Here is a 57,671-nt window from a genome sequence, read left to right on the forward strand (position 1 = left end):
GCCAATACAGCTACACCGACTGTTAGTTCGGCCGGTACCTATACCTTGACGATTACCGATGCGGACAATGGATGTACAGCGACCGATACCGTTGTTATTGATGAAGATGCTACTTTACCTACAATTGATTCGGTAACTCCTACTAATCCAACAACCGCAAATTGCCCCACGCCAAATGATGGTATATTAGTAATTAGTGCAACAGGTGTTAATTTAGAGTATAGTATTAATAATGGATCATCATATCAGGATTCTAATACATTTAATAATTTGATGGCTGGAACCTTTGATATTCTAGTAAGAAGTAAAACAACAGGTTGTGTATCAGCACCAGCTCAAGAAACTTTGATAGAGCCAGGTTGTAACCCAAGTTTAGTGGTTTCAAAAATGCAAACAGGAGGCCCAGCAACAGTTACGGCAATTGGAGAAATTTTAAATTATACAATTACCTTAGAAAATGATGGAGATTTAGATTTAACAAATATCGTTATCACTGATGTATTACCAGATGGTTCAAACGGAGTATTGACTGGGCCAACAGGAGATAATGGAGTGGCAGGTGTAATAGAGAAAAATGAAACTTGGACGTATACCATCAGTTATACAACAACATTGGCTGATTTCCAAAGAAGAGCAAATACAGGAACTAATGTCATTAACGAAGTTTCGGTAACTACTGATGAAATTACAACGGCAGAAACCGATACGGCAGAAACGCCAATTGAATATGCCGATTTAAGTATTACTAAAGCGGTAAATAACACAACTCCTAATGTGGGTGACCTCGTTACTTTTACGTTAACCGTGGCAAGTAGCGGAAACAATGCAACTGGAGTAACAGTAGAAGACGTCGTTCCTAACGGATATGGTTCAGTTACAGCTATAACAGCTGGGGCAACTGTAACTGGCAATACAATTAGCTGGTCAGGTTTAACCGTTTCAACGGGTGCACCAACCGTATTGGAATTTACAGCTCAGGTATTAGCAACAGGTGATTATGGAAACAGAGCTGAAATTACGGCATCTGGAAATGTAGATCCTGATTCTGATCCAACAACTAGTTATGGAATAGACGATTTAACAGATGGAATTGCAGATGATGATGAGAGTGATACGGTAACTATTAATCCTAGTGCAGTTTCTGACTTGTCTATGACAAAAACAGTGAATAATGCAACACCAAATGTTGGTTCAAATGTTATATTTACTTTAACCGTAAATAACGCTGGGCCAAGTACTGCAACCGGAATTCAAGTAACAGATGTATTACCTACCGGTTATACGTATGTTTCTGATAATGGAGCAGGTGCTTATATAAATGGAACAGGTGTTTGGACAGTACCAAACATCCCATTAAACGGATCGGAAAGCATTGAAATTACCGCAACGGTTAATCCGACAGGAAATTATACTAACGAAGCTGAAGTAACAGCTTCTGACAATACTGATCCTGATTCAACTCCAGGCGATGGAAGTGATGATGATTATGCATCAGTAAGCACAACACCAAATCCAGTATCTGATTTAAGTATTACAAAAGCGGTTGATAATGCAACTCCTGCAGTAGGAAATAATGTAACCTTTACATTAACCGTTACCAATGACGGTCCAAGTGCTGCAACAGGAGTTTCAATTGAAGATGTTGTGCCTAATGGTTATGATACTGTAACAGCAATTACAGCAGGAAGCTCAATTACTGGAAATACTATAAGTTGGTCAGGATTGAACATTGCCTCAGGTGCAACAGCAACCTTTGAATTTACAGCCAGAGTATTAGCAGGAGGAGATTATGGTAACAGAGCAGAAATTAAAGCGTCTGATAATCTAGACCTTGATAGTGACCCTTCAAGTAGTTATGGTATAGATGATTTAACTGACGGTATTGCCGATGATGATGAAAGTGATATAGTTAGTGTGAGTCCAACCGCAGTTTCTGACTTGTCAATGACTAAAACAGTTAATAACGCAACTCCATATGTAGGTTCTGATGTAATATTTACATTGACCGTAAATAATGATGGGTTAAGTGATGCGACTGGCGTTGAAGTTACAGATGTATTGCCTAATGGTTATACTTATGTAAGCGATAACGGTGCAGGAGCGTATGATGACGCAACTGGTGTTTGGACAGTTGGTAATATTGCGAATGCTGGATCAGCTTCATTGCAGATTACAGCTACGGTCAACGCAACAGGTAATTATACCAATAATGCGGAAGTAACGGCTTCTGACAATGCTGATCCTGATTCAACTCCTGGTGATGGAAGTGGTGATGATTTCGCCACAGTTGGAACAACTCCTGTAGCAGTATCTGATTTGTCAATGACCAAAGCGGTTGATGACACGGCTCCTTTAGTAGGTTCTGATGTAGTATTTACATTGACTGTAAATAACGATGGATTAAGCGATGCAACAGGAGTTCAAGTAACGGATTTGTTACCAACCGGATATGCTTATGTAAGTGATGATGGTGCGGGTGCATATGTTTCTGGTACAGGGGTTTGGACGGTTCCAACAATTACTAATGGTAATACAGCTACCCTTAACATAACTGCTACTGTATTAGCAACGGGTAGTTATAACAATTCGGCTGAAGTAACAGCTTCTGATAATTTTGATCCAGATTCTACTCCAAATAATGGAGATACGAACGAAGATGATTATGCCATTGTAAATGTTGTACCGCAACCAGTTTCTGATGTGAGCTTGGTTAAATCAGTTAGCGATTTAAACCCAACTACGGGAGATATAATCACCTTTACATTAACATTAAGTAACGCGGGTCCAAGTGCTGCTACAGGTATAAATGTCGAAGATGTTATTCCTGACGGATTTGGAAATATAACGGCCATTTCAAATGGAGGAGTATTAACAGGAAATACAATAAACTGGAATGGATTAACCATTGCAAATGGAGCTAATTTAGCATTAACGTTTAATGCAGAAGTTTTAACTAACGGTACAAATACTACCACAAGTTATTACAATCAAGCAGAAATTACGGGTGCTGATAACATTGATCCAGATAGTGATCCTAATACAAGTTTTGATGCTGATGATTTAGCTGACGGTAATGCAGATGATGACGAGAGCATTGTAGATAATATCGTTATCAATTTCTTGCCAACGGCACAAGACGATGCAGTGGTGGTAGTTGAAAATTCAACAAATAACGATATTACCGTATTGTTAGATAATGGTAATGGAGCGGACGATTTTGGTCGGGACGGTCCAAGTACTACACCAATTGTGATTGCAACTGGACCAAATAATGGCACGGCCACTGTTAATGATAATGGTACGCCAAATGATCCAACAGACGATTATGTAGTATATACACCTACTGCAAATTTTGTAGGAATTGATACCTTTACTTATACTATTGAAGATAGTAATGGGGATACTTCAACGGCAACAGTTACAATAGAAGTATTAGTTGATACAGATGGAGACGGCGTAGCAGACTTGTACGATATTGACGATGACAATGATGGTATTTTAGATACCGCTGAAGGAACTGGTAGTTCAGATGGTGATATCTATCCTGATAGTTTAGATATAGATGCAGACAATGATGGAATTCCAGATAATATCGAAGCTCAAACAACTGCTGGTTATATAGCACCTTCAGGAGTAGATTCTGATGGAAATGGTTTGGATGATGCCTATGAAACAACACCTGGATCAGGAGAAGGCCTAACGCCAGTAAATACGGATGGTATTGATAATCCTGATTATCTTGATACAGATAGTGATAACGATAATGTTGTAGATAGTATCGAAGGTAACGATGCGAATCATGATGGTATACCTGATGTAACTTATATAGGTATTGATACTGATGAAGATGGTCTGGACGATGCTTTTGAAGGTATCGACAATAATGACGGATTTGATGTTAACGACGAAATCGACAATCCACAAACTGATTTACCAGATACTGACGGTGATTTACTGTTAGATTATAGAGATACTGATGATGACGGTGACGGCGTTGCAACGTTAGATGAAGATATTAATGGTAATGGTGATCCTTTTGATGATGACTTTGATAATGATTTCCAACCAAACTATTTGGATATTGATGATGATGGTGATGGTATTTTAACATCACTTGAAGGAACAGATAATTTAGATAGCGATACCAATCCTAATTATTTAGATATTGATGCTGATGGAGATGGTATCCCTGATAACGTAGAAGCTCAACCAACCGTTGGTTATATAGAGCCTTCTGGTATTGATACTGATGGAAATGGTTTGGATGATGCTTATGAAATCACGCCAGGTTCAGGTGATGGTCTTACTCCTGTAAATACTGAAGGAACTGACGATCCTGATTATTTAGATGAAGACTCTGATAATGACGGTGTACACGATTATATTGAAGGGCATGATTTAGATCACGACGGTCATCCTGATGTAGATCCAACGGATACTGATACTGACGGTGATGGATTGGATGATGGTTATGAAGGTAGTAACCTAAATGATATTGATCCAAATGATGAAATTGATGATCCTGCAAATAATCTACCTAATTTCGATTTTGATCCAACGCCAGGAGCAACAAATGATGATGTTGATTACAGAGATACTGATGATGATAATGATGGTGTACCAACGTTCGAAGAAGATGATAACGAAAATGGTATTTGGTATGATGACGATTGCGATTTTGATGGGCATCCAAATTATTTAGATGTTACATCTTGTACCATAATACCTGATGCATTCTCGCCCAACGGAGATGGAGACAATGATTACTTTATTGTACCGTTATTAAGTAAATATCCCAATTTTAGAATTGAGATATATGACAGATGGGGTGCTAAAGTATATGATTACAGTAATGAAAGCAGAACACCTGTTGAATGGTGGGATGGATTCTCTGATGGAAAAATAACCATTCAGAAAGATCAGAAAGTACCTGTAGGAACATACTATTATATCATTTACTTTAATGGTAATGATGATAGGAAACCGGTAGCGGGTTGGGTATATGTAAATTATTAGAAAAATTTTAACCTACAAGGTCGTTTTTTAATCTTTAGAGCCTAGTGAAAGAGATAAGACCTTGTAGGTTTTACAAAAAAGAGCAAAATAAAAAATAGTTCTCACAAATTTGAGATAAGATTTAAAGTAAAATTATGCGAAAACTATCATCATTTTTACTATTAATATTAGGTTTAAGCACAATTGAGGGCCATGCACAGCAAGACCCTCAGTACACGCAATATATGTACAACATGAACATAGTGAACCCGGCCTATGCTGGTTCTCGCGGTACGTTGAGCATAGGTGTATTGGGCAGGTTGCAATGGGTAGGTATAGAAGGTGCCCCTAAAACGGCCACGATGGCCATCCATGCCCCTTTGGGCAAGAACCTTGGTGGCGGTTTTTCGGCCATTCTGGACAGGCACGGCCCAGTAAAGGAGACCAATGTATATGCGGATGTAAGCTATACTATAAGTACCTCAGAAGAAGGTAGGTTGGCCTTTGGATTAAAAGGCGGTGTAACGTTCTTTGATGTAGGTTTGCTGTCATTGATATTACCACAAACGGCACCGGGAGTAGACCCTTTGTTCGACGACAATGTAAACGAGACCTTGCCGAACTTTGGGGCGGGCGTTTATTATTACACGGATAAGTTTTATATAGGTCTATCGGCACCGAATTTATTGGAGACCAAACATTTGGAGAAAGACAACGGTACTATAAGCAAAGCTTCCGAGAAGATGCACTATTTTGGTACGTTGGGCTATGTTTTCGACCTTTCGGAGACTTTAAAAATGAAGCCATCGGTAATGGCAAAAGTGGTATCTGGTTCTCCGTTGTCATTGGACGGCAACCTGAACTTTTTGTTCAACGACCGTTTGGAGCTTGGTGTGGGCTATCGTTTTGGCGATGCCGTAACGGGACTGGTCAACTTTGGTGTGACCAGGGATCTGAGGATAGGATATGCCTATGATTACACGACGACCAATTTGGGGAACTACAACAGCGGTACGCACGAAGTATTTTTGCAATGGGACATAGATTTCTCGAAGAAAAACCTGAAATCGCCTAGATTCTTCTAGAAAACACCTATTATATTAATAAGATTTCATTACTTTTTGAGTAAAATTATAAGATTTTTCGAATTGTTAAAATAAAATAATAACTTTATAAAAGACCTTTAACAAAAGGCTAAACCTTGTGTAAATAAGGCTTAGCCTTTTGTTTTTTATTTTAAATAGAAATACATTTTAATTTGTTTTCAAAATAAAGAAGTGTAAAACGCTTTTTTAACATTTTTTTATATATTTGTATTCATTGTAGAAATACAATTGAAGATAATATTATTGGGGAGAATCCTTGTATTTCTGTAAATAACTCTATAGACTACAATTTATACAACACTAAGTAAATAACATTATGAAAAAAGGTTACTTAACTACAATTTACGCAGTTTACGGTAAACATTTAAAACAAATAATATTTGCAATATTATTTGTTTTTAGTTTTGCAAATATCAATTCCGTTTATGCACAAGGTTTTGATTGTCCTAGACTTTTTTATCAAGTAATAAGTGGGGAGCTTAAAAGCTTAAATCCTATAACTGGTTTATATTCTGCCCCAATCAATAGTAATGGATCGGGATATAATAGTGGTGGCTATAATGAGATAGATGGATTAATGTATGCTTTAGTAAATGATTTGGGTGGTACAGTGGCACAAAACCATATTATTAGAATATTAGCAGATGGTACAATTGTAGATTTAGGAGATTTAGGGGTAAGTTCCTTTTCTGGTGATATTGATGATAATGATGCCCTTTGGTATATTTCAGGGAATAATTTCAATAAAATAGACAATGTTTCTACACTACCTGCAAATGGAACGCCTTCTGTTACAGTAGTAGGTGGTTGGACTGGTGTCGCAGATAACGTAGCGGATGTTGCTTTTATCAATGATGGTACAAATAGGAGATTGTGGGGAGCGTCAAATGGCAGGCTGTCTTATTGGGATTTAGACACTCAGGTTAAAGGAAGGGTGACAGTTGCAGGTTTGCCCAATGGTACTTATGGAGCCGCCTATTCAGACAATTCAAAAAGATTATATGTTTCTAATAATGCTGGCGGTATTTATGTTATTAATGATTACCTAACACCAACACCAACAGCTCAATTTTTGATTGCCTCAGAAGTAACAGCTAGTAATGATGGTTTTGCTTGTCCATCTGCTGAATCTGCTTTTGACAAAGACAACGACAATATATTGGATCCATTTGATCCAGATGCTGATGGAGATGGAATTTTAAATACAGAAGAATCTAATGGGAATAATCCTTATGATGATGTTGATGGGGATGGTATTTATGCCTATTTAGATGATAATGATAATGCTGGTGGAATTGGCAATGATGATAGTTTGGTTAATGCTGCTTTTGATATGGATGGAGATGGCTTTCCAAATTTTTTAGATTTAGATTCAGATAACGATGGTATTTTAGATAGTGTTGAAGGCAATGTAGATTCAGATTTAGACGGCACACCTGATTTTTTAGATAATGATTCAGACAATGATGGTTGCCCAGACGCATTAGAAGGAGCTGGCACTTTCACTTTTGCAGATGTTGATGCTAACGGCAGATTAACAGCAGCAGTAGACGCTGACGGTGTTCCGGGAGGTGCTGCTCAAGCAACAACAGCTAATGTTACGGATAATACAGTTGTTAATGTCGAATGTGATAATGATGGAGATGGTATTCCATCATCTGCAGATTTAGATGATGACAACGACGGTATTTTAGATATTGATGAACAAAATTGTGGAACCGTTAATGTAATTGACGATTTCAACGCACCCTTTTGGAATTATGGTACTGGTAACGGTGGGGATGCCTCAGGTGCAGGTACAATAAATGGAATTAATTTCACAATGGACTTCAATGTTAATGGAGGATCTAAATTGTTTTCATCAACAGGACAGTATACAAGCAATTCAACATTAGGTCATGGAGGCAATCCAGGGTCACTTCTTTTAAGTGGTCCTGATGAGAGTATTACTTTCACTTTTGCTTCTCCAATTACTGTAGTTATAGGTTTTGATCACCTTAATGCAGATGGAGATGGGTGGCAGTTTGGCACACCAGCAGATGAAATGATTGCATTAGGAGCTGGTCATCAAGTTGATGGAGGGGTTTCAATAGATGGTGTGAGCTATATAATAGGTTCTACACCAGACATTAATGCGATTTCTTATTTTAAATGGGTAAATATAACTACCCTCACTATAATTACCACAGGCCCTAATACAACTACCATTGGTTTAAATTCAATTACCTCACATTGTGATTCAGATAATGATGGTGTATTTGATTATTTAGATACAGACTCGGATAATGATGGTTGTCCTGATGCTCTAGAAGGTTCAGGGACATTCACACCTACCGATATTGATGTAAATAATATGCTAACAGGTGGTGTGGATGGTAATGGTGTGCCTACAGTTGCAGGCATATCAGGTCAAGGAACAAATGCTGACGTAGTTACACTGGGATCAGATTTAGATGGTGATGGCATTGCTGATGCATGTGATGATACAGATGATAGACTTGATAGCGACGGGGACGGTACAATTGATATATCAGATTTAGACAATGATAACGATGGTATTTTAGATGCTGATGAGCAAAATTGTGGAACCATCAATGTTATTGATGATTTTAATGCCCCTTTATGGAATTATGGCACTGGTAATGGGGGAGACGCTTCTGGATCGGGCACCTTAAAAGGAGTTCCTTTTACTATGGCATTTAATGTTAATAATGGAATAAAATTATTTTCATCAACAGGGCAATATACAAGTAACTCATCATTAGGTCATGGAGGCAATCCAGGGTCACTTCTTTTAAGTGGTCCTGATGAGAGTATTACTTTCACTTTTGCTTCTCCAATTACTGTAGTTATAGGTTTTGATCATCTTAATGCGAATGATGATGGTTGGTTATTTAGTACTCAAGCAGATGAAGTCGTTTCATTAATTGGGAGTCATGAACTGGTTGGAAGTCCGGCGAATATTAATGGGGTTAGGTTTATTGATGACTTTCCAATACCTAATATAACGGGGATTTCTTACTTTAAATGGATAAATATAACTACACTAACAATTACTACTACAGGTCCTAATACAACTACGCTAGGTTTAAACTCCTTGATTTCACATTGTGATAATGATGGCGATGGAGTTTTCGATTATTTGGATCTAGATTCAGATAACGATGGTATAACCGATGTAACGGAAGCGGGAGGAACTGATGCGGATGGCGATGGAATCATAGATGGATTTACTGACGCCGATGGTAACGGACTTGATGACGCTACTGAAACAACACCTCTTCCGTTAACCGATACGGATAATGATGGTATTCCAAATCATTTAGATTTAGATTCAGATAATGATGGTATTACCGATGTAACAGAGGCTGGAGGTACAGATGCTGACGGCGATGGAATCATAGATGGATTTACCGATGCCGATGGTAACGGACTTGATGACGCTACTGAAACAACACCTCTTCCGTTAACCGATACGGATAATGATGGTATTCCAAATCATTTAGATTTAGATTCAGATAACGATGGTATAACTGATGTAACTGAAGCGGGAGGAACTGATGCTGACGGAGATGGGGTCATAGACGGCTTTACAGATGCTAATAATGATGGTTTAGATGATGCTACTGCTTTATCACCGCTACCATTACCAGATACTGACGGAGATACAGTACCGAATTATTTAGACTTAGATTCCGATAATGATGGTATAACCGATGTAACGGAAGCTGGAGGTACAGATGCTGATGGCGATGGAATAATAGATGGTTTTACAGATGCTAATAATGATGGTTTAGATGATGCTACTGCTTTATCACCGCTACCATTACCAGATACTGACGGAGATACAGTACCGAATTATTTAGACTTAGATTCCGATAATGATGGTATAACCGATGTAACGGAAGCTGGAGGTACAGATGCTGATGGCGATGGAATAATAGATGGTTTTACAGATGCTAATGATAATGGACTTGATGACGCTACCGAAACAACACCTTTGCCCGTTCCTGATTCAGATGGGGATACCGTGCCAAACTACTTAGACTTAGATTCCGATAATGATGGTATAACCGATGTAACGGAAGCTGGAGGTACAGATGCTGATAGCGATGGTATTATTGATGGTTTCACAGATGCTGATAATAATGGTTTAGATGACGCAACTGAAGCAACACCACTTCCAATTGAAGATAAAGATAAAGATGGTATTGCCAATTATGTAGATTTAGATTCTGATAATGATGGAATTACAGATACAACTGAAGCAGGTGGAATTGACACTGATAGTAATGGAATTATTGACGGATTTACCGATGGTGATGGAGATGGTTTAGACGATGCCACTACAACAACGCCATTGCCAATTGACGATTTTGATAATGACGGTTTGCCAAATTACTTAGACTTAGATTCAGATGCTGATGGAATTTCTGATGTTATTGAAGCTGGAGGAATAGATGCTGATGGCGATGCCCATGTTGATTATGCAACAGCTGGCGATCCTTCTACTTTGGCAGATGCTAACGATAATGGCTTACATGATACTTTGGAAGGAACACCTTTGCCAATTCCAAATACTGATGGCACTTTTGGTCCTGATTATCTTGATATTGATGCCGACGACGATGGCATTGTTGATAACATTGAGGCTCAAACAACTACTGGCTATAATCCACCAGCTACAACAGATGTTGATAACGATGGTCTAAACGACGAGTATGATGGTGATGATGACAATGTTGTTGGTATTGGTGGGGCAACAGGCATTGCAATTGTACCTACAAATACTGACGGAACGGATAATCCCGACTATTTAGATGATGATTCTGATAATGACGGTGATTTAGATTTACTTGAAGGTTGGGATACGGATAATGATGGAACCGCAAATACTGTTCCTTTAAACGCTGATGCTGACGGAGATGGACTTGACAACGCTTTTGACGATGACAATGCAAGCCCTGACCCAACAAATGGCGGAACATTACCAACAGATTTCCCTGATTTAGATACTCCGGGAGGTGATCGTGATTGGAGAGAGGCTTTAGATATTGACTGGGATAACGACGGAGTTAACGATGCAGCAGACTTAGATTCGGACAATGATGGTATTCCAGATACCGTTGAATCTGGAGGAATAGACCCTTATGCAGATAACGATGGCGATGGCGTACCTGTATATTTAGACGATAATGACAATGATGGTGCTATTGGAGATACTGACGGTGCGGAACCAGCATTTGATACTGATGGTGACGGCGTACCAAATCACTTAGATCTAGATTCAGATAACGATGGTATTTACGATATTGTTGAATCTGGTCAAATAGATGCAGCCAATAATGTAGTAGATATAAATAATGACGGTATTATTGATGCTGCCAATGCAGGAACGGTTGGTACAAACGGATTGTTCGATCCTTTAGAAGATGCTCCAGATAGTGGTAATTTAGCTACTCCAACTGCAGATTCTGATGGTGATGGAACACCTGACTCTAATGAAATTGATGCTGATAATGATGGTTGTAACGATGTGTTGGAAGCTGGGTTTACCGATGGAGATAATAATGGCCTATTGGGCAATGGCACATTCGGAGCAGGCCTAACGGTAGACATTAATGGAGTTGTTACAAGCGGTGTTGATGGTTATAGAGAACCAGACGATTTGGATGGTAACGGAGTTTATGATTTCCAACAAGCTAGTTTGGGTGTTCCTGCGGTAAATACCGATCCAGTAAGCCAAACTATAATAATCAATTCAAATGTTACTTTTAGTACTGATATATTGGCTACTATTTCATATCAATGGGAAGAAAGTACAGATGGAGGTACAACATGGAATCCAATAACAAATGGTGGTGCTGTACCTACATATAGTGGAGCAACCACAGATGCTTTAACCTTAACAGGTGTACCAGTAACTTATGATGGTTACCAATACCGAGTAATTCTTTCATCACCTGCATTTGTCTGTGATAGTAACTGGACATCTGCTCCAGCTACATTGAACTTATTCCCAGATAACGATGGAGATGGTATTCCAGATATTACCGATTTGGATGATGATAATGACGGTATTCCTGATACTATAGAAGGGGTGTTGGATACTGACGGTGATGGTGTATTAGATCAATTTGATTTAGATTCTGACAACGATGGTATTTATGATGTAGTAGAATCAGGTCAATTAAATGGAACTACAGTTGTTGATTTGAATAATGATGGTATATTAGATGGTAATCCAGCCGATTTTGGTGCAAACGGATTGTTAGACTTGATTGAGACTGATGATACTCCTGCGGCAACGGTAACAACTCCAACAGCTGATTCTGATGTAGATACTATACCAGATTCACAAGAATTGGACGCGGATAATGATGGATGTAACGATGTTATAGAAGCGGGTCTAGCTGATGTTGATAGTAGTGGAAGACTAGGTAGTGATACAGGTTTAACTGTAGATGCTAATGGTTTAGTTAATACACCTGGTACGACTGGCTACACGGAACCTAATGATTTAGATAACAATGATTTATATGACTTTCAAGAAGCTGGCTTAGCGGTTCAACCAATTGCAACTCAACCTCAAGATCAAGTAATTGTTGTAAATGCCAATGCCAACTTTAACGTTGATATACAAAATACAATCAGTTATCAATGGCAAGTTAGTGTTGATGGTGGTGTTAATTGGTCAGATTTCTCAAATGGAGGTACACAACCAGTAGTTACTGGAGCAACTTCTGAAGAATTGACATTAACTATGGTGCCTTTAGAGTACAATGGTTATATGTACAGAGTGGTATTGTCTTCACCTGCATTTGCTTGTGATACGGACGTTATTTCTGAACCTGCCTTGTTAACGGTCTATCCTGATTTTGATGGAGACGGTGTTGGCGATCCTGTTGATTTAGACGATGATAATGATGGTATTCCAGATACAATAGAGTATGACGGCAAAGATCCGCTGGCCGATAATGATAACGATGGTGTACCTGCCTATTTAGATGATAACGATAACAATATTTCTGTTGGTGATGCTAACAATGATGTTGAATCAGAATACGATTTTGATGGTGATGGTATCGCAAATCATTTTGATCTTGATGCAGATGGCGACGGTATTTTAGATGTTGTTGAAGCAGGATTGGAAGATTTAGATGCTGATAATGATGGCGTAATTGATGGTGTTCCTACGGACTTCGGCACAAACGGATTGTTTGATGATATTGAAACTGATGATACACTATTAGCAGATATTAATTATGTTCCTTGGAATTCTGATGGAGACACACAGCCTAACTTCCTTGATATTGACGATGATGGAGACGGAATCTTAACTTCAGTTGAAACGGATACTGATAGTGATGGTGATGGGCATCCAGACTATTTAGACTTGGATGCGGATGATGATGGTATTCCTGATAATGTGGAAGCCCAAACAACTGCAGATTATGATAATCCTACTGGAAATGACACCAATGGTGATGGTCTAGATGATGCTTATGGAACTGGTCTTACCCCAGTTAACACTGATGGTGCTGATGAACCAGATTATCTGGATGATGACTCTGATAATGACAATGTGCCTGATAGTATAGAGGGTCATGATTATGATGCAGATGGAGTTGCAGATATATTGCCAAGCGGAACAGATTCTGACGATGACGGTTTAGATGACGCTTATGATGGTTCTGTAGGAGATTTTGCAGACCCTAATGGATTGGCAATTGGCACTGATCCTGCCACTGATTTACCAAATAGGGATAATGATTTAGCTTCTGTATCAAATAACTCTACGCTGGTAACTGGTGATAGCGAAGTTGACTACAGAGATACAGACGACGATGGGGATGGAATACCTACTGCTGACGAAGATGGTAATCAAGATGGTGACCCAACAAATGATAATTGTGATGAGGATTCTTATCCAGATTATTTAGATCCAACATCTTGTGATATTATTCCTGATGGTTTCTCACCTAATGGTGATGGATTAAATGATACCTTAATTATACCAGCATTAGCCCAGTATGATAATTTCGAAATGGAAGTGTATGACAGGTGGGGTAACTTGGTTTATGAATATAGCCGTAACGGAGCTACCCAACCCAATTGGTGGGATGGATACTCAAGTGGCACCATGACTATTGGTAAAGGCAATAAGGTTCCTGTAGGAACGTACTACTTCGTAATTAAATTCAACGAAGCAGGTATGAAACCAATTGCAGAGTGGGTTTATATTAATTATTAAGAATAATCTATAATCAGCAAGGTCTTCTTTTAATCTTTGGAGCCTAGCGAAAGAGATAAGACCTTGCGGGTTTATAGGAAAAAAATAAAATATTGTTTCAGCAAGAGCGAAAACTAAATTAAGAACACAATGAGAATAGCATCAGTAGTTTTACTATTAATATTAGGTTTAAGCACAATTGAGGGCCATGCACAGCAAGACCCTCAGTACACGCAATATATGTACAACATGAACATAGTGAACCCGGCCTATGCTGGTTCTCGCGGTACGTTGAGCATAGGTGTATTGGGCAGGTTGCAATGGGTAGGTATAGAAGGTGCCCCTAAAACGGCCACGATGGCCATCCATGCCCCTTTGGGCAAGAACCTTGGTGGCGGTTTTTCGGCCATTCTGGACAGGCACGGCCCAGTAAAGGAGACCAATGTATATGCGGATGTAAGCTATACTATAAGTACCTCAGAAGAAGGTAGGTTGGCCTTTGGATTAAAAGGCGGTGTAACGTTCTTTGATGTAGGTTTGCTGTCATTGATATTACCACAAACGGCACCGGGAGTAGACCCTTTGTTCGACGACAATGTAAACGAGACCTTGCCGAACTTTGGAGCAGGTGTTTATTATTACACGGATAAGTTTTATATAGGTTTATCGGCACCGAATTTATTGGAGACCAAACATTTGGAGAAAGATAATGGTACGATAAGCAAAGCTTCCGAGAAGATGCACTATTTTGGTACGTTGGGCTATGTTTTTGACCTTTCGGAGACTTTAAAAATGAAGCCATCGGTAATGGCAAAAGTGGTATCTGGTTCTCCGTTGTCATTGGACGGCAACCTGAACTTTTTGTTCAACGACCGTTTGGAGCTTGGTGTGGGCTATCGTTTTGGCGATGCCGTAACGGGACTGGTCAACTTTGGTGTGACCAGGGATCTGAGGATAGGATATGCCTATGATTACACGACGACCAATTTGGGGAACTACAACAGCGGTACGCACGAAGTATTTTTGCAATGGGACATAGATTTCTCGAAGAAAAACCTGAAATCGCCTAGATTCTTCTAGTAAGGTATAAAATTAGTAAAAATATAAATCTAGTATTTGTTAGAATTTTTAATGAATTATTAGTTTTAAGGGAAAAGTAAATTAAAATAACTCTATAACAACCATAATTTATTTACAGTATTCTCCATTATTTTTAGGTTAAATAGTTTTTTAGGATTGATTAATGCTAAATTATTTTACCTAAACAATACTATAATTATATATGATGACGTTATTAGAGGTAATAATTAGAATTTTATAACGTTCTAATTGTGCATAATTGGCTTCAATTATGTAAAAAGCTAGGGAAAAGGGAGAGGAATTAAATGTAAATAAATAACCTAATAATGAAAAAATATCTTGTAATAGTATTATTGCTAAGTGTAGTAAGTCTTTATGCTCAAGACGGAGGAGGAAAATATGTCATTAAAAATTTAGAAGTAAATACTGAACAATCTGAATTTGGTACTGCTTATCACGGATCGGATAAATTGGTTTTTGCAGCTCCCAGACGTGGTTTCAGAGTAATTCGCGATGTTTGGGAACCTAATGGTCAACGTTTTCTGGACCTATACGAAGGCGATATCAGCGAAGACGGATCGGTAGCTAATAAAAGAAGACTTAAAGGAGAGGTAAATTCTAGATATCACGAAGCAAGTGTAACTTTTTCTAAGGATGGTAAAACAGTTTATTTTACCAGAGACAATTACTACAATAAAAAATTAGGAATAGATAATCAAGGTTATACCAATTTGGCTATGTTTAAAGCCACGGTAAATAACAAGGGCGAGTGGATAAATATTATACCAATGCCTTTTAACAATGTGGAATACTCTGTGGGACATCCCACGTTAAGTGATGATGAGAAAACACTATATTTTACTTCTGATATGCCCGGAACTTTAGGAGAAACGGACATTTATAAAGTGGAAGTGAACGAGAGTGGATTCGGGAATCCAGTGAATTTAGGAGATAAAATCAATTCAACGGCCAAGGATTGGTTTCCTTTTGTTGATGGTGACATATTGTACTTTTCCTCTACCAGAGCTGGTGGAAAGGGAGGTATAGATATTTATGCTAGTAAGCTGAAAGGATACATGGCCAACCCCGTAAATTTAAGTTTAAATACTGCTAGTGACGACTTCGCATTTATTATTAACAGTGAAACTAGAAAAGGGTATTTTTCTTCCAATAGAGAAGGTGGCAAAGGTGATGATGACATTTATTCTTTCATTGAAGAAGAACCGGTTGATTTTAGATGCCTTCAATTGGTAACTGGAGATGTCAGGGACAAAATTTCAACGAGTTTATTGCCCGGTTCAGAAGTAATATTAAGTGACAAAGATGGAAACACAATAACATCTACAATTGTTAAAGACGATGCTACATTTTCATTCGAAATATCATGTGAAACCGAATACAAATTAGAAGGTAAAAAAATAGGTTTTGCACCTCAGTCAATTTCTTTTACAACTTCTGACGAAGCTGATAAAGAAGTAAAAATGCCCCTTTTATTAGGTGCTGGCAATATGATTGCAGGCAACAATAACAATGGTACACAAGGCGAAGGTGTAGATAAAAAACCCGAAGGCCTGCCAGATGTTTTACCAGATGAAATAGTGAAATTACCATCAGGGAATTATGGTGTAAATATTGAGCCTATTTATTTTGATTTGAATTCTTCATATTTGAACAAACAAGCAAAAACGGAGTTGCAGAAAGTAGTCGATTTGATGAACAAATATCCTAAGATGATTATAGAAGCTGCTTCACATACAGATTCTAGGGCTCCGGCTGGTTATAATATTTGGCTATCGAACAATAGAGCCAAAAGAACTGTTGAATATATTATCGGAAGAGGTATTGATCCTTCAAGAATAACAGGTAAAGGTTACGGCGAAACACAATTGATTAACGATTGTGATGATAACACCAGCTGTACCGAAGCCCAGCATCAGCAGAATAGACGGTCTGAGTTTGTAATAATCAGAATGTAATAAAAGCAAAGAAAACAAAAGACCTTCATAAAATTTGAAGGTCTTTTTGCATAACTTAGATATGCTTTGGCACAACCTTTGAATTATAAGAGCAAAGAATAACCCAATGAGAAGCTTAATAATCTTAATTTTTGTTTTAAGTACCGTATTTTCAAACGCTCAAATAGAAAGAGCAGATTCTATAAAAGCAGCTGAATACAGTATTAAAAACCTAGAGGTAAATACAAAATATCAAGATTTTGGTTCTACTTTTATGGGTAAAGATAAAATTGTCTTTTCTTCAAGCAGAAAAACAGCTGGATTATCCAACCGCAAATGGAAAAAGAATGATCAACCTTTCTTAAACTTATATATTGGTGATTTAAAAAGTAATGGCGAAATCGTAAATGTAAAACCTTTTTCTAGCGATGTTAACTCGAAATATCACGATGCTTTTGTAGCATTTACACCTGATTTGAAAGAAGTTTATTTTACTTCTAATAATTATATGGGCGGTAAATTAAAATCAGAAGGTCTAAAAATATTTAAAGCTACAGTCGATAAAAAAGGACATTGGAAAGATTTTTCTTCGTTACCTTTTAATGATGATGATTACGATACGGGTCACCCAATGATTAGTGCGGACGGCTCAAAATTATATTTTGTGTCCAACATGCCCGGAACTTTAGGCGATACCGATATTTTTGTGGTAGATTTAAATCAAGGTCATTACGGTAAAATCATTAATTTAGGTGAAACTATCAATTCAAAATACAAAGAATATTCGCCTTATGTTGATGGAGATGTTATTTATTTTTCTTCAAATCGTCCAGGGGGTAAAGGTGGTTTTGACATTTATATGACCAAATTAGACGGTTCAATACCCGAGCCTATTAACCTTGGGGAACCTATGAACAGTAAGGGTGATGATATTTCTTTTATTATAGATAGCGATAAATTGCAAGGTTATTTTTCATCCAATAGAAATGGTGGTATGGGTGATGACGATATTTATTCTTTCAAACAAAAAACTACTATTGCAATTTGTGATCAGATTGCCACTGGTATCATAAAAGATAAAGTTACGGGAAATAGGGTCGGCAATGCTTTTGTAGCTCTTATAGATGAAAATGGAAACCGTATCCGCAGAATTGAAACTGCTTTTGATGGTGAATATTATTTTGGGGTTGACTGTGCATCAAATTATACGCTAGAAGTCACAAAAAATGGATATTTCAGCACATCTGTAGATCTTGAGACTTCCAATAAAAATGGTTTTGACAACAATGAAGTCATTTTCATTGAAGAAAAAGAATTTATGGACAGAAAAGATTATGAAATCTTAAATGTACCCAATATCACATTTACGATAAACACTGCGGAAATAACAGAATCCTCAGAAAGAGCCTTGGATAAAGTAATGCGATTGATGAAAAAGTATCCTAACATGGTAATTGAATTTGGGGCTCATACAGACTCAAGAGGTCCTGATGCCTATAATTTAAGCTTAACTAAGAGTAGAGCTACGGCAGTAGTTAATAATCTTCTGGAAAGAGGATTAGATCATAGAAGAATTACTGGAAAAGGATACGGTGAAACGCAGCCGCTCAACAAATGTGTAAACAATGTGCCTTGCACCGATTTAGAATATTTAGAAAATAAGCGTACAGAATTTGTGGTGATTAAAAAGTAACCGTAAATCAATCAAACGATTATAAAAAAGCATCTTAATTTTAAGATGCTTTTTTCTTGTGATAAAATTAATATTTTCAATAAAATACGTAATTTCGCGACTCGAAAGAATCAAGACAGAAAATGAGTACGCCATTTAGAGAATATAAAGGTTTAGACCTGACGAAAGTAGCCGATGAAACCCAACAATTTTGGGAAGAAAATGATATATTCCAAAAAAGTATTACTTCTCGTGATGCCAACAAGCCATTTGTGTTTTATGAAGGTCCACCGTCCGCTAACGGATTACCGGGAATTCATCATGTTATGGCCCGTACTATTAAAGACATTTTTTGCAGGTACAAAACTTTACAAGGTTACCAAGTAAAACGTAAAGCAGGTTGGGATACCCACGGTTTGCCCATTGAATTAGGTGTTGAAAAAGAATTGGGCATTACCAAAGAAGATATTGGCACAAAAATATCGGTTGAAGAATATAATGAGGCTTGTAAAAAAGCTGTAATGCGTTATACCGATGTTTGGGAAGAACTCACCCGTAAAATGGGACACTGGGTGGACATGAACGACCCGTATGTTACCTATAAACCCAAATATATGGAATCTGTTTGGTGGTTGCTAAAGCAGATTTATGACAAAGGTTTAATGTATAAAGGCTATACCATTCAGCCCTATTCACCAAAAGCAGGGACAGGATTAAGCTCTCATGAATTAAATCAGCCAGGTACGTATCAAGATGTAACTGATACAACCGTGGTGGCACAATTTAAGAGCCTCCCCCCAGCCCCCTCCGAAGGAGGGGGAGTTAGCAACTCCATAGAAAAAGCGTTCAGTTTGAATTCTTCCTCAGAGGGGAAGATAGATGGGGCTTTTTATTTTTTAGCATGGACTACTACTCCTTGGACATTACCTTCTAACACAGCATTGACGGTTGGGAATAAAATCGATTATGTGTTGGTTTCAACTTATAACCAATATACTTTTGAACCTATTAATGTAATTCTAGCTAAGAATTTGGTTGGAGAGCAGTTTGCAGGGAAATTTATAAAAGTCGATTCAGATGATGAATTGAAAAATTATAAAGAGGGTGACAACCTGTCTGCCGGCAAGGCAGGGAAAATTCCATATAAAATCATTGCGGAATGCAAAGGTGCTGACCTTGTCGGAATCAAATACGAACAACTATTACCGTACGCTTTACCATATCAAAACCCAGAAAATGCATTTAGGGTTATTGCTGGCGATTTTGTTACAACAGAAGACGGTACAGGTATTGTACATACGGCACCTACTTTTGGTGCAGATGATGCGTTGGCAGCAAAACAGGCTGAACCAGAAATTCCACCAATGTTAGTGATGGATGAAAATGGGAATCCCGTTCCTTTAGTTAACTTACAAGGTAAATTCAGACCAGAAATGGGCGAATTTGCTGGTAAATATGTAAAGAACGAATATTACGAAGATGGCGAAGCACCAGAACGTTCTGTTGACGTGGAACTTGCTATTAAATTAAAAGAAGAAAACAAAGCTTTTAAGGTAGAAAAATATAAGCACAGTTACCCCAATTGTTGGCGTACAGATAAACCGATTTTATATTATCCTTTAGATTCTTGGTTTATAAAAGTATCCGATAAGAAGGATAGAATGTACGAACTGAACCAAAGCATCAACTGGAAACCAAACTCAACGGGTGAAGGTCGTTTTGGTAATTGGCTTAAAAATGCTAACGATTGGAATTTATCGCGTTCGCGTTTTTGGGGTATTCCTTTACCAATATGGAGAACAGAAGATGGTAAGGAAGAAATCATAATCGGTTCTGTTGAAGAGCTTAAAGTTGAAATGAAAAAGGCCGTTAAGGCAGGTTTCATGGACGCAGATATTTTTGCTGATTTTGAGGTCGGAAATATGAGCGAAGAAAATTACGATCTCATAGATTTACACAAAAACATAGTCGATAAAATCACGTTAGTTTCACCATCGGGTAAACCAATGCAACGAGAATCTGACTTAATCGATGTCTGGTTCGATTCTGGTTCTATGCCTTATGCACAATGGCATTATCCGTTTGAAAAAGCCCCATCTAGCTTCCCCTCAGGGGAAGAACCCAAACTTGACAAAAAGTATAATACTGCTCGAAAATCAATTTATCCTCTGTTAAAGGAGCTAAAAGAAAATAGAAGAAAAACGCCTACCGAAGCCGAGAAAATTCTTTGGGATTCTTTAAGAGGTAAAAAATTAGACGGCTTAAAATTTAGAAGAGAACATATAGTTGACCAATTTATTGTTGATTTTGTTTGCCTATCCAATCAATTAGTCGTTGAAGTTGATGGTGGTTATCACTCAAAACCTGAAATTCAAGAAGCTGATAAATTGAGAACAGAAATACTTGAACAACTTGGTTTTAAGGTAATCCGTTTCTCCAATGAAGAAGTTATCGGAGACATTGACAATGTTTTAGAAAAAATTTCTAAAGCATCTGAGTGTCTTCCCCCTAAGGGGGAAATAAAGGGGGCTATTCCTTTCCCTGCCGATTTTATTGCCGAAGGGGTTGACCAAACCAGAGGTTGGTTTTACACACTGCACGCAATTGGTACGTTGATTTTTGATACCAATGCGTATAAAAATGTGGTTTCTAATGGATTGGTGTTGGACAAAGACGGTAAAAAAATGTCCAAACGTTTGGGCAACGCCGTTGATCCGTTTGAAACGATGAAGAAATATGGTGCAGATGCAACCCGTTGGTATATGATTTCCAATGCAAATCCATGGGATAATCTAAAATTTGATATTGAAGGTATTGAGGAAGTCAGACGTAAATTCTTCGGAACGCTCTACAACACCTATTCGTTTTTTACATTATATGCCAATATTGATAATTTTACATATTCAGAAGCCGATATTGACAATGATAAAAGACCTGAAATTGACCGTTGGATAATTTCCGAACTGAATACATTGATAAAAAATGTAGAAGATTACTATAACGATTATGAACCTACAAAGGCAACCAGGGCCATTCAAAATTTTGTAACCGAAAACTTAAGCAATTGGTTTGTACGTTTAAGCAGAAGACGTTTTTGGAAAGGAGATTACCAGCAAGATAAAATTTCTGCGTATCAAACGCTTTATACCTGTTTGTTGACGGTAGCAAAATTGGGTTCGCCTGTGGCACCTTTTTATATGGATCAATTGTACAGGGATTTAACCAATGCTACTAATGGTAAAAAAGAGGAATCCATTCATTTGGATGAATTTCCTGAATTTCAAGAAGCGTTAATTGATGAGGCTTTAGAACGTAAAATGCAAAAGGCACAAGCTATTTCCTCTATGGTTTTATCTTTACGGAAAAAAGAAATGATAAAAGTACGTCAACCGTTGCAACGGATTATGATTCCCGTTTTGGATACTCAAGACAAAGAAGATATTGAAGCGGTTGCCGAGTTGATAAAGTCAGAAGTAAATGTAAAAGAAATTGAACTGATTGATGATGCCTCGGGAATTTTGGTAAAAAATATAAAACCAAATTTTAAAGTATTGGGGCCAAAATTTGGAAAGGATATGCGATTTGTGGCTGCTGAAATAGGGAAGTTGACAAAAGACGATATCTCAACAATTGAAAAACAAGGCAAAATTCCGTTAAAAATTGGAGAAAATTCCGTAACTTTAACCATAGATGAAGTTGAAATAGTCTCGCAAGATATAGAAGGTTGGTTGGTGATAAACCAAGGCAATTTAACTGTAGCTTTAGACGTTACTATTTCTGATGAGTTACGTAAAGAGGGTATAGCCAGAGAGTTGGTAAACAGAATTCAGAATTTAAGAAAAGAATCAGGTTTGGAAGTAACCGATAAAATAAAATTAAAAATAGAGAAAGATGGAATTGTTGATGTTGCAATTAATGACAACGCCACATATATTAAAAACGAAACATTGACTAACGAGTTATTGTTAGAAGACGAAGTAAGTGGTGGCATAGAAATTGCCTTTGACGATGTAAACACAAAATTATTAATTGAAAAAAATTAAAGAAAATGACTGAGAATAAAGAAAAATACTCGGACGCTGAATTACAAGAATTCAAAGAAATTATCTTGAAAAAAATAGAGAATGCTGAGGAAGATTTACGCTTGATTAAAAGTGCTTATAAAAACGATAGTAACAATGGTACAGATGACACTTCGCCTACATTTAAGGCATTTGAAGAAGGTTCTGAAACCATGTCAAAAGAATCTAATGTGCAATTGGCAATCCGTCAAGAAAAATTTATTAGAGATTTAAAAAATGCTCTATTGCGTATCGAAAATAAAACTTATGGTATTTGCCGTGTAACCGGTAAACTGATTCAAAAAGAACGCTTAAAATTAGTACCTCATGCTACGCTCAGCATAGAAGCTAAAAATGCTCAATAGTTATTATATATTTTATAAGAGAGACTTCCCAAAATAGGAAGTCTTTTTGTTTGCCCCCTTTTCGTTAGTTTGATCACATTGGAGCTTGCAAAAGACCTGCTCTTCAAATGCAAATATTGTGTTAAACAATTCCACAACTGAATAATATTCTTATTTTTGCAACACTTTCGGAAAAAGATTCTGCTAATGAAAAAAGCCGTTATTATAATTATTATCATTTTATTGATAGACCAGTGGAGCAAGGTTTATATAAAGACCCATTTCGTTTTGGGTGATGGATTTAAAGTAATGGGCTTAGATTGGTTTAGAATTCACTTTATAGAAAATTATGGTATGGCTTGGGGTACCGAGTTTGGTGGTTCCAATGGTAAGTTGTTCTTAACTTTTTTTAGGCTCATTGCTATTGTCGGTATTGGCTACTGGCTGTATTCCGCTGTGAAAACTAACGGACATAAAATTTTAATCATTGCCATCGCGTTAATATTTGCAGGAGCCATGGGTAATATTATTGACTCGGTTTTTTATGGTGTTCTTTTTGGAGACAGTCATGGCTCAGTAGCTACATTTTTACCTGAAGAAGGTGGTTATGGTACTTTATTTCATGGTAAGGTGGTGGACTTATTCTACTTTCCTATTATAGAAAATGCCCAATTACCTTCATGGATTCCAGAAATTAGTTTTAATTGGCCAGACTGGATTCCAGGTATTGGTGGTAAAAACTTTTCATTATTTGTGGACAGAAATTTCACCTTTTTCCAATATGTTTTTAATGTTGCAGATGCCGCTATCACAGCAGGTGTTTCGTTATTATTGATTTTCAATAAAAAGGTTTTCCCTAAAAAAGAAAAAGAAGAAGAACCAAAAGATCAAATTGTTCCACCAGTGGTAGTAAGGCATTACGAAAAGCCGAAAAGCTAATTGTTACAAATCAAATCCTAAATTCAGTTGCAGCATAAGAGGAAAGATATTTCCGTTTCCTAAACCATCAAAGTAGTAAATAGGACCCATGTCGAACAATAAATGAAAATTCTTACCGTATTTTCTTTGAAACCCCCATGTTGGACCGATAGCAAAATCAAAATCTGATGTCCTAGTTATATTACCAGCAAGAGAATATCCTCTCATAAGAAATCTGGCTGAAATAAAATTCCCTGAATTGTTGTCAATTGTTTTATTCTTTTCAATCCGTTTAGCCAAATTATAAAACCATTTTTCTTGTAAATCAATAAATGGATTAATCATATAGATAAAACCTGTACCGCTACTAACGGTTAAGTGTGGGTATGAACCATCAAAACTAATTCCAATTGCAGATGAAAGAGTGGAATGAGCTCCCGTTGGTAGTTCCAATTCAATTGCAGGGTTCAAAAAGTTGACTCTCCAAACCTTTTCTGTTTTGTTATCTTGACAATGAATAGTTGATGTTACCAGTAAAAATAGAATTAAACAAGTAGTATATTTCATATTAAAAACATTTGTGCAATAATAATTTAAAATATCCTTAAAAAATATGATAAAAGTCATTAAGTTCTTAACTTCGCTTTATGGTTAATACCGATTTAGAACTTCAAATAAAAACCTTACCAAATACACCTGGTGTTTATCAATATTTTGATAAAAACAATACTATTTTATATGTTGGTAAAGCAAAAAATCTTAAAAAAAGGGTAAACTCATATTTTACTAAAAATCACGAATACGGTAAAACTAAAGTTTTAGTAAAGAAAATTACATCCATTAAACATATAGTGGTTTCTACCGAAATGGATGCTTTGTTGTTAGAGAACAATCTTATAAAAAAATACAAACCACGTTATAATATCTTACTAAAAGACGATAAAACCTACCCGTGGATTTGTATTAAAAAAGAGCCTTTCCCCAGGGTGTTTTTAACCAGAAACGTAATTAAAGACGGTTCTGAATATTTTGGGCCATACACTTCGGTAAGAACGGCAAAAGCATTGCTTTCATTGGTAAAGGAGCTGTACCAATTAAGAACCTGTGCTTATGATTTGTCTCAAAAAAATATTGAGGCTGGTAAATATAAAGTTTGTTTAGAGTATCATATTAAAAATTGCCAAGGCCCTTGTGAGGGCTTGCAAGAAGAAAATGATTATCTTGAGAATATTGATGCCATTAGAAATATTATAAAAGGTAATTTTAAAGATGCATTGCAACATTTTAAAAGTGTAATGTTACAATTTTCAGAAAACCATGAGTTTGAGGAAGCTCATAAAATTAAGGAGAAAATAGATTTATTGGCTAATTATCAGGCAAAGTCAACTGTTGTAAATCCTTCAATTTCCAATGTTGATGTATTTTCTATTATTTCTGACGAGAGTTTCGCTTACGTTAACTTTTTTAAATTGATGAACGGGGCAATAATCCAATCGCATACCACAGAAATTAAAAAGAAATTGGATGAAAGTGATAAACATTTATTGGAGCTATCAATTATTGAAATTAGGCAACGATTCAATTCGCAATCTAAAGAAATATATGTACCATTTAAGGTTAATGTTGGCGATGAAATTAAAGTCGTTATCCCAAAGCAAGGAGATAAAAAACATATTGTAGACCTTTCGCTACGTAATGCAAAATACTATAGGCAAGAGCGTTTTAAACAGATTAAAATAGTTGACCCTGACAGGCATACTAACAGAATAATGGCCCAAATGCAAAAAGATTTGCGATTGCCAAAAGAACCCAGATATATAGAGTGTTTTGATAATTCGAATATTCAGGGAACGCATCCAGTGGCTGCTTGCGTGGTTTTTAAAAACGGAAAACCGAGCAAGAGCGATTATCGTAAATATAATATAAAAACCGTTGAAGGCCCTGACGATTTTGGCTCCATGGAAGAAGTGGTGCACAGAAGGTACAAACGTTTGTTGGACGAGGGGCAAGAATTGCCGCAGCTTATCGTTATAGATGGAGGTAAAGGCCAGTTGTCATCAGCTTTAAAAAGTTTGGATGTACTAGGCTTGCGAAAAAAAATTGCCATTATAGGTATTGCAAAACGTCTGGAAGAAATTTTTTATCCAGATGATCCCATTCCATTGTATTTGGATAAAAAATCGGAAACTTTGAAGATTATTCAACAGTTACGGAACGAAGCACACAGGTTTGCTATTACTTTTCATAGAAATAAACGGAGTAAAAGTGCAATTCAAACCGAACTTGAGCAAATACCGGGAATTGGCAAAAATACAGTAGAAAATTTATTAAAACACTTTAAATCAGCTAAACGTGTTTCAAAGGCATCGTTGAAGGATATAGAAAAAATAATAGGGAATTCTAGAGCAACCAAAGTGCATAATTACTATCATTTAAAAGAAAATTAATTCTTAATGTTAAAAAAAATACTAATCGTACTATTATTAAGTCAAACACCCTATATGTTTGGTCAAGATAGTATTAAACCTCAAAAGGACTTAAAAGTAGGGTTGGTATTAAGCGGTGGTGGAGCAAAGGGCTTTGCTCATGTTGGAGCTTTAAAAATATTGGAAGAGGCTGGTGTTAGAATAGATTATATAGGCGGAACAAGCATGGGAGCCATTATCGGTGCGTTGTATTCTTCTGGGTATTCTGCAAGTGAGTTGGATTCTATTATAACTTCACTTGATTTGAACGAATTAATGCAAGATAATTTACCAAGGAAATCAAAATCTATTTATCAAAAGGAAAATACCGAAAAATATGCACTGACATTACCCATAAAGAATAGAGGAGTTCAATTACCCACCGCTCTTTCTAAAGGGCAGAACGTATTTAATATTTTAACGCAACTGACAGATCATGTGCACAACATAACAGATTTTTCCAAGTTGCCCATTCCATTTTTTTGTATAGCTACCAACTTAGAAGACGGTTCAACAGAAATTTTAGAAGACGGATTTTTACCCCAAGCCCTTAGGGCAAGTGGTTCTTTTCCTACCTTATTGGATCCTGTTGAGGTTAATGGTAAATTGTTAACCGACGGAGGGGTTGTCAATAATTTTCCTGTAGATATTATGAGAGAGAAAGATGTAGATATTATTATTGGCATTGATGTTCAAGATAAATTGAAAGGGCAAAAGGGATTAAATTCTGCCCTGGAAATAGTAATGCAAATTGTTAGTTTTCAAATGTATAGTGATGGTGAACGCAAAAGAAACCAAGCAGATGTTTATATACACCCTGACATAACCGACTTTAACGTAATTTCTTTTGATGCCACCAAAGATATCATTGAAAGTGGAAAACGGGCAGCAAAAAAACAGCTGAGTGCTTTTCAGCAAATAGCGAAAAAACAAAACATCAAAGATTATAATTTTAACAAAAAAAATATTTTAAAAAATGAATATATAACTTTTGATGAAATAAAAATTTCAGGAAATAAAAATTATACGGATGAATATGTTATTGGTAAATTAAATTTTAAAGAAAAAGATTCTATTTCATATCGAGGTATCACCGACGGAATAAATAATTTATCGGCAACAGGCAATTTTAGAAACATTCAATATCAGTTTGTGCCAAACAATGAAAGTACTAACCTGCAATTAAAACTAAGAGAAGAGGAATTGTCCACTTTTTTACAGTTTGGAGTGCATTATGATGATCTGTACAAAACTGGGGTATTAATAAACTTAACCTCTAAACATGCTATTTTTAAAAATGATGTACTCTCTGCCGATTTGATTTTAGGAGATAATATCAGATACAATATAGATTATTTTATTGATAATGGGTTCCATTGGAGTTATGGTATAAAAACAAGATATAATAAATTTAAGAAATCTTTTTTCGAAAATATAATAAATGATGATGCAGCAGGTGTAAACGTTGGCAAAGTGCCAATAAATTATAATGACTATACTACGCAGCTTTTTGTTCAAAATGCTTTTACCAAGGGTATTGCAATTAGGTTGGGAGCTGAAAACAAATATATACGAACCTATTTTGAAACAATAGAAGGCAACAATCAAATTAAAAACTTTGTGGATAAGACCTCGTATGTAAGTGCTTATACAAATTTACTCTTAGATACTTATGACAATAAAAACTTTCCTAAAAAAGGAATCTATTTTTTTGCCGATTACCATGCTTATTTATTGGCCTCTAATTTTGATGAAAGTTTTAAACCTTTTTCTCAATTAAAAGGGGAATTGGCAGGAGCATTCACTATCGGGAATAAATTTACCACGCAAATTGTGTCTCAGGCAGGTATTACCATAGGAGATGGTACTCGGATATTTAATTATTTTTTAGGAGGAGCCAACAAAAATTTTATTAATAATTTCTATAACTTTTATGGATATGATGTAGCTGATTTGGGCGAAAGTGCTTTCTTAAAAACAGCGGTTACCCTGCGTTACGAATTGTTTAAAAAAAATCATATTTCTTTTATTGCCAATGCCGCCAGAGCCGAAAAAGATATATTTAATGAAGGAGCTATTTTTGACAATACCAAAATAGGCTTTGCTGCCGGATATAGTGTCGAATCTTTTTTAGGTCCACTTGAAATCAAGTACGCATGGTCCCCGGATACCCAACGTAACTACTGGTTATTTAATGTGGGCTTTTGGTTTTAAAAGATTTTAGTGTTTCAGTTCAATATGACTTATTATCTGAAAGCATATTAGGCCATATCATATATAAATTAACCTTCAATTACAATATCACCGTCACTAACAATTGGTTGTTTATGCTTTCTATCAAAAATTCTAAACTTTAATTTAGTAACTAAATAGAATAATATAGGTACAACAATTAGGGTTAAAAACGTTGCCACTATTAATCCGTAAATAACCGTCCACGCCAAGGGTCCCCAGAAAATAACATTGTCACCGCCCATATAGATATTGGCATCAAACTCGCTAAAAAACGTAAAGAAATTAATATTAAGACCGATGGCCAGGGGAATTAATCCAAGAATAGTGGTAATGGCCGTAAGCAATACAGGTCTTAAACGTGCTTTACCCGCCCTGACTACACACTCAAAAATTTCATCTAATTGAAGATGTTCATCGTCATCCAAGTCTTTTTCAACAATTTTTCTATCGACTAGTAATTGGGCATAATCCAGTAAAACCACACCATTATTTACTACAATTCCCGCTAGGGAAATAATCCCCATCATGGTCATCATTATTACAAAAGGAGCTCCGGTAATAACCAAACCGCCAAAAACACCTATTAGACTTAAAAATATGGCTATCATAATAATTCCAGGTTTTGAAACGGAATTAAATTGAAAAATAAGAATAAAGAAAATCAAACTTAAACCTGTAAAAAAGGCAGTCATTAAGAAAATCATTTGTTTTTCTTGCTCTTCTATTTGACCCGTAAAATCAAATTCAATATCATCTGGTAGCTGCTTAAAGCTTTTCATTTCATTCTGAATTTGAGCCACTATGGCTCCAGCATCCGTAAAACCTGGTGACAGAGCGGAGTAAACGGTAACTACACGTTTTAATTTCTTATGTTTTATGGCACTAAATCCAGAAGTGTTATTTTGCTTGGCTACAGTTGAAACTGGAATTTCTTTAATTTGCCCAGAAGCGGGGTCTCTAAAAATTATATTTTGATTAAAAATAGCACTGGTATTGTATCTGTTCTCTTCGTTAAAACGTACATAAATGTCAAAATCATCACCATCTTCTTTATAAATACCTGCTTTAGAACCAAAAATGGAATTCCGTAATTGCTGCCCTACCTGTCCTGAACTTACACCTAATTCCCCTGCTTTTTTTCTGTCAACTACAACCTGTGTAGTAGGTTTGTCTTTGTTTACATCTATTTTAAGCTCGTCAATACCCGCAATATTTCTAGAATTGATAAAATCACGCATTTGTTCGGCAGTATTTATCAATTCATTATAGTCTTTGCCCGCTATTTCAATATTAATTGGTGCACCTGCAGGAGGCCCATTAACATCTTTTTCTACTGAAATTAAAACGCCTGGATAAATACCTACTAAGGCTTTTTGTACTTTTTGTCGTAATAGTTCGCTATCTTCACCACGCCTGTATTTATACTCACGCATGGTGGCAGTAACCTTTGCCTTATGAGGCATTTCAGAAGCTGAACCGCCATCAGTATTTGGATTGCCTGCACCTTCACCAACTTGTGCCACGGCACTTTCAACCATAAAATTGTATTCACCATCTTTATACTGATCGTTATTTAATTCTGCATAAACACGCTTTTCAATTTCTTTAGTTATGGCATTTGTTTTCTCAATGTCCGTACCCTGCGGATATTCTATATAAACAATAATCTGATTGGGTTTGTTATCAGGAAAAAACTCTACTTTGGTACGTTGAGTGGCTAAGGAAGCCCCGAAAGAAACAAACGCTACAATTAGCAACACAAAAGTTGCTATCGTAATTACGTAAGGTCTCCATTTAGTTAAAGCCCATCTTATTTGTTTTTCGTACCAGTTTTCTAATTTAACCAAAGCTCTTGTTTGAAAATTGTTTGCCCACCTTCTTAAAAACAATCTGTAAACCCATAACATTATGGCTGTAAAAATCATTAGCGTACCCAATCCGCGATATGCACCACCAAAAATGATAACCAATAAGCCTATAAAAGCCATTACACTGGTAATAATTATGATATTCTTAAGTGGCATATCTTTATCTTCAGTGGTCATAAATTTTGACACCAAAACCGAGTTAAAGAAAATAGCTACAAAAAGTGAAGAACCTAAAACGACAGATAATGTTATGGGAAAAAATTTCATAAATTCCCCCATCATTCCCGGCCATAAACCCAATGGAATAAATGCAGCTACAGTAGTGGCCGTTGAAATTATGATAGGAAAAGCTATTTCGCCGATCCCTTTTTTTGCAGCTTCTGTGCGACTCATACCTTCTTCGTCCATTAAACGATAAACGTTTTCTACCACAACAATACCGTTATCCACCAGCATTCCCAAGCCCATAATCAATCCAAATAAAATCATGGTGTTAAGCGTATATCCGAGCATATTTAAAATCATTAAAGACATAAACATGGACATGGGTATGGCAAACCCAACAAAAATGGCATTTTTAAAGCCTAAAAAGAACATTAATACCGTAACAACCAGTATAATACCAAAAATAATGTTGTTAACCAGATCATCTACCATACCTGTGGTTATGGATGATTGATCATTGTTAAGGGTTATTTGTAAATCTTGTGGGAATTCGTTTTTTTCAGCTTCTTTTACAATCTCTTTTATTTGGTCTATGGCAGCCACCATATTTTTTCCGGCACGCTTTTTAACATCTAGCATTACAACCGGTTTTCCAAATTCCCTTGCATAGGTAGTTCTATCTTTTTCTTGAAAAGAAACATCGGCAATATCCTTAAGGTAAATAGGATTGTTGTTCTCTGATTTTACAACAAAATTATTCAGCTCGGCTGGACTTTCAATTTCGCCTAAAATACGTACTGTTCTACGCTGCCCACTTGCTATTAAATTACCCGCCGACATGGTAACATTACCATTGTTTATGGCACCAATTACATCGCTAAAGCTGACTTTGGCGGCCATCATTTTATAAATATCAACCGCTACTTCAACTTCTTTATCTTGAGCACCGCGAATGTCCGCTTTTTTAATTTCCGTTAAATCTTCAATTTCATCTTGCAATACTTCAGCATATTCCTTTAATTTTTCGATAGTATAATCACCAGAAATACTAATGTTCAATATTGGAAATTCTTCTGACAAGCTCAATTCGAAGACATTAGGCTCAACTTTCGCATCATTAAAGGTAGGCCAGTCTTCACTGGAAGTTTCCGAGTCAATCTCATCTTTTACTTTTTGCTTGGCTTGTTCAACAGTAATGTTTTCATCAAATTCTACGATAACCATAGAATAATCCTCTTGAGATGTTGAGGTAATTTCTACAACATTACTAACTGTTTTTAATTTATCTTCTAACGGATCTGTAATTAACTTTTCTATGTCTTCGGCGGTATTGCCCGGAAAGATTGAACTTACATAAATTTTTGTTTCTTTAACTTCTGGAAAACTCTCTCTGGGCATAGCAAAATAAGCTGAAATACCTAAAAACAAGATAACAGCAATCATTACATAAATGGTTGTACTATTATTAATTGCCCAAGATGAAAAACCAAACTCTTTATCTACATTCTTTTTTTGTTGTTTCGCCATTTTTTGTAACTGAATGATTAAATTTAATAAACTATTAATACTGTTTATTGAATACTATCTTTTGCTTGGTTGGTATTCTCTAAAATTTTTACTGCCTGTCCGTTCTTCACACTTCTAGCACCTTCTTGAATAATTTCGGTACCATTTTCCAACCCTTTTAACACTTCTATAATATCGCCTTGTGTTCTTCCGGTTTCTATTATTACTTTTTCTGCAATACCTTCATTCTTGTCATTTATATCTTTAACCACATATACATATTGTTCACCATTGGCATTTTCAGAAATAATACTTTGCGGAATTAAATAAGCGTTTTCATTGGTATAATCGTTAATCTTTAGTTTGGCCGTTAAATTGGGTTTAATATCTTTGTCTTTATTAGGCACGGCTACCTCAATTTTAAAAGTACGGTTGCTCGGGTTAATATAATCTGCCGTTTGTCTTATTTTTGATTCGATGGTTTTACCGATAACAGGAAGTTCTACGTTTACTTTTTTGTTTTTTGTAACATTATTAATGTATCTTTCAGGCACTTCTGTTTCTATATACATATCGTTAAGATTAACAATTCGCATAATTTGAGTTTGACCTGCCCCAACAACACTACCTTGTTCGGTCATAATATCATCTATAGTACCAGAAAAAGGAGCTCTGACTGTTGTTTTTGCTAATTGCTGATCTAGCTGATTAATAGCTTTAGCTTGTGCCTCATAATTTGATTTGGCTTGTAAATACTGAATTTCACTACCAATACTTTGCTTCCACAAACGCTCTTGCCGCTCAAAAGTGGTTTTTGCCAAGTCCGCATTAATTTGCAATTGTGCTTTTTGCTGGCTTAAACCTCCATCATCAATTTTTGCCAATAATTGACCTTTTGATACTTTCTGCCCTTCTTTGACATAAACCCTCGATAAGATTCCAGAAAATTCAGGGTACAATACCAATAAATTTTTAGTAGTCACATTGCCCTGTAATTCTAAATAATGGTTAAAAGGCGTTTCTTTTGCCTTAAAAGTGGTAATTAACGGTACGTGCTTTACGGTATCTAAACTTGAAATTTTAGTGTCAAGTTGTTTTAGCTGCTCTTCAAATTCTTGTTGTTTTAATGCTACTTCAGCTCTTTTTGTTCTTATTTTTTCCAGATCATTACCCGCAATAACGTCTTCTACAGATTGGTTTTTATTGCCGCCACAAGAGGATAGCAATAAGGTAATTATAAGTGTTAATGTTATATTTTTCATGATGTATTGTATGTTAGTTGTTTGGAGTATTTAATATTGTTTCTAATTCAGCTTTTCTAGTAATAACATCTAGCATGGACTGTAATAATTCTTGTTGAGCCGTGTACAATTGTGTTTGAGCTTGACGTAACTCAAAACTTGAACCTATACCCTCAAAATATTTTGTTTGGTTCTTTTTTTCTATTCGTTCAGCTAGATTCAAATTTTGCTTTTTATTATTAAATTCTTCAATGGCAAATTGATAATTGCTTTTTGCCGATTCTAATTGCAATTGCAACTGTTGTTCGGTTTCGGTCAAATCATTTTCAGATTTTTCCAAGTTTATCTTAGCACGCTGGGTAGCTGCACTTCGTTTACCAGAACTAAACAGCGGAATGTTCAGACTTACACCAAATAATGATGATCCGAACCATTGCTGGTCTTTGTCAGCAAATGTGAAAGTATCGCTATTGCCCATGTATCCGCCGTTAACAAAGGCACTCAAGTTGGGCAGAGCTTTGCTTTTTTCTAATTTTAACAATAATTCTTTAGACGCTTTGTCGTTAGCGGCAATTTTATAATCAACCGTATTTTTAACATCGTTATTAGCTTCTAATAATTCTAGAGTTATGTTTTCTGAGGTTAAGTTCTCTAAGTTTTCTGTTAAAATGGTGTTGGTATAAATATCTAAGCCCATTGTTATATTTAACATTTGATAGGCTAAGGTTTTTAAACGTGAGGTATTGTTCAAATTGCTTTCAATACTTGATAATGTAATTTGTAATTGTTCTACACTTTCTTGTTCGTCCAAACCATTTTCATATAATTTGGTAATCTCGTATAAGTTTTTTTCTAATACAATTTTATTTTTCTCAAGTATCTTGACGCTTTCTTCGGCTAAAAGAACATTGCCGTAAGCATTTATAACAGCTTTTCTAATTTCTAAATCTGTTTTTTCTTTTGCATTTTTAGATATTTCTAAAAATACTTTGGCAGACTGCAGCCCAACCAAATAAGAACCATCAAATAGGAGTTGACTTAAGGTTGCGGTAGCGGTCATGCTTTGTTTGGTACCAAACCGTAAGGGGATGAATCCTTCAGGTGTAGCAACATCAAAGTTGGTTTGGTTGGTGTCAAAATAATCGTTTACAACATCAATTACACTTTGCGTATTGTCAAAAGCAGCGGCAGGCAAGAGAGAAACCTGCTGTTTTAACCAGTTCTGATAATCCATTTTAGCATTGATTTGCGGTAAACCGATAGCGGTAGTTTCCCATTTTTGCTTTTTTGCCGCATCAATGTCCAATTGGGCATTTTTAGCTTTTCTATTATTTTCCAAAGCATAGTCAATGGCTTGTTGCAAACTAAAACTTGTGGAGTTTTCTTGTGAAAATCCTAAAACGGAAAATAATAAACCAATTATCAGTAGTTGTATTTTTCTCATCTATAATTGTTTTTTGTCAATAATACTATTCAATATTTCTAGCCCTTTTGCTGTACATATTCCGCGTAAATGATATTCTAAAAAGTATTCCATCAGTGTTTTTTTTGAGAATTTTTCAGGCGAGAAAATATCATTATCCTTAATGGACATAACACCTGCAAAATATATTTTTGAAATGAATTCAATATTTATTGTCTTTCTATATAGTTCTAGTTCAATGCCTCTGTTTAAATTTTCACTTACACAATCTAACATTATATCAAATTGTTTTGTTTTTAATGTGGCAAATATCTTAGGATAGTATTTTTGCAATTGATATTGTGGTGATGATTTCTCATCTTTTAAGTGATGCATTACAAATTGTTTGATGTCGTATATTTCTTCTATCGGATTTTTTTTAAGTTCGCAAATACCATCTATTCCATTATTAATTGCCTCAAAAGTGTGCATTGTTGTTGCTTCAACTAATTTCGTTTTATTTGCGTAATGCTGATATATAGTTTTTTTTGATATTCCCATTTCATGGGCAATATCATCCATTGTTACACTTTTGAACCCGTAATTGAGAAATAAATCGGTAGCTGTATCTAATATTTTTTCTTTCATATTCGGTGCAAAACTACAACAAGGAAACTAAATAAACAAAAAAAGTTTCCAAAGTTTTATATTATTTTCACCTTTCTATTTTCTTTTACGGTCCATTACATTATTTTTACAAAAAATATAGGATTTGGAACTAGAGAAGTATAAAGCACTTTTTTTACGGCATTTATCAGAAAAAATAGAGATAAAAAAGCCAGTAAATTTATATGAACCGATTTATTATATATTAAACTTAGGTGGTAAAAGGCTTAGGCCGATATTGTGTTTGATGAGTTGTGATATTTTTGGGGGCAAAGTTAAAGATGCACTAGATGCGGCGTTGGCCATTGAAATGTTTCACAACTTTTCTCTTATACATGATGATATTATGGACGCTGCTCCAATTAGAAGAGGCAAGACCACGGTGCATGAAAAGTGGAGTGTTAACACTGGTATTTTATCTGGTGATGCCTTATTGGTCTGGGCAAAGCAATTGTTGGAATCTTACGATGGTCAAAAATACAAAAGTTTAAATACTTTATTCACAAAAACAGCTCTTGAAGTATGTGAAGGGCAGCAGTACGATTTTGATTTCGAATCAACCTTTAATGTAAATGTTGAGCAGTATATAGAAATGATTACACGGAAAACTGCCGTTTTGGTGGCTGCATCGTTGAAGTTTGGAGCTATTATTGCGGAAACCAGTAAAAAAGATTCTGAAAATATTTACAATTACGGTTTAAATTTAGGCATCGCTTTCCAACTGCAAGACGATTATTTGGATATTTATGGTAAAGAAGATTTTGGAAAACAAAAAGCGGGCGATATTATTGAAAATAAAAAAACATTTTTATTTTTGAAAACACTAGAATTAGCTAATGAAAATGATAGAAAAAAACTGGTAAAATTTTACGGTTCTAAAGAATATTCAGAAGGAAAGATTGAAGACGTAATAGCTTTATTTAATAAATACAAAGTTTCTGAGTTAATTGAGTTTGAGATTGAAAAGTACACATCAAAAGCTGTGCAAAGTATTAATAGTCTATCTATTAATAAAGATAAAAAGGATGGTTTGGTGAATTTTGCACAACAGCTGATGGAAAGGAAAATTTAACCGATAAATAAATTCTTAAAAACAATTGTCCAGTTTCTAAATAATTGGTAATATTGCATCCGCAAAATGCAGGTCCTATAGCTCAGCTGGTTAGAGCACCTGACTCATAATCAGGGGGTCCATGGTTCGAGCCCATGTGGGACCACAATTGAAATAGAAAATGTGTGGGGCGAGAAGCCTGTCCAGAGCGAATACGAAGTAAAACGAAGTATGAGTCGAAGGAAGCCCATGTGGGAGCACAAATTAGAAAAGGAATATAAGTAGGTGAGAGCCCTGTTCCGAATTTTGTTTTAAATTTATATAAAACAAAGTAGAAAGGAGGCTATCTTAATCCGCTTTTGAAATAACAAGGAGTTAAGTAAAAAAGTTGTCGTTAGATTAGTCTAATAAAACAGTGTGGTTTTTTATTGGTTTTTTTAAATCTTTAAGTAAATTTTGCACAATCACCAATTTAATCTTTAAAAGATTATTTGAGTCATAAATTTAGACTTTAGCGTTAAAATTAATGCCAACTTACTTACATATCCTAAAAAAGAATTTATATATTTGCAATTAATTAACGAGTTTTTCGTTAGTACTTGCAAAAAGGGGAAAGTTTTATGTTAAGAAAATATTTATTATTAATCTTGTTTGCTCTATTTTTGACTGCATCAACTAGTGTTTTCGCACAGCAACAAGGGGGAGGGCAAGGTCCGCCAGAGCCTGACGGAGGTCCGCCACCTGCAAACCCTATTGATGGTGGCTTAGGTCTTTTATTAGTAATTGGTGTAGGTTATGCTATAAAAAAGTTGAGAAAGGAAGACTAACTACTTATATGACTTTATAAGTCTTGCAACATATTTTCCAATTACATCAAATTCTAAATTTACCATGTCGTTTATTCGTATTGTGCCAAAATTCGTATGATTATACGTATAAGGTATAATAGCGACGCTAAACCTATTTTTTAAAGAGTTAACCACAGTCAAACTTACTCCATTAATAGTTATAGATCCTTTTTCTATAGTTAGATTATCTTTGTTTTCTTGATACTCGAAAGTAAAAATCCAGCTTCCGTTTTTTTCTTCTATGGCTATACACTTTCCGGTTTGGTCAACATGACCTTGCACTATATGCCCATCAAGTCTGTCGCCCAATTTCATGGCTCTTTCTAAGTTAATTTTATCATTGACTTTAAGTAAGTTTAAATTGGTTTTAGAAAGTGTTTCGTTAATAGCGGTTACAGTATAAGTATCCTTATTAATGTCAACTACCGTTAAGCAAACACCGTTATGGGCAATACTCTGATCAATTTTAAGTTCATTGATGAGTTTACTTTTTATAGTAATGTTAAGATTGGTTTTCTCCCTTTCTAAAGTGATAATCTCCCCTATACTTTCTATAATTCCTGTAAACATCTATATTAATTTTAATCAGTACTTTTGTAAGCTCAAAAATACGAATTTAATCGGTGTATGAAGAAAAATGAAACCATAAAAGTAGGTATTTCAGTTGGTGATATAAATGGCATTGGAATAGAAATAATTTTAAAAACATTTGAAGATTTAAGAATGTTGGAATTATGTACACCTATTATATTTGCTTCAAACAAAACATTTTCAATTCATAAAAAGCAATTGAATATTCATACTCAAACTTATGGGGTTGATTCTGTTTCTAAATGCGTACCTAACAAAATTAATTTGGTCAATATTTGGAAAGAGCAAGTGGAAGTTAATTTTGGCGAAGAGACTAAAAGTGGTGGAAAATACGCATTTTTATCACTGCAAGCGGCGGTCAAAGCCCTTAAAAACAATGAAATTGATGTTTTGGTGACTGCACCTATTAATAAGCATAATATTCAATCCGAAGATTTTAATTTTAGTGGACATACAGAGTATCTAGAAGCAAATTTGGAAGGTGAGAGCTTAATGATTTTAATGACTGATGAACTTAAAATAGGCTTAATCACGGGTCATATTCCTATCCAAAAGATTGCAGAAACCATTACGGCAGATTTAATTGAGAAGAAAGTCAAGATAATGCACAACTCGCTAATACAAGATTTTAAAATCAGTAAGCCAAAAATTGCAGTACTGGGATTGAATCCACATTGTGGTGATAATGGTGTTATTGGTGATGAAGATGATAATTTGATAAAACCTACTTTAGAAAAAATTCAAGCGGAAGGGAAATTGGTTTACGGCCCATTTTCGGCCGATAGTTTTTTTGGGTCAGGCTCTTACAAAAATTTTGATGGTGTTTTGGCCATGTACCACGATCAAGGTTTAGCTCCGTTCAAAACATTATCTTTTGGTAATGGTGTCAATTTCACCGCGGGTTTAAATAAAATCAGAACATCACCAGATCACGGTACGGCCTTTGAAATTTCAGGAAAAGGAGAAGCCAATAATAATTCATTTAAAGAAGCTTTATACACTGCAATCGATGTTTTTAAAAACAGATCAGAGTACAGCGAGCTTTCTGAAAATAAATTACGAGTAAGAAAATAGTTTATGTAAAATTTTTATTACATTTGCACGCTCATTTTTGATGGATATTATGAAAAAGAATATGTATGTAATTCCCTTTAAAGGATTAAAAGAATCAAATCATCAATTTGAGTTTCACATAAAAAAGGAGTTCTTTGATTTTTATCAATATGATGATATTTACAACGCTGATGTTTCAGTGCAACTTGATTTTAACAAAAAAAGCACTTTAATTGAACTGGAATTCAAGGCAAATGAGATTGTTGAATTAGTTTGCGATCTAACTAACGAGCTATATCAAGAACCTATCAAAGCTAAGTTAAGCTTGGTAATTAAATTTGGCGAAGTATTTAATGACGATGATATTGATGTTTTAATATTGCCACATGAGGCTTATGAGGTAGATGTCTCGCAATACATTTATGAAATGATCGTATTGGCAATTCCCTCAAAAAGAATTCATCCAGGAATAAAGGATGGAACTCTAAAATCGGAAATATTAGATAAATTGGAAGAATTAAAACCAAAAGAAGTAATAAATAATAAAGAAGGTTCTGACCCTAGATGGGATAAATTAAAAGGACTGATAACAGATAAAAAAGTATAAAATGGCACATCCTAAAAGAAAAATTTCTAAGCAAAGAAGAGATAAAAGAAGAACACATTACAAAGCAACTACTCCTCAAATAGCCAAAGATCCTACAACGGGAGAAGCACATTTATATCATAGAGCTCATTGGCACGAAGGTAAATTATATTATCGCGGTCAAATAGTAATTGATAGCGAAGAAGCGGTGGCTTAGTAAAAATTTTTAAAACACAAAAAAACCCTCTTTTTTGAGGGTTTTTTTGTGTTTTTTCGTTAAAATGGACGAAAACCACTCTTTTTTTGATAAAAAACGAAATAAAATTCATTACATTTGAACACTATTTTATCAAAACTACCAACTAAAAACAACATATGACTAAAATTACCGCTGCAATTACAGCTGTTGGAAAATATGTTCCCGATCATGTACTAACGAACAAAATGTTAGAGAGCATGGTAGAGACCAATGATGAATGGATTACCACACGTACAGGAATTAAAGAACGCAGAATATTAAAAGAACCAGGTAAAGGCACTTCTTTTTTGGCAATAAAAGCCGCCGAAAATCTACTTTCTAAAAGCAATTTAGACCCGAAAGAAATTGATTTGGTTATTGTAGGAACGGCCACCCCTGATATGCAAGCAGCATCTACGGCAGCTTTTGTCGCTTCAAAAATTGGAGCTACAGAAGCTTTTTCATTTGATCTTGAATCTGCCTGTTCTAGTTTTTTATATGGTATGTCAACCGCAGCTAGCTATATAGAAGCGGGTAGATATAAAAAAGTATTGCTTATTGGTGCTGATATGAATTCTTCAATGATAGATTACACAGATAGGGTTACCTGTATTATATTTGGTGATGGAGCGGGAGCCGCGTTATTTGAGCCAAATAACGAAGGTTTGGGTTTGCAAGATGAATATTTGAGAAGTGACGGTAACGGAAGGGAATTTTTAAACGTAGCTGCGGGTGGTTCAATATTGCCAGCATCGGAAGAAACGGTAAAAAACAAGCAACATTTTGTGCGTCAGGAAGGTAGGACGGTTTTTAAGTTTGCAGTTTCAAACATGGCTGATGTTAGCGAAAAGATGTTGGTAAGAAACAATTTAACTAAAGAAGATGTTGCTTGGCTAGCACCACATCAAGCAAATAATAGAATAATTGAGGCAACTGCCAATAGAATTGGTTTGGACATGGATAAAGTAATGGTCAATATCCACAAATACGGAAATACTACTTCCGCTACTTTGCCACTTTTGCTAGCCGATTATGAAGACCAACTCCATAAAGGGGACAATATAATTTTTGCCGCATTTGGCGGTGGCTTCACATGGGGAGCGATCTATCTAAAATGGGCATACAATTCGAAATAATTAACCTAAAAATCTAAATAAAATGGATTTAAAAGATATACAAAACCTAATTAAATTCGTTGCAAAGTCAGGAGCTAACGAAGTTAAACTGGAAATGGAAGATGTTAAAATAACCATTAGGACCGGTGCTGAAAAAACCGAAACTACAATTGTTCAGCAAGCACCAACGGCTCCAGTTCAAGTGCCTCAAGCCCAAGCACAACCTACTGCACCGGCAAACGATAAACCAGCAGAACCAACTAAAGAAGATTCTAAGTATATTACAATAAAATCACCAATTATAGGAACTTTTTACAGAAGACCTTCGCCTGATAAACCCATTTTTGTTGAGGTCGGTAGTACTATAAATGTTGGAGATACGGTTTGCATTATTGAAGCGATGAAACTTTTTAATGAAATTGAATCTGAAGTTTCCGGTAAAATTGTTAAAATTTTAGTAGATGATTCTTCTCCAGTAGAATTTGATCAACCATTGTTTTTGGTTGATCCGTCATAACAATTGAAAATTACAATCACTTAAAATTCCAATTTCCAGTTTTTGGAATTCGGTGCTTGGTCCCGAAGCATCGGGAGAATTTTTTAAAATTAAAAGTTATGTTTAAAAAAATACTTATTGCAAATAGAGGGGAGATAGCACTTCGTATTATACGAACCTGTAAGGAAATGGGCATTAAAACTGTGGCTGTTTATTCCACTGCTGATGCAGAAAGTTTGCACGTCAGATTTGCCGATGAAGCCGTTTGTATAGGGCCACCTTCTAGTAGCGAATCTTATCTTAAAATGTCAAATATCATGGCGGCAGCTGAAATTACAAATGCTGACGCTATACATCCGGGTTATGGATTTTTATCGGAAAATGCCAAGTTTTCTAAAATGTGTGCAGAACACAATATTAAATTTATTGGTGCTTCGCCCGAAATGATAGACAGAATGGGAGATAAAGCATCTGCAAAAGCCACTATGAAAGCTGCTGGAGTACCATGTGTTCCAGGAAGTGATGGAATTATTGAAGACTTTGAAGCTTGCCAAAAGTTAGCTAAAGAAACCGGATACCCGGTAATGCTTAAAGCAACTGCCGGTGGGGGTGGTAAAGGGATGCGTGCCGTTTGGAAAGAAGAAAATTTGAAAAAAGCATGGGATTCTGCACGACAAGAATCAAAAGCAGCTTTTGGCAATGATGGTATGTACATGGAAAAACTGATAGAAGAGCCACGACATATTGAAATTCAAATTGTTGGAGATTCTTATGGTAAAGCATGTCATTTATCAGAAAGAGATTGTTCTGTTCAACGTCGTCACCAAAAGTTGACCGAAGAGACACCTTCACCATTTATGACCAAGCCTTTGCGTAAAAAAATGGGTGAAGCCGCTGTTAAAGCTGCTGAATTTATAAAGTATGAAGGGGCAGGTACGGTAGAATTTTTGGTAGATAAACATAGAAATTTCTATTTTATGGAAATGAATACCAGGATTCAGGTTGAACACCCAATTACCGAACAAGTTATAGATTTTGATTTAATCCAAGAGCAAATTTTAGTCGCTGCAGGAGTGCCAATTTCTGGAAAAAATTATACACCTAAATTACATTCTATTGAATGTAGGATAAATGCCGAAGACCCTTATAACGATTTTAGACCCTCTCCAGGTAGAATTACGACGTTACATTCTCCAGGTGGACATGGAGTTCGTTTAGATACGCATGTTTACGCCGATTACGTAATTCCACCTTATTATGACTCTATGATTGCCAAATTAATAACTACAGCTCAAACTAGAGAAGAAGCTATTAATAAAATGAAAAGAGCTTTAGATGAGTTTGTTATAGAAGGTATTAAAACCACCATTCCGTTCCACAGACAATTGATGGATCATCCAGATTATTTAGCAGGTAACTATACCACTAAATTTATGGAAGACTTTAAAATGGACGAGCAGTAATTTTTTAACCCCGAAAAGGGTTCAAAACCCTTTCGGGATTAGAAATGAAAGAAAAAGACTTACATATTGATGGTATTGATAAAATTATCCTTAAAAGTTTAATGGAAGATGCCAGAGCTCCAATATTGAGCATTGCCAGGGAAGTTGGTATTTCAGGGGCTGCCATTCACCAACGCTTAAGAAAATTAGAAAAATCTGGATTGATAGCAGGTTCAAAATTTGTTATCAACCCCAAAGTATTGGGCTATAAAACCTTAGCCTTTGTCGGTATTTTTTTGGATGCTGCTAGCACCTATAAAGAAGCTTTAAAAAGGTTAAAGGAAATAGATGAGGTTATAGAAAGCCATTATACCACAGGTAATTACGCTATTTTCGTTAAAATTTTGTGTAAAGATAATGAGCACCTGATGCAAGTTTTAAATAAACAAATACAAGGTATAAAAGGAGTTTCAAGAACAGAAACCTTTATTTCCTTAGATCAACAAATAGACAGACAGTTGAAAATTTAATTAAGAGTTACGAGTTGGGAGTGAAAAGGTACTATGGACATTATTGTTTATTGTTTCAAGTCAAATGTTAAAAAATAACGGATTCCAACCATTGGAATCCGTTATTTTTTACTCGAAGATTCTCCCCTAAGGGGAGATGCCGCAGGCAGAGGGGCTTAATCTCTACTTCCCAAGATTCGTATTCCCCAATATAAAAGCATCGCCAAAGAGCCCAATGCAGCTACCAAATAGGTTCTTGCCGCCCACTTCAAAGCATCTTCAGAGCCTTTGTATTCTTGCTGACTTACCATATTCTTGTTTTTTAACCAAGCCAAAGCACGATTGCTGGCATCGTATTCAACTGGTAATGTAATAAAACTAAAAATAGTACCCAGTGCCATAAAAGCCAAACCAGCAATTGCAATATAAAACCCTAGCCCTGTATTGCCCGAGGCAGCTCCTAAAATAATACCTCCTATCACTAAATATTGTGAAAATTTTGAAGTAATACTAACCGCTGGCACTAATTTAGATCGCATTGTAAGCCATTGGTAAGCTTGTGCATGTTGTACCGCGTGTCCAACCTCATGGGCTGCTACTGCCGCCGCCGCCGCATTACGCTGATTGTAAACACCTTCACTTAAATTAACGGTTTTTTTCAATGGGTTATAGTGATCTGTCAACATACCAGGAGTTGAAATTACCTCTACATCGCTAATGCCATGATCGGCCAACATTTTTGTAGCGATTTCGGCACCGCTCATTCCATTTCTAAGCTGAACCTTTGAATAATGCTTAAATTTACTTTTTAGTTTGCTGCTTATGAGCCAACTAACCAAAGCAATAACACCTATTAATACATAAAATCCTATCATAATTATTTAAATTTTAAACCTGTCTGCCAACAGGCAAGATTTGTTTTTTAATCACTTACTTTTGTAAAGGCAAAAAGCCTCTTTTTTATAAAATCCTCTATGAGGGTAAAAATAAATAATCTTGGTAAATTTATAGCATAAAGTATTCCAAATAATTTTAATTTGCTAAATTTTCAGTTAAAACGCACTTTTTAGCTAAAAATTATTGGGAATTTCATTCAATCCTTAAATATATATGACAATATGACAAACAAACCTGAAATCTTATTAATATATACAGGTGGCACAATTGGTATGGTTAAAGATTATGAATCAAACGCTTTAAAGGCATTTAATTTTGCCAATTTATTCAAAAAAATACCAGAATTAAAACAATTAAATTGTAATGTGGAAAGTGTTTCTTTTGATGAGCCTATCGATTCTTCTAATATGAACACTTTCTATTGGATTCAAATCCTTGAAATTATAGAAAATCACTATAATAAAAAGGATGGTTTTGTGGTCTTGACAGGTTCAGATACGATGTCATATACATCCTCTGCCATTAGTTTTATGATAGAGAATCTGACAAAACCTATAATTTTTACAGGTTCACAATTACCCATTGGCGATTTGCGTACAGACGCCAAAGAGAATTTAATTACCGCAATTCAGATTGCGTCAGCTAAAAATAATAAGAATGAACCTATTGTCACCGAAGTGGGTTTGTATTTTGAGTATAAATTGTACAGAGCCAATAGAACTACAAAAATAAATGCAGAACAATTTGAGGCTTTCGCCTCAGCAAATTATCCTGCAATTGCCGAAAGTGGGGTGCATTTAAAATTTGAAAAACACCTTTTGTTAAAACCAGATAAAAATAAAAAGACTTTATTTAGGAAAAACTTAGATACTAATATTGTTATTTTAAAATTGTTTCCTGGCATCACAAAAGAAGTTATAGAAGCAATTTTAAAAATACCAAAACTAAAAGGTGTGGTTTTAGAGGCCTATGGCTCGGGAAATGCACCGAATGACAAATGGTTTTTGTCACTTTTAAAAAATGCGATAGATAAAGGAATACATATAATCGACGTTTCACAATGTGTTGGAGGTAGTGTAATTTTGGGGCAATACGATACAAGTGTTCAGTTAAAAAAGCTGAATTTAATAAATGGTAAAGATATAACCACAGAATCTGCAATTGCTAAATTGATGTATTTATTAGGGGAAAATGTTGCATCTAATAGCTTTAAGGATATTTTTGAAACCCCACTAAGAGGGGAAATGAGTTAAAATTTGTAGTAAAAACTTTTCCACTTAATTTTTTTTTGTTTTATTTGACATCCACAAAAAAAAAGATTACTTTTGAAGGAGAGGTGGCCGAGTGGCTTAAGGCGTACGCTTGGAAAGCGTATTTATGAGAAATTGTAACGAGGGTTCGAATCCCTCTCTCTCCGCAATAAATGTTGCATATAATAAAAAAATTTATATCTTTAACCCGTTAACTAAATTAATAATTAAGAATCAAACAATGAAAAAACTACTTACTATCCTCGCAATCACAGGATTATTATTTCTAGGTACAGTACAAAACAGTCATGCATTAACCACTGTTCAAACTGAGCAAGCTGCCGAAGACGCAGCCGAGAGTAAAACATTTCACCAAATATTAAAACAACGTTTTATTGAAGGTGGCCCTTTCTTTATGGGAATTGTACTAATAGCCTTAATCTTAGGATTGGCAATTGCCATTGAAAGGATTATCTACCTAAACATGGCAAGCACAAACACAAAAAAGCTGGTAAATAATGTTGATGAAGCATTATCCTCGGGCGGTGTGGAAGCTGCAAAGGAAGTTTGTAGAAATACAAAAGGACCCGTTGCCTCTATCTTTTATCAAGGGTTGGATAGAATGGACGAAGGTGTAGAACAGGCAGAAAAAGCTGTTGTAAGTTACGGTGGCGTACAAATGGGCTTGTTAGAGAAAAACATTTCTTGGTTGTCTTTATTTATTGCCTTGGCACCAATGCTTGGTTTCATGGGTACGGTAATAGGTATGATTGGGGCTTTTGACTCTATCCAAGCTGCCAACGATATTTCTCCTGGTGTTGTTGCTGGTGGTATTAAAGTAGCACTTTTAACAACGGTATTTGGTCTTATTGTAGCTATCATTCTTCAGATATTTTATAATTATATTATTTCTAAAGTAGATAGTATTGTAAACAATATGGAAGATGCCTCAATTTCTTTAATAGATTTATTAATCAGACACAAAAAATAATAAACCATGGATAAATCAAAAATAGTAACTATTGTTGCTGCTGTTTTAGGATTGATTGGTGTCTTTTTCTTGGTCAGAATTATTATGGCCGGAAGTGACGCAATTGAGACGGATTCAGCTTTACAAGGCAGTATAGTAGATCCGATGATAAAGTTTTCAACTTATCTGTTAATTGCAACGGCTTTGATTGCGGTTGTGTTCTCAATATTGAATATTGTTAAACACCCTGAATCATTAAAAAAGACCTTAATTACCTTTGGTATATTTATAGGCCTGTTTTTACTGGCTTATTTTACAGCTGGAGACGAGTTGGCTACAGATGCACAAGGTAAAGCAGTTGAAATCAAAGATATGTCAGATAAAATATTAACGGGTGATGCAGCTCATGCTCTCACCAAAAAAGTAACAGCACTAATTAACTTTACAGGAATTTTAGGATTGATCGGTTTGCTTGTTATAGGTTGGGGATTCGTAAAATCATTAGGTAAATAAAAATATTATGGCAAGAAGAGACACACCAGAAATTAATGCAGGTTCTATGGCGGATATTGCGTTCTTGTTATTGATATTCTTTTTGGTAACCACTACCATGGATACCGATATAGGTATTTCGCGTAAACTACCGGAAAAGCAAGATCCTAATGTAACCCCGCCTATTCTAAAAGAAAAAAACGTTTTTGAAGTAAATGTTAACCGAAATGATGAGATTCTGGTTGAGGGCGAAACGTACATGCAGGTAAAAGACCTGAGAGAAGCCGCTATGAAATTTATAGACAATGGTGGCGGTACTGCTGCAGACTTGCAAAAAGAAGGTTTAACGCCATGTACGTGGTGCGAGGGCGATAAAGACCCTGCCTCTTCTGACCATCCAAAAAAAGCGGTTATTTCTTTGCAGAGCGATAGAGGCACGTCTTACGCTATGTATATAGCGGTTCAAAACGAATTGGTGGGTGCTTATACGGATTTAAGAAACAAGTATGCCCAGAAAAAGTATGGACGTGCTTATGAAGATTTACCCGCTGCACAACAAGAAAATATTAGTAAAGAAATTTACCCTCAAATTATTTCTGAGGCAGAACCTACTAAATAAAATAAGATATGGCGAAATTTGGAAAGAAGAAAAAAGGAATGCCTGCTGTAAATACGGCGGCTTTACCGGATATTGTATTTATGTTGCTGTTCTTTTTTATGGTAACTACTGTAATGCGTGAGACCGAATTGAAGATACAGACCCCTAAATTACCATCTGCTGATCAGGTTAAGAAGTTGGAAAAAAAGAGTTTGGTTAGCTATATTTATGTGGGCAAAGCAAAAGATGGTACACCTGGTGATAAAATTCAGTTAAACGATAGAATTTCTAGCGTATCAGACATCAAAAGTTTTATTTATGCCGAAAGAGCTCAGCATCCAGAACAAGTAATACCTACATTAACTACCTCTATTAAAGCTGACATTAAGTCAAATGTTGGCACAATTACAGACATAAAACAAGAATTGAGAGATGTTAATGCACTTAAAGTAAATTATTCCACTACCAAAGGAAGTGCAATGGATAATATTAAATAGATAATTTATTGTTTTAAAATTTTTAAAAAGGCAATCTGAAAAGATTGCCTTTTGTTTTTTTATATTTGTTTTTATGATAAAATATTTTTTATGCTGTTTTATGCTTTGTGGAGTGCTTTCCGCACAAAATGATACGATTATAAACAAGGATACAATAAAAGATAGCCGATATTTGGAAGACCAAATCTATATAGGTCTTTCATATATTTTAATGAACAAGTTACCAGATAGTATTTCAAGTAACGGTTTTTCCAATAGTCTAGTTTTAGGTTTTATTAAAGACATACCTTTAAACGAAAGAAGAAATCTTGCTTTAGGTGTTGGGTTGGGTTATGGAAGGCATACCTATTATCAGAATTTAAAGATTACCAGACCGGATGAGATAACACAGTTTGAAGTTGGCGATGGATTTAAAAGCAATAAATTTTCTTTACATGCGGTAGAAGTCCCGATTGAATTTAGATGGCGAACTTCTACAATTGACAAATATAAATTCTACAGAATTTATTTCGGAGGTAAAATAAGTTATGCTTTTGCTACTAATTCAAAGTTTAGAGGAAGCGACAATACCGTTAAAATTAATAGAATAGATGAACTTAATAAGCTACAATATGGCTTATCGCTTTCTATGGGCTATGGAACATGGAACCTTAATATTTACTATGGACTTTCGGATTTGTTTTCAAAAGCAAATCTAAACGATACTACACCCATAAAAATAAAGGAATTTAGGGTAGGGTTGATTTTTTATATACTGTAATTTAAGAAATTTTATTCTTAAAATATAAAATAAGTGTACATAAAAATTTGAGATAAAAACCCCACAAAAAAGCCGAGAACGACTTCTGGTAAATTATGGGCTTTCAACTGTAACCTAGACGTGGCCACTACACCAAATAATAAGAATAAAACAATGAGTAACAGTAACAAGTTGTTTTTATACTCGTAACTGATTACTGAAATAAAACCGATTTGACCTGCAATAGCTAAGGCATGTAAACTTGTTTTAATTTTAAAAAAGAACAGTATATACACTACTACCAAAGCTAAGCTACATGCGAAAAATGAAATGGCCAACAAATTTATAATGTCAAATTTTAATAATAAATAACCAATTAAAAAGCTAAGAACGATAAAAAAAGTGACTGGAAATTTACGCTCATTTATTGAATTTAGGTAAAAATCTTCTATTAGTTTTATCTTTTTTAAGAAAAATAACAGAATTACTGGTAAAATATAAGTTGTGATGAAAATAAGCCCTAAAACGCGATAAGAAAACGCTTTTGGAATGTGATTGGGAACAAGAATAAAATAGAGTAAAGCACTCGCTATGGGTACTATAATAGGATGAAATACGAAAGAAATGAGTTTAGCAAATTGCATCTGTGGTATTTATATTTCTTTTCGCAATCTGGCTACAGGGATGTTTAATTGCTCCCTGTATTTTGCAACCGTTCTTCGGGCAATTAAATAACCTTTGTCCTTTAAGATTTTGGCCAGTTTTTCATCCGTTAATGGTTTTTTCTTATTTTCTTCTTTAACAACGGTATCCAATATTTTTTTAATTTCTCTGGTTGAAACCTCTTCACCTTGATCCGTCATCATAGATTCGGAAAAGAAATTCTTTATCAATTTTGTACCATAAGGCGTATCTACATATTTGCTATTGGCAACCCTTGAAACCGTAGAAACATCCATATTTATTTTATCGGCAATATCCTTTAAAATCATTGGTTTGAGCTTACGTTCATCTCCAGTTAAAAAATATTCTTCTTGCATGTGCATAATAGCGTTCATAGTAAGCAACAAGGTCTGCTGACGTTGCTTTATGGCATCTATAAACCACTTTGCGGCATCTAGTTTTTGTTTAATAAACTGCACGGCATCTTTTTGTGATTTTGATTTATCTTTAGAAGCCGCATAACCTTTCAGCATATTGTTATATTCATTTGAAATGTGCAGTTCTGGGGCATTTCTGGAATTTAATGTCAAGTCCAGCTCACCTTCGATAATTCGGATGGAAAAATCAGGTACAATTTGTTCTACAATTTTATTGCTATTGGCATAAGAACCCCCGGGTTTGGGGTTTAGTTTCTCAATTTCGTTAATTGCACCTTTTAATTCATCTTCTGTAATATCAAATTTTTGAATCAGTTTTTTGTAGTGCTTTTTAACAAAATGTTCAAAGGCATTTTCTAGTATTTTTATGGCCAATGCCCTCTCTTTGGTTGTAGATTTTCGTTTTAATTGTATTAACAGGCATTCTTCTAAACTTTGTGCCCCAACACCCGCTGGATCTAATTTCTGAACATAACCCAGCATTCGTTTTACTTCAGAGGCTTCTGTAAATATGTTTTCAGAGAAGGCTAAATCGTCAACAATATCATCAATTTCTCTTCTAATATAACCGCTTTCGTCAATGCTTCCAACCAAGAACTCCGCTATTTGATATTCTTGTTCATTTAACCTAAAAGTATTGAGCTGAGCGGTTAAATGCTGATTGAAGGATGTACCTGCCGCATAGGGTATGTTTTTTTCATCATCATCGCTACTATAATTATTACTTTTCAGTTTATAACTGGGCATTTCGTCATCGCTCAAATATTCGTCAATATTTACGTCTGTTTCAATAGTTTCATTGCCAGAATCGTCATAATCATCATTCTGAAGGTCGCTGTCATAGTCATCACCTTCGTCTTTTCCACTATCCAATGCCGGGTTTTCTTCAATTTCTTGTTTTACTTTTTGCTCAAAAGCTTGTGTAGGCAATTGAATCATCTTCATCAGCTGTATTTGCTGTGGTGATAATTTTTGTAATAACTTATATTGAAGACTTTGTTTTAACATTAATTATTTTATTTCGACCAATTTATTTAAAGTAATTCGATATTTCTTATTTTTGTGATTGATGATATTTTTATCTTCATCAATAGAAATTGTACCTGAATTTAAAGGTATTAAAAAACTACCATCATTTAAGCTTACAACTCCTGATTTATTATCTTTTTTTACCAACACATAAGATGATATATTCTTAAAATCTTCAATTTGATCAAATTCGGCAGGGATTAATTCATCGCCCTTGTACATAAGCCCCATTTTACCTTCTGATGTTATTTTACTATAAGCGTAATTGCTCAAACTTTTAATAAAGCTTACGTTTTTATAAATTAGATCACCATCATAATTATATAAATCGGAAAGTCTACTATTAGGCAGGGTTCCTTTTATATAATATGAATTTACATCTAAATAATTATATTTTGTAGGTATAACCAATTTACCGGACTCAACATTTACTGCACCTCTTAATTCATTTTGTTTTACAACTGCTATGTTTTTATTGATGTAATTATTAACCTCATCGTAAGAAGTAAAATCAATTTTTTTATTCAAAAGAATATCAATTAGCGTTTTATTGTTTTGTGTTTTTACCAGATAATAATTATTGGATAGCATTCTAATATTATCATAAGTAGGTTCAATTAAAAATTGATTGAAGATTATATTATAAAGGCCCCATTTTTCATTTTGTTTGACGATAAAAAAGTTACCGTTATAATCTTTTTCTATGTCATCAAAAATTATGGGTGTTATTTCGTTACCATTTTTATCGATAATACCAAATTTTCCACCTTTCTCCGCTAAAATATATTTAAAGTAATAATCAAGTTTGGATACCGATGAAAATTTGTTGCCAAAAACATTTTTACCATTGCTATAAATAATATTACTTACACCGTTTTTTGTAACCAAAAACCATTCTTCTTGAGGGAAATAATATATTTCATCATACTTAGTAGGTAAAAGTTCTTCACCATTACTATTTAACATTCCATAGAAGCCATTTTCTTTTATCTTGCAATATATATCGTCAATGGAAATTTCATCATAGGCTTTTTTTAATAATTTATTACCATAATAATCGAACATATAGGATTTTCCATCTTTTTTTGCCGTATAAACATTACGATTGTTATTATAAAAACCTGAATATTCAAAAGGGATAATGATATTACCTCTGCCGTCTATTATACCTTCTTTTCCATAACTTAAAGAAGCCTTTATTCTATCTTTTGTAGACCCGTAAGAATTTATGGAATAAAAAATGGGCTTTACCAAAATTTTACCAGCTTTGTCTTTTAAACCATAAAGCGATGAGTTTTTTCCTTTAAAAATGAGTAATGTGTTATCGATTTCCCCGGTAACTATATCAGTCGTATTATTTTGGTAATATTGATTTACATTTCCAGTTTCCGTACTTTCAATGACCGTTTCTTCTACCTCCGTTGATTCGAGAATAGTCTCTTCAATCACTTCCTGAGAGAAGCTAAAAATATAATTGAATAAGGTTACTATTATTACTATTTTTTTCATCTTAATTTTTTTAAATCAAATACCCAAATACTAGGCAATTATTTAACTAGAATTCCGCATTTTGTGGTGTTCTAGGAAACGGAATAACATCCCTAATATTACCCATACCAGTGGTAAATTGTACTAGACGCTCAAAACCGAGTCCAAAACCGGAATGTACCGCTGTACCAAATTTACGTAGATCTAAATACCACCACAATTCCTCTTCGTCAATGTCCAAAGCTTTTATTTTTTCTTTTAGCACTTCTAAACGTTCTTCACGTTGTGACCCCCCAACTATTTCTCCAATTCCTGGAAAAAGAACATCCATTGCCCTGACCGTTTTACCATCATCATTTAAACGCATATAAAATGCTTTTATGTTGGCTGGGTAGTCAAAAAGTATTACAGGACATTTAAAATGTTTTTCAACCAAAAAGCGTTCATGCTCACTTTGCAGATCAGCACCCCAATCATTGATAAGATACTGAAATTTTTTCTTTTTATTGGGTTTGCAATTTCTTAAGATGTCAATAGCTTCTGTATAAGTAACTCGCCTAAAGTTATTGTCAACAACAAAATTCAATTTTTCCAACAACGTCATTTCACTACGTTCTTGTTGTGGCTTAGATTGTTCTTCTTTAGTATAGCGTTGATCCAAAAAGGCCAAATCGTCTTTACAATGTTCAAGAACATATTTTACTACATTTTTAATAAAATCTTCTGCCAAATCCATATTGGCATCTAAATCATAAAATGCCATTTCTGGTTCTATCATCCAAAATTCTGCTAAATGTCTGGCTGTATTAGAGTTTTCTGCTCTAAAAGTAGGGCCAAAAGTGTAGACTTTGCTCAAACCCATGGCATAAGTTTCTGCTTCTAATTGACCAGATACGGTAAGGTTGGTTTCTTTACCAAAAAAATCTTTAGAATAGTCAATATTTCCATTATCATCTTTTGGTGGATTTTCAGGATCCATTGTGGTTACCCTGAACATTTCGCCTGCACCTTCTGCGTCAGAACCAGTTATGATTGGAGCGTGGAAATTGTAAAATCCATTTTCGGTAAAATACTTGTGTACGGCAAAAGATAGGGCAGATCTTACACGCATAACTGCACTAAGGGTATTGGTTCTTATTCTTAAGTGAGCGTTTTCACGTAAAAACTCAAAGCTATGTTTTTTAGGTTGGATGGGGTATTCTTCAGGATTGGAATCACCTAAGATTTCAATATTTTTAACATCAATCTCAACACGTTGTCCTTTGCCTTGGCTTTCTATTAAAGTTCCGGAAATAGCTACGGCCGCTCCTGTGGTAATCCGTTTTAAAATACTTTCATCGGTATTTTCAAAATCAACTACACATTGTATATTGTTTATAGTTGAACCATCATTTAATGCTATAAAACGATTGGCCCTAAAGGTACGTACCCATCCTTTAATAACAACTTCTTGTAAAAAATTTTCTGCTTGTAATAAATCCGCAATACTCTTTTGCATTTTCTCAAAAATTTATGAGTCGCAAAGATAGCGATAGATTTTAGAAATTTGGAATTAAGAAATGGTAATTTTATTCTTGCTTATGAGTTGTAATACTTAACAAATATTCACCATATCCACTTTTTAATAACGGTTCAGCAATTTTCTTGAGTTGAGAGGCTGAAATAAATCCTTTTTTGTAGGCTACTTCTTCAATACAACCAATTTTTAAACCTTGTCGTTCTTCAATTACTTGTACGAATTGTTGTGCTTGCATTAACGATTGGAATGTGCCCGTATCTAACCAAGCCGTACCTCTATTAAGAATACTAACATGTAATTTGTCTTGTTGCAAATAGATTTTATTTACATCGGTTATTTCGTACTCACCACGTGCAGATGGCTTTAGGTTTTTTGCAATTTCAACAACAGTATTGTCATAAAAATAAATTCCTGGAACCGCGAAATTTGATTTGGGGTTTTTAGGTTTTTCTTCTATAGAAAGCACTTTATTATCATTATCAAACTCTACTACACCATAGCGTTCTGGATTATTAACGTGATAGGCAAAAACAGTTCCACCTTCATTTTTAGACGCTTCAATTAAAGCTTTGTGAAAGCCTGTTCCGTAAAAAATATTATCGCCTAAGACCAACGTAACACTATCATCACCAATAAATTCTTCTCCAATGACAAAGGCTTGTGCCAATCCGTTAGGAACTTCTTGTACCTTATAATGAAAACTACAACCCAATTGTTTGCCATCACCCAACAATCTTTCAAACATTGGTAAATCATGTGGCGTAGAAATAATTAAAATATCTTTAATACCCGCCAGCATTAATGTAGAAAGTGGGTAATAAATCATTGGTTTGTCATAGATAGGCATTAATTGCTTACTTACAGCCAAGGTTAATGGATGTAGTCTAGTGCCACTTCCGCCAGCTAAAATAATTCCTTTCATTTTATTTAATTTTTATTTTCAATTTCTTCATTTAAAGCATCTTCATTATCGGTCAAAATTTGAATAGGTGGTTTTTTAAATACTTCTTTGTTTGCTATTCGTCTTTCTAAGGATAATAATAACGATGGAAGTAACAATAAATTGGACACCATGGCAAATAATAAAGTTACTGATACCAATCCGCCAAGAGCAATGGTGCCACCAAAACTGGAAACAATAAATACTAAAAATCCAAAAAACAACACAATAGAAGTATAGAACATACTTACTCCTGTTTCTCGTAACGCATTATAAACAGATACTTTTACTTTCCAGTTATTGGCTTGCAATTCCTGTCTATATTTAGCTAAAAAGTGAATGGTATCATCTACAGATATACCAAAAGCAATACTAAATACTAAAATGGTTGAAGGTTTTATGGGTACGCCTAAATACCCCATTAAACCTGCAGTTACCAATAAAGGTAAAATATTGGGCAGTAATGAAATCAAGATCATTTTAAACGACCTAAACATCCAAGCCATAAATAATGAAATAAGTAGAATGGCCAATGATAATGAAAGTACTAAGTTTCTAATCAAATAATTAGTGCCTTTTAAAAAGACCAAAGCTTTACCTGTTAAGGTTACTGTATAATTTTCTGCAGGTAGCACTTTGTCAATTCTAGCCTGTAAACGTTCCTCAATACGCTCCATTTTATCCGTGCCAATATCTTTCATAAAGGTTGTAATACGGGCATATTGACCTGTAGAATCAACAAAATTATTCAGTAAATCTGAATTTGTATTTGAGTTTTTGGTATAGGATAATATAAAATTTTGTTCTTGGGAAGTTGGTAATTGATAGTATTTTGGATTGCCATTATAATATGCTTGTTTGGAGTATTTTACCAAATTAAGTACGGAAACTGTAGATGAAAGTTCAGGGATTTCATCTATAATTTCTACAAGTTTATCCATCCGATTTAGCGTAGATAGTTTCATTACACCTTTTTTTCGTTTGGTGTCAATAATTATTTCTAAAGGCATTATGCCACCAAATTCCTTTTCAAAAAAGACAATATCCTTGAAGAAAGTTTTTCCTTTTGGCATATCTTCTATCAAACTGCCCGAAACCCTGATCATATAAACACCTATTATGCTAAAAATAATAACCGCTACGGTAGAAATGTAAACGGCTATACGTTTATGACGCACTGTACGTTCCATCCAGCTGACAACTTTATCCATCCACCGTTTTTCGAGGTGTTTTAAGTGTTTGTATTTTGGTTTTGGCAGAAAGCTATAAATAATTGGTATTATTAATAAGGACAAAATAAATATGGCTAAAATATTTACTGAAGCGATGATGCCAAACTCATTTAACAATTGGCTCTTGGTAAAAATAAAAGTAGCAAAGCCTGACGCGGTGGTTACATTGGTCATCAAAGTAGCATTACCAATTTTAGAGATTACACGTTGTAAAGATCTGGCCTGATTACCGTGTTCTTTAATTTCTTGTTGGTATTTATTGATAAGAAATATACAGTTGGGTACTCCAATAACAATAATCAAAGGCGGAATTAAAGCGGTTAGTACTGTAATTTCATACCTAAACAAGCCAATAAAGCCAAAGGCCCAAACTACACCAACGCTTACCACAATCATTGTGATTAATGTTGCCCTATGCGACCTGAAAAAGAAAAAGAAAATAATAGAGGTAACCAATAGTGCCAATACTACAAAAATGCCAATTTCATCAGTAATGCTTTTAGAATTCATCGTCCTGATATATGGCATACCAGATACTTTTACATCTAAATTATTATCTTTTTCAAACTTTTCAATAGTTGGGTTTAAAATTTCAAGAATAAACTTTTTACGTTCAATGGTATTTACGATATCTTTTTTAATATAGATAACCGTTCGGATGGTTCCTGTCTTTTTATTGAACAAAAAATTATCAAAAAAGGGCAAGTTTTCAAAAAGATCGTTTCTTATTTCTTCAACTTCTTGGTCGGTTTTTGGTTTTTTGTCATAAATTGGTGTAACATCGAAGCGTTCATTTTCGGTATCTTTATATAGCTTTTTAATATCACCAATCGAAACCGTAAAATCAACTTGATTTAATGAATCTAACTGATTTGAAAGAGCATTCCAATTATTAAATTTTTTAGCGGTATATATGGTAGAATCTTTTGTAGCTAAGATTATTAAATTACCTTCTTCTCCAAAAATTTCTAAGAATTTATTGTATTCTAAATTTACTTCATGGTTTTTTGGTAGCAGATTAGCCTCGCTATGCGAAAAACGCATATACTGCATTTGTGAGGCCAAAAAATAAGTGATGA

39 protein-coding genes and 2 tRNA genes (1 of these 41 running past the window's edge) are annotated in these 57,671 nt (G+C 35.0%); 28 read left to right on the forward strand and 13 right to left on the reverse strand.

The window, feature by feature from the left end:
- From UMM65_RS12075 to UMM65_RS12115, 9 genes are all read left to right on the forward strand, one after another.
- Nucleotides 1–5,016: T9SS type B sorting domain-containing protein (locus UMM65_RS12075; RefSeq protein ID WP_321976826.1), on the forward strand; the 5,016-nt coding region annotated here is incomplete at its 5' end.
- A 134-nt stretch (nt 5,017–5,150) separates the two neighbouring features.
- Nucleotides 5,151–6,080: a PorP/SprF family type IX secretion system membrane protein gene (locus tag UMM65_RS12080; RefSeq protein ID WP_321976828.1), complete on the forward strand. Its 930-nt coding sequence runs from the start codon at nt 5,151–5,153 to the stop codon at nt 6,078–6,080.
- A 337-nt stretch (nt 6,081–6,417) separates the two neighbouring features.
- Nucleotides 6,418–14,355, forward strand: a complete 7,938-nt coding sequence (locus tag UMM65_RS12085) for a T9SS type B sorting domain-containing protein (protein ID WP_321976830.1) — start codon at nt 6,418–6,420, stop codon at nt 14,353–14,355.
- Nucleotides 14,356–14,484: 129 nt separating this feature from the next.
- Nucleotides 14,485–15,414: a PorP/SprF family type IX secretion system membrane protein gene (locus tag UMM65_RS12090; RefSeq protein ID WP_321976832.1), complete on the forward strand. Its 930-nt coding sequence runs from the start codon at nt 14,485–14,487 to the stop codon at nt 15,412–15,414.
- A gap of 326 nt (nt 15,415–15,740) precedes the next feature.
- The gene (locus tag UMM65_RS12095) at nt 15,741–17,390 is read left to right on the forward strand and encodes an OmpA family protein (protein WP_321976833.1); all 1,650 of its coding nucleotides are present in this window, start codon (nt 15,741–15,743) and stop codon (nt 17,388–17,390) included.
- Between the two features lie 106 nt (nt 17,391–17,496).
- A complete protein-coding gene (locus UMM65_RS12100; protein WP_321976834.1) occupies nt 17,497–19,062 on the forward strand; it encodes an OmpA family protein in 1,566 nt (521 codons plus the stop codon).
- Nucleotides 19,063–19,184: 122 nt separating this feature from the next.
- The gene (locus tag UMM65_RS12105; protein ID WP_321976836.1) at nt 19,185–23,084 is read left to right on the forward strand and encodes a class I tRNA ligase family protein; all 3,900 of its coding nucleotides are present in this window, start codon (nt 19,185–19,187) and stop codon (nt 23,082–23,084) included.
- A 5-nt stretch (nt 23,085–23,089) separates the two neighbouring features.
- Nucleotides 23,090–23,467 carry a TraR/DksA family transcriptional regulator gene (locus UMM65_RS12110; RefSeq protein WP_321976838.1) on the forward strand — a complete coding sequence of 126 codons (378 nt, stop codon included), beginning with the start codon at nt 23,090–23,092 and terminating at the stop codon, nt 23,465–23,467.
- Between the two features lie 180 nt (nt 23,468–23,647).
- Nucleotides 23,648–24,385 carry a lipoprotein signal peptidase gene (locus tag UMM65_RS12115; RefSeq protein WP_321976908.1) on the forward strand — a complete coding sequence of 246 codons (738 nt, stop codon included), beginning with the start codon at nt 23,648–23,650 and terminating at the stop codon, nt 24,383–24,385.
- 3 nt (nt 24,386–24,388) lie between these two features.
- Here the strand turns inward: UMM65_RS12115 and UMM65_RS12120 are convergent, their stop codons facing one another.
- A complete protein-coding gene (locus UMM65_RS12120; protein ID WP_321976840.1) occupies nt 24,389–24,931 on the reverse strand; it encodes a hypothetical protein in 543 nt (180 codons plus the stop codon).
- Between the two features lie 80 nt (nt 24,932–25,011).
- Here UMM65_RS12120 and uvrC point away from each other — a divergent pair, with 80 nt between their 5' ends.
- Nucleotides 25,012–26,811 carry an excinuclease ABC subunit UvrC gene (gene uvrC, locus UMM65_RS12125; protein ID WP_321976842.1) on the forward strand — a complete coding sequence of 600 codons (1,800 nt, stop codon included), beginning with the start codon at nt 25,012–25,014 and terminating at the stop codon, nt 26,809–26,811.
- Between the two features lie 6 nt (nt 26,812–26,817).
- Complete coding sequence (locus tag UMM65_RS12130; RefSeq protein ID WP_321976845.1) at nt 26,818–29,043, forward strand: patatin-like phospholipase family protein; 2,226 nt, start codon at nt 26,818–26,820, stop codon at nt 29,041–29,043.
- Nucleotides 29,044–29,111: 68 nt separating this feature from the next.
- Here UMM65_RS12130 and UMM65_RS12135 read toward each other — a convergent pair whose 3' ends face one another.
- Genes UMM65_RS12135 through UMM65_RS12150 form a run of 4 tightly spaced genes read right to left on the reverse strand, consistent with a single transcriptional unit; the run spans nt 29,112 to nt 35,894 of the window.
- Nucleotides 29,112–32,624, reverse strand: a complete 3,513-nt coding sequence (locus tag UMM65_RS12135; RefSeq protein ID WP_321976847.1) for an efflux RND transporter permease subunit — start codon at nt 32,622–32,624, stop codon at nt 29,112–29,114.
- Nucleotides 32,625–32,668: 44 nt separating this feature from the next.
- Nucleotides 32,669–33,865 (reverse strand): efflux RND transporter periplasmic adaptor subunit, encoded by a 1,197-nt coding sequence (locus UMM65_RS12140; protein ID WP_321976849.1) that lies wholly within the window; start codon nt 33,863–33,865, stop codon nt 32,669–32,671.
- Between the two features lie 13 nt (nt 33,866–33,878).
- The gene (locus UMM65_RS12145; RefSeq protein WP_321976851.1) at nt 33,879–35,288 is read right to left on the reverse strand and encodes a TolC family protein; all 1,410 of its coding nucleotides are present in this window, start codon (nt 35,286–35,288) and stop codon (nt 33,879–33,881) included.
- Nucleotides 35,289–35,894 carry a TetR/AcrR family transcriptional regulator gene (locus UMM65_RS12150; protein ID WP_321976853.1) on the reverse strand — a complete coding sequence of 202 codons (606 nt, stop codon included), beginning with the start codon at nt 35,892–35,894 and terminating at the stop codon, nt 35,289–35,291.
- A 124-nt stretch (nt 35,895–36,018) separates the two neighbouring features.
- Between UMM65_RS12150 and UMM65_RS12155 the strand changes: the two genes are divergently transcribed.
- The 3 genes from UMM65_RS12155 to UMM65_RS12165 all read left to right on the forward strand — a co-directional run bounded on the left by UMM65_RS12155 (nt 36,019) and on the right by UMM65_RS12165 (nt 37,790).
- On the forward strand, nt 36,019–36,984 hold the full coding sequence (locus UMM65_RS12155; RefSeq protein ID WP_321976855.1) for a polyprenyl synthetase family protein: 966 nt from the start codon (nt 36,019–36,021) through the stop codon (nt 36,982–36,984).
- A gap of 71 nt (nt 36,985–37,055) precedes the next feature.
- Nucleotides 37,056–37,129, forward strand: a tRNA-Ile gene (locus UMM65_RS12160).
- Nucleotides 37,130–37,583: 454 nt separating this feature from the next.
- Nucleotides 37,584–37,790 (forward strand): PID-CTERM protein-sorting domain-containing protein, encoded by a 207-nt coding sequence (locus tag UMM65_RS12165; RefSeq protein ID WP_321976857.1) that lies wholly within the window; start codon nt 37,584–37,586, stop codon nt 37,788–37,790.
- On the opposite strand, the gene UMM65_RS12170 is transcribed toward UMM65_RS12165, so the two are convergent.
- On the reverse strand, nt 37,791–38,381 hold the full coding sequence (locus UMM65_RS12170; RefSeq protein WP_321976859.1) for a riboflavin synthase: 591 nt from the start codon (nt 38,379–38,381) through the stop codon (nt 37,791–37,793).
- 57 nt (nt 38,382–38,438) lie between these two features.
- Here UMM65_RS12170 and pdxA point away from each other — a divergent pair, with 57 nt between their 5' ends.
- The 7 genes from pdxA (at nt 38,439) to UMM65_RS12205 (ending at nt 43,862) form a co-directional block, all read left to right on the forward strand.
- Nucleotides 38,439–39,476, forward strand: a complete 1,038-nt coding sequence (pdxA, locus tag UMM65_RS12175; protein WP_321976861.1) for a 4-hydroxythreonine-4-phosphate dehydrogenase PdxA — start codon at nt 38,439–38,441, stop codon at nt 39,474–39,476.
- A gap of 49 nt (nt 39,477–39,525) precedes the next feature.
- Entirely contained in the window at nt 39,526–40,062 is a 537-nt protein-coding gene (locus tag UMM65_RS12180; protein ID WP_321976862.1) for a YceD family protein, read from the forward strand.
- A gap of 1 nt (nt 40,063) precedes the next feature.
- Nucleotides 40,064–40,258: a 50S ribosomal protein L32 gene (gene rpmF, locus UMM65_RS12185; RefSeq protein WP_321976863.1), complete on the forward strand. Its 195-nt coding sequence runs from the start codon at nt 40,064–40,066 to the stop codon at nt 40,256–40,258.
- Nucleotides 40,259–40,416: 158 nt separating this feature from the next.
- Nucleotides 40,417–41,415 carry a beta-ketoacyl-ACP synthase III gene (locus UMM65_RS12190; protein WP_321976865.1) on the forward strand — a complete coding sequence of 333 codons (999 nt, stop codon included), beginning with the start codon at nt 40,417–40,419 and terminating at the stop codon, nt 41,413–41,415.
- A 22-nt stretch (nt 41,416–41,437) separates the two neighbouring features.
- Nucleotides 41,438–41,911, forward strand: coding sequence for an acetyl-CoA carboxylase biotin carboxyl carrier protein (gene accB / locus UMM65_RS12195; protein ID WP_321976866.1), 474 nt, complete (start codon nt 41,438–41,440; stop codon nt 41,909–41,911).
- Between the two features lie 98 nt (nt 41,912–42,009).
- Nucleotides 42,010–43,353: an acetyl-CoA carboxylase biotin carboxylase subunit gene (accC, locus tag UMM65_RS12200; protein WP_321976868.1), complete on the forward strand. Its 1,344-nt coding sequence runs from the start codon at nt 42,010–42,012 to the stop codon at nt 43,351–43,353.
- A gap of 44 nt (nt 43,354–43,397) precedes the next feature.
- The gene (locus UMM65_RS12205) at nt 43,398–43,862 is read left to right on the forward strand and encodes an Lrp/AsnC ligand binding domain-containing protein (RefSeq protein WP_321976869.1); all 465 of its coding nucleotides are present in this window, start codon (nt 43,398–43,400) and stop codon (nt 43,860–43,862) included.
- A gap of 155 nt (nt 43,863–44,017) precedes the next feature.
- Here the strand turns inward: UMM65_RS12205 and UMM65_RS12210 are convergent, their stop codons facing one another.
- Nucleotides 44,018–44,716 (reverse strand): zinc metallopeptidase, encoded by a 699-nt coding sequence (locus tag UMM65_RS12210; protein WP_321976871.1) that lies wholly within the window; start codon nt 44,714–44,716, stop codon nt 44,018–44,020.
- 243 nt (nt 44,717–44,959) lie between these two features.
- On the opposite strand from UMM65_RS12210, the gene UMM65_RS12215 reads away from it, so the two are divergent.
- From UMM65_RS12215 to UMM65_RS12245, 7 genes are all read left to right on the forward strand, one after another.
- Nucleotides 44,960–45,991, forward strand: coding sequence for an asparaginase (locus UMM65_RS12215; protein ID WP_321976872.1), 1,032 nt, complete (start codon nt 44,960–44,962; stop codon nt 45,989–45,991).
- Nucleotides 45,992–46,068: 77 nt separating this feature from the next.
- Nucleotides 46,069–46,155: transfer RNA gene (locus UMM65_RS12220), tRNA-Ser, on the forward strand.
- Nucleotides 46,156–46,229: 74 nt separating this feature from the next.
- Nucleotides 46,230–46,979, forward strand: a complete 750-nt coding sequence (locus UMM65_RS12225; protein ID WP_321976873.1) for a MotA/TolQ/ExbB proton channel family protein — start codon at nt 46,230–46,232, stop codon at nt 46,977–46,979.
- Between the two features lie 6 nt (nt 46,980–46,985).
- Complete coding sequence (locus tag UMM65_RS12230; RefSeq protein WP_321976874.1) at nt 46,986–47,471, forward strand: hypothetical protein; 486 nt, start codon at nt 46,986–46,988, stop codon at nt 47,469–47,471.
- Between the two features lie 7 nt (nt 47,472–47,478).
- Nucleotides 47,479–48,069, forward strand: coding sequence for an ExbD/TolR family protein (locus tag UMM65_RS12235; protein ID WP_321976875.1), 591 nt, complete (start codon nt 47,479–47,481; stop codon nt 48,067–48,069).
- 8 nt (nt 48,070–48,077) lie between these two features.
- Nucleotides 48,078–48,545: an ExbD/TolR family protein gene (locus UMM65_RS12240; protein ID WP_321976876.1), complete on the forward strand. Its 468-nt coding sequence runs from the start codon at nt 48,078–48,080 to the stop codon at nt 48,543–48,545.
- A 73-nt stretch (nt 48,546–48,618) separates the two neighbouring features.
- Nucleotides 48,619–49,305: a porin family protein gene (locus UMM65_RS12245; RefSeq protein ID WP_321976877.1), complete on the forward strand. Its 687-nt coding sequence runs from the start codon at nt 48,619–48,621 to the stop codon at nt 49,303–49,305.
- A 17-nt stretch (nt 49,306–49,322) separates the two neighbouring features.
- Here the strand turns inward: UMM65_RS12245 and UMM65_RS12250 are convergent, their stop codons facing one another.
- The 6 genes from UMM65_RS12250 to UMM65_RS12275 all read right to left on the reverse strand — a co-directional run.
- Entirely contained in the window at nt 49,323–49,928 is a 606-nt protein-coding gene (locus tag UMM65_RS12250) for a hypothetical protein (protein ID WP_321976878.1), read from the reverse strand.
- Between the two features lie 9 nt (nt 49,929–49,937).
- Nucleotides 49,938–51,392: an RNA polymerase factor sigma-54 gene (rpoN, locus tag UMM65_RS12255; protein WP_321976880.1), complete on the reverse strand. Its 1,455-nt coding sequence runs from the start codon at nt 51,390–51,392 to the stop codon at nt 49,938–49,940.
- A 3-nt stretch (nt 51,393–51,395) separates the two neighbouring features.
- Nucleotides 51,396–52,922, reverse strand: coding sequence for a WG repeat-containing protein (locus UMM65_RS12260; RefSeq protein WP_321976882.1), 1,527 nt, complete (start codon nt 52,920–52,922; stop codon nt 51,396–51,398).
- A gap of 46 nt (nt 52,923–52,968) precedes the next feature.
- A complete protein-coding gene (gene asnS, locus UMM65_RS12265; RefSeq protein WP_321976883.1) occupies nt 52,969–54,399 on the reverse strand; it encodes an asparagine--tRNA ligase in 1,431 nt (476 codons plus the stop codon).
- 70 nt (nt 54,400–54,469) lie between these two features.
- Nucleotides 54,470–55,342 carry a glucose-1-phosphate thymidylyltransferase RfbA gene (rfbA, locus tag UMM65_RS12270; protein ID WP_321976884.1) on the reverse strand — a complete coding sequence of 291 codons (873 nt, stop codon included), beginning with the start codon at nt 55,340–55,342 and terminating at the stop codon, nt 54,470–54,472.
- A gap of 5 nt (nt 55,343–55,347) precedes the next feature.
- Nucleotides 55,348–57,671 carry the 3' portion of an efflux RND transporter permease subunit gene (locus tag UMM65_RS12275; protein ID WP_321976885.1) on the reverse strand. Its footprint extends 70 nt past the window's final position, so the window shows 2,324 of its 2,394 coding nt (coding positions 71–2,394); its start codon lies off the right edge, out of view; the stop codon is at nt 55,348–55,350.

This window comes from Aureibaculum koreense (assembly GCF_034296135.1).
Lineage (GTDB): Bacteria > Bacteroidota > Bacteroidia > Flavobacteriales > Flavobacteriaceae > Aureibaculum.

Coding starts and splice junctions, on each gene's coding strand:
- UMM65_RS12170 (WP_321976859.1), bottom strand. CDS start 38,381: ATGTTTACAGGAATTATAGAAAGTATAGGGGAGATTATCACTTTAGAA.
- UMM65_RS12110 (WP_321976838.1), top strand. CDS start 23,090: ATGACTGAGAATAAAGAAAAATACTCGGACGCTGAATTACAAGAATTC.
- rpmF (WP_321976863.1), top strand. CDS start 40,064: ATGGCACATCCTAAAAGAAAAATTTCTAAGCAAAGAAGAGATAAAAGA.
- UMM65_RS12085 (WP_321976830.1), top strand. CDS start 6,418: ATGAAAAAAGGTTACTTAACTACAATTTACGCAGTTTACGGTAAACAT.
- UMM65_RS12245 (WP_321976877.1), top strand. CDS start 48,619: ATGATAAAATATTTTTTATGCTGTTTTATGCTTTGTGGAGTGCTTTCC.
- uvrC (WP_321976842.1), top strand. CDS start 25,012: ATGGTTAATACCGATTTAGAACTTCAAATAAAAACCTTACCAAATACA.
- UMM65_RS12165 (WP_321976857.1), top strand. CDS start 37,584: ATGTTAAGAAAATATTTATTATTAATCTTGTTTGCTCTATTTTTGACT.
- UMM65_RS12190 (WP_321976865.1), top strand. CDS start 40,417: ATGACTAAAATTACCGCTGCAATTACAGCTGTTGGAAAATATGTTCCC.
- pdxA (WP_321976861.1), top strand. CDS start 38,439: ATGAAGAAAAATGAAACCATAAAAGTAGGTATTTCAGTTGGTGATATA.
- UMM65_RS12105 (WP_321976836.1), top strand. CDS start 19,185: ATGAGTACGCCATTTAGAGAATATAAAGGTTTAGACCTGACGAAAGTA.
- UMM65_RS12130 (WP_321976845.1), top strand. CDS start 26,818: ATGTTAAAAAAAATACTAATCGTACTATTATTAAGTCAAACACCCTAT.
- UMM65_RS12210 (WP_321976871.1), bottom strand. CDS start 44,716: ATGATAGGATTTTATGTATTAATAGGTGTTATTGCTTTGGTTAGTTGG.
- UMM65_RS12095 (WP_321976833.1), top strand. CDS start 15,741: ATGAAAAAATATCTTGTAATAGTATTATTGCTAAGTGTAGTAAGTCTT.
- rfbA (WP_321976884.1), bottom strand. CDS start 55,342: ATGAAAGGAATTATTTTAGCTGGCGGAAGTGGCACTAGACTACATCCA.
- UMM65_RS12215 (WP_321976872.1), top strand. CDS start 44,960: ATGACAAACAAACCTGAAATCTTATTAATATATACAGGTGGCACAATT.
- UMM65_RS12150 (WP_321976853.1), bottom strand. CDS start 35,894: ATGAAAGAAAAAATATTAGATACAGCTACCGATTTATTTCTCAATTAC.
- UMM65_RS12240 (WP_321976876.1), top strand. CDS start 48,078: ATGGCGAAATTTGGAAAGAAGAAAAAAGGAATGCCTGCTGTAAATACG.
- UMM65_RS12230 (WP_321976874.1), top strand. CDS start 46,986: ATGGATAAATCAAAAATAGTAACTATTGTTGCTGCTGTTTTAGGATTG.
- UMM65_RS12180 (WP_321976862.1), top strand. CDS start 39,526: ATGAAAAAGAATATGTATGTAATTCCCTTTAAAGGATTAAAAGAATCA.
- accC (WP_321976868.1), top strand. CDS start 42,010: ATGTTTAAAAAAATACTTATTGCAAATAGAGGGGAGATAGCACTTCGT.
- UMM65_RS12235 (WP_321976875.1), top strand. CDS start 47,479: ATGGCAAGAAGAGACACACCAGAAATTAATGCAGGTTCTATGGCGGAT.
- UMM65_RS12205 (WP_321976869.1), top strand. CDS start 43,398: ATGAAAGAAAAAGACTTACATATTGATGGTATTGATAAAATTATCCTT.
- UMM65_RS12080 (WP_321976828.1), top strand. CDS start 5,151: ATGCGAAAACTATCATCATTTTTACTATTAATATTAGGTTTAAGCACA.
- accB (WP_321976866.1), top strand. CDS start 41,438: ATGGATTTAAAAGATATACAAAACCTAATTAAATTCGTTGCAAAGTCA.
- UMM65_RS12120 (WP_321976840.1), bottom strand. CDS start 24,931: ATGAAATATACTACTTGTTTAATTCTATTTTTACTGGTAACATCAACT.
- UMM65_RS12225 (WP_321976873.1), top strand. CDS start 46,230: ATGAAAAAACTACTTACTATCCTCGCAATCACAGGATTATTATTTCTA.
- rpoN (WP_321976880.1), bottom strand. CDS start 51,392: ATGTTAAAACAAAGTCTTCAATATAAGTTATTACAAAAATTATCACCA.
- asnS (WP_321976883.1), bottom strand. CDS start 54,399: ATGCAAAAGAGTATTGCGGATTTATTACAAGCAGAAAATTTTTTACAA.
- UMM65_RS12145 (WP_321976851.1), bottom strand. CDS start 35,288: ATGAGAAAAATACAACTACTGATAATTGGTTTATTATTTTCCGTTTTA.
- UMM65_RS12140 (WP_321976849.1), bottom strand. CDS start 33,865: ATGAAAAATATAACATTAACACTTATAATTACCTTATTGCTATCCTCT.
- UMM65_RS12250 (WP_321976878.1), bottom strand. CDS start 49,928: ATGCAATTTGCTAAACTCATTTCTTTCGTATTTCATCCTATTATAGTA.
- UMM65_RS12100 (WP_321976834.1), top strand. CDS start 17,497: ATGAGAAGCTTAATAATCTTAATTTTTGTTTTAAGTACCGTATTTTCA.
- UMM65_RS12090 (WP_321976832.1), top strand. CDS start 14,485: ATGAGAATAGCATCAGTAGTTTTACTATTAATATTAGGTTTAAGCACA.
- UMM65_RS12260 (WP_321976882.1), bottom strand. CDS start 52,922: ATGAAAAAAATAGTAATAATAGTAACCTTATTCAATTATATTTTTAGC.
- UMM65_RS12135 (WP_321976847.1), bottom strand. CDS start 32,624: ATGGCGAAACAACAAAAAAAGAATGTAGATAAAGAGTTTGGTTTTTCA.